The sequence below is a fragment of the Amycolatopsis coloradensis genome (genome assembly GCF_037997115.1).
In the GTDB taxonomy this organism is placed as follows: Bacteria; Actinomycetota; Actinomycetes; order Mycobacteriales; family Pseudonocardiaceae; genus Amycolatopsis; species Amycolatopsis coloradensis_A.
Genome location: NZ_CP150484.1, coordinates 1163397 through 1220779 on the forward strand (window position 1 = coordinate 1163397; position 57383 = coordinate 1220779).

Here is a 57383-nt window from a genome sequence, read left to right on the forward strand (position 1 = left end):
TGGACGCCCGTCTCCACTTCGCGATCGCGTCGGCCGTGCTCACCGTCGCCGGCGCGCTCATTTGCCAGGGCGTCTTCGACGTCCGCAGCGCACCGGACGAGAACCCGCCGCCGAGGTTCGCGTTGCCGCCGAAGTCGGCCGTGATCATCGGCGCCGTCGCGTTCTGCGCCGTCTTCGCCGAAGGGGCGAGCCTCGACTGGTCCGCCGTCTACCTGCGCGACGTCCTCGGCACCTCGCCGGGAATCGCGGCGGCGTCGACCACCGCGTTCACCTGCACGATGGCGATCGCCCGCCTCTCGGGCGACGCGCTGGTGCGGCGCTTCGGCTCGGTCAACACCGTCCGCGCGGGCGGCGCCTTCGCGACGATGGGTGGGTTGCTGGTCGTCTTCGCCGTCCATCCGGTGATGGCGATGGCCGGTTTCGCCCTGATCGGGCTCGGCGTCTCCGTCGTCGTGCCACTCGCCTTCGCGGCGGCCGGACGCAGCGGGCCGACGCCGAGCCAGTCGATCGCGGGCGTCGCGACCATCACCTATTCGTCGGGTCTCGTGGCGCCGTCGCTGATCGGCGGGATCGCCGACCTGACGTCGCTGACCGTGTCGTTCGCGGTGGTCACGTTGCTGGCGCTCGGCTTGGTGGCGGGCGCCGGTGTCCTGCGATCCCGCTAGTCGAACTGGAGGGAACGCTTGGCGAGGCCGTGCCAGTAGCCGTCAATGACGGTCTCGCCTTTTCCTTCCGAAGAACTCGCGCCGAGCGACACGAACAGCGGCGCGAAGTGTTCGATCCTGGGGTGCGCGATGGCCGCGGCGGGCGCCTTGTGCTGGAAGTCCAGCAGTGCGTCGAGGTCGCCCTGGCGCAACGTTTCCGCACCCCAGTGGTCGAATTCGCTCGACCACGACGGCGGCGCCCCGTCGGTGCCGTCGGTCTGGCTCATCGCGCTCAGGTTGTGGGTGAAGAAGCCGCTGCCGATGATCAGCACGCCCTCGTCGCGCAGCGGCGCTAGCTTCCGGCCGAGGTCGAACAGCTCGCGCGGGTCCAGCGACGGCATGGACACCTGCAGCACCGGGATGTCGGCGTCGGGGTACATCTCCACGAGCGGGACGTACGCGCCGTGGTCGAGGCCGCGACCGGGCGCGTCGTGCACCGGCGTCTGGGACGAGCGCAGGAGTTTTCGCACCTTGTCCGCCAGCTCGGGCGCGCCGGGAGCGGTGTATTTCACCTGGTAGTAGCGATCGGGGAAACCCCAGAAGTCGTAGACCAGGGGCACCGTGGTGGTGGCGCCGACGGTCAGCGGTGCCTCTTCCCAGTGCGCCGAGACGACGAGGATCGCCTTCGGCTTCTCGAGGTCCGCCGACCAGCCGGCGAGCTGGCGGGTCCAGGTGGCGTCGTCGGCGAGCGGCGGCGCGCCGTGGCTGAGATAGAGCACCGGCGTCATGTCAGCTCCAGTTGTTTGAACTTTCAACTACCAGGATAGACGACGTCGCCCGGCTTCGCCTTATTCCCGCGCGAGGTTGGCCGCCATCCGTTCGAGGACGGCGACCGTCGTCCGGTAGTCGTCGTCGCCGATGCCCTCGGTCGCGCGCGAGCGGAACTCGCCGACCCTGGCCTTCAGCCGCCGATGCGCCGTCCGGCCGGCTTCGGTCAAGCCGTCCTCGTCGATCCAGTCACGAGTGCGCAGGTCGGCAATGGTTTCCGGGAGGTCGTCGAATGGTGTCAGCGCTTTGCCGGGCGAGGCTCCGCTGTCGATCGTGTTCAGGACCTGCCAGTGGCGGCGGGTCAGTGATTCGGTGGCGAGGACGCGGTCCAGGGAAGATTCGAGGGCCTGATGAAGGTGGGCGAACCAGAACCCGATGGGTTTCATGGATACTCCCTCAGGTAGACGACAACTATATGTAAAAGTACATGCACTTGATGAGGGTGGGCAATGACGGACGCCGTGGCCGACGTGGAACGCGCGATGATCGCCATCCGGCGGAGTCAGGCGAGGCGATCGCTGTCGAAACTGGCCCGCGACCGCGCCGAAACGATGCCGGACCAGGCGATCCAGGGGCTTCTCGACGCCGTCGAAGCGGCCGAGGAGAGCGGCGAACCGGGGACCGTCACCAGCCTCGCGGCGGCGCTGACCATCGACCAGCCGCGGGCGAGCCGTCTCGTCGCCCGCGCGGTCGAGGACGGCTTCCTCCGGCGCGAAGCCGATCAGCGCGACGGCCGCCGTGCCGTCCTCGTGCTCACCGAGACCGGCCGCGCCGAAGTGGCGCGTATGCACGAATTCCGCCGTTCGGTGTTCGCCGAGGCGATGGCGGACTGGACGGACGACGACCGCCGCGAGTTCGCGCGGCTGCTGACCGCGTTCGTCCGGAACTACGGGGCACTCGGCGTGAAGTAGTTGACCAGGTTGCCGTCGGGGTCGCGGAACAGCAGCGACCGGTTCCCCCACGGCATGGTGGTCGGCTCCTGCACGATCTCGGCCAGGCCTGCCAGCCGCTCGTACTCCCGGTCGACGTCCTCGACGTGGAACTCGAGGATCGCGGTGCGGTTCGACTCGGGCACCGCGGCGCCCGCGCCGAACAGCCTCATCGTCTCGGCGCTGCCGATCGCCAAGGTGCACGACGGGCCGACGAGTTCGGCGAACTGCTCGGAACGCCATCGCGCGGCGAGGTCGGTCGCCTTCTCGTAGAACCCGGCGAGGCGGGCGACGTCCTGGGTGATCACGCGGACGGAAACGAACTGCACGGTGGATCCTTTCGGTGCCGGAAAGCGGGACACCGGCCACGCTAGGAGCAATACCGGACATGATCCACCCGGTATTCTTTTCGTTGTGACCAGGCCCATCGCCCGTGTGCTCGCGCTGCTGGAGATCCTCCAGAGCGGCGGGACGCGCACCGTCGCCGAGCTCGCGGAGCGCCTCGACGTGGACGAACGCACCGTCCGCCGCTACGCCGAACACCTCGTCGACCTGGACATCCCGGTCCGCTCGGTGCGCGGCCGGTACGGCGGCTACCGGCTGGCCCCCGGCTACCGCATGCCGCCGCTGATGCTCACCGACGAAGAGGCGCTGGCCGTCCTGCTCGGCCTGGTCGCGGGGCGGCGTGCCGGGCTGATCACCACCTCGGTCGCGGCCGTCGAGAGCGCGGTCGCGAAAGTCCGCCGGGTCCTTCCCGAACCACTGGGCCGACGGCTGGACGCGCTGCTGGAGACCGCCGATTTCACCGCGCCGGCCAGGAAAGCCCTGTCGGCCGAGGCCGAGGTGCTGCTCACCGTCGCGGAGGCGGTCCGAGACCGGCATCCGGTCAGGCTCGCGTATGTCGCCGGGCACGGCGGTGCCAGCGAACGCGTCGTCCATCCGTACGGCGTCGTGGCGCATTCCGGACGCTGGTACCTGACCGGGTTCGACTCGGCCGGCGGCGAGGTGCGGACCTTCCGCGTCGACCGGATCAAGTCGGCGGAGCCGCGGCCGGGAACCTTCGAGGCCCCCGACGACTTCGACCCGGCCGAACGGGTGCTGACGGCGTTGGCCGAGACGCCGTACCGGCATGACGTCTCCATGCGGATCCAGGCGCCGCCCGAGGAGATCCGCGCCGTCTTCCCGCCGTCCGTGGCGACCTTCGAAACGGACGGCGACCGGGTCCGCGTCCGGATCCGGGCCCGACGGCTCGACTGGATCCCGTCGCGGCTCGCCGCGCTCGACCGGCCGTTCGTCATCGAGCGGCCGGCCGAGCTCCGCGATCTGGTCAGCGCGCTGGCGGCCCGGCTGGCCGAGCGGGCGCGCTGACCGGCCCTGCTCACTTGCCGCAGAACACCGTCCGGACGAGCTTGTTCAGCGCCGCCGGGTACGACGGCAACGGGTCCTTCACGGAATCGCCCGAGGTGATCGACGCGGTCAGCGTCTTGCTGCCGTCGGGCGAGCTGTACATCAGCGATCCGTAGCCGTTGAGGCCGCCGTTGTGGTTGAGGACGGTGCCGCAGCCCGGGCCCAAGTCCTGGGTGAACTGCCCGAGACCGTAGAAACCGTAAAGGCTTTCGCTGCCGGGATGCGTTTCGCGCATCTCGGCCATCAGCCAGGCCGGGAGGAGCTTTCCGCTCTGGAGCGCGGAAAAGTACGTCTGAAGATCCTTGGTCGTCGAGATCATGTCGCCCGCGCTGGAGATCCAGGACGGGTTCTGGTGGGTGACGTCGATCGTCTTCCACTGCCCGGCGTCCTCATAGCGGTAGTAGGCGTGGGCGTACGGCTTGGGCATCCCCGGCCACGCGCCCGGCGACAAGGTGTCACGCAGCTTGAGCGGCCGCAGGATCCGCCGGTCCAGCTCGTCGGCGAAGGGACGGCCGGAAAGCTTCTCGACCAGCAGCCTGGCGACCACGGTGTTGGTGTTGGAGTAGCTCCAGCCCGCGCCCGGCTCGAACACCGGGGGCTTGGACACCGCCAGCCGGACCAGTTCCTCCGGCCGGTAGGTGTGGAATCGCTTGTCCACCCATTCCTTGCCCGCCCACGGGATTCCCGGCGTGACCGTCCCGTCCGGGTGGTACTGGCCGGTGTGGTTGAACAGCCCGCTGGTGTGCTGCAACAGCATCCGCACGGTGATCCGGGAGTCCAGCCCGAGGTCGGGAAGGAGACCGGCGACCGGGGTGTCGAGCCCGATCCTGCCCTCGGCCACGAACCGCAGCACCAGGGTCGCGGTGAAGTTCTTCGACGTGCTGCCGACGCGGAAGTGGCCGTTGGTCGGGGGTTTCGCGGTCCCGCCCAGCTCGCGCACCCCGGCGCTGCCGGTCCATTCGCCTCGCTCGTCGCGGACGCGCAACTGCATCCCGCCGAATCCGGCGTCGACGAATTCCTGGGCGATCTGGCGCAGTTCCGGCCGGTCCTGCCCGGCGGAGGCCGTCGGCACGGCGACCCCGGTCAGCAGTGCGGCGGCCAGCGCGGTGAGGCCGATGCGGCGGAAGGTCTTCAGTGTCTTGGTCATGGCGACCACGTTCGCGGACCGCGCTGACACGGGACGGTCACGGCGCTGACACGCGGGCTCCGATGCCGTCGAGAAGGAAGTCGAGGCCGATTCGGAAGGTTTCGTCGGCGTCCAGGTGGACCGCGTCGCGCACCACCGTGGCCAACGCGGGGAGCTTGCCGGTGGCGAAGGTCCGGGTCAGATAGGGCCCGAGCGTGGCCTGCCAGCGCTTCTCGTCCATCCCGGTGGCCCGTTCCGCTCGGCGCTCGGCGATCTCCCGGCGCACCGCGCCGATCGTGTACGCGTTCACCGCCGAGACCACCGGCATCGCGGAGTCGATGCCCACGTCGCCCAGCGCCGCCATCACGGCCTCCGAGGTGGCCAGCGCGTGCGGGCCGAGCTGGGGCCTGCCGCCGAGCAGGTCGGCGAGCCATTCGTGCCGGTGGACCGCGTGCCGCATGGAGTCGGCGAGTGATCGAAGCGTCTCCCGCCAGCCTTCCCCGGTGGGCCGGATCTCGGCGTGGACGGCGTCGACCATCAGGTCGAGCAGCTCTTCCTTGTTCTCGATGTAGCCGTACAGCCGCATCGGGCCGACGTCCAGCGCGGTGGCGATCTTGCGCAGCGACACCGCGTCAAGGCCGTCCGCGTCGGCGAGCCGGATCGCCGCCCGCGCACCCTGGCGACTTCCGCGCCGCCGTCGAGGACTACGAACGCGAGATGTTCGAACGCGCCGAGGTCACCGCCCGGATGTCCGCGCGGGTCCATGAACTCCTGACCGCGCCGGACGCCGCCCGGAAAATGCTCGCGTTCTTCCAACCGGACTGACACCGAGGTGCTATGAACGAAAAACCATTTCGTTCGTAGTCGAACAGGAGCAGGATTGCCGACCCCGGTCAGCGCCGAGGACCGCGCCCGCATCACCGAACGGCTCCTGGCCGCCGGACGTGACCTCTTCTCCGCACAGGGTCTGCGCAAGACCTCTTTGGACGACCTCGTCGGCCCCGCCGGGATCGCCAAAAAGCAGCTTCTACGCCTTTTTCGACTCCAAGGAGGCGTTGTACCTGGAGCCGATGCTGCGGCAGGCTCCGATACTGCGCGAACGGCTGGCCGCGGTGGTGAGCGAGGCCGACAGCGCGCGTGCCGTCCTCGGCGGTTTCCTGCGCGCCGGCTGCGGATCCTCGAGGAGAACCCACTCTATCGGCGGCTGGGTCCCGGCGAGATGGCCCGGGCGGAGCAGGTGCTGCCGCTGTCCGGATTCCTGGGGGCGGCCAGAGCGAAGGGGTGGCTCGTCGACACCGACGACGACGAGCTGATCGGCGTGCTCCGGGCCGTGCTGGTCCTGCCCCCGCATCGGCAGGACATCGGCGAGCAGCGCTATCCCGCCGTGCTCGACCGGCTGATCGACAGCGTCGCGGCGGGACTGACCAAGGAGTGACCATGCGCGAAGGTGTACTGGCGGGTGGCGCCCCGTACCTCGAGTTCGGGACGGGAAGCCCGCTCGTGGTCTTCCGGACGGTGCTGCCGGACTCGGCCAACCCCACCGGGTTCGCCCGCTGGGCGGAGGTGCGGTCCCTCAAACCGCTGGCCGAGCGGTTCACCGTGCTGACGGTCGGCAGGCGGCCGGGGCTCCGGCCCGGCGTCACCATGGCCGATCTCGCCGCCCACCACGCCGAGGAGTTGCGGCAGCGGTTCGGCCACCCGGTGGACGTGCTCGGCCTGTCCACGGCCGGTTGCCTCGGGTTGCAGTTCGCCGCCGACCATCCCGGCCTGGTGCGGCGGCTGGTGGTCGGTGCCGCGGGCACCCGGCTCGGCGCGGAAGGCCGTCGCGTCCAGCGCCGGTACGCGGATCTGCTGGCCGCCGGGCGGCACCGGGCCGCGGCCATGGCGCTGGCGCCCACGGTCGCGGACTCCTGGCCGGGACGGGCTTTGCTCGCCGGGCTGCTGGGCCTGGCCTCCGGCCGCCCGGCGGACCCGGACGGCATGGTGGCCATGCTGCGGGCCGAGGACGCGTTCGACATCGAAGACCGGCTGGGCGAGATCACCGCGCCCACCTTGGTGATCGCCGGTTCGCAGGACGCGCTCTACCCGCTCGAACTCGCCGAGCGAGTGGCCGACAAGACCCGCCGCGGCGATCTCAAGGTCTATCCGGGACGACGGCACCACACCGTGATGAGCGATCGACGCTTCACCAAGGACGTCTTCGAATTCCTGCTCTGACTCGAGGCGGCCATCGCCTAGCCTTGAGGCGAACCTGCCCTAGGCGTGCCTACCCGGTAAGGGCATGTCCGCAGTCGGAGGGGGAGGCAGCCCGTTCGAGCCGGGCCAGGTCCGAAGGGCCCCTGCGTTCGCGTGGGGGCCCTTGTCTTTCCCGCCGCTAGTCGTGTGACAGGTCGACGAAGCGGCTGTAGTGCAGCTGGTGCGCGACGGTGATCGTCGCCGTCGGCCCGGCACGGTGCTTCGCGATGATCAGGTCCGCCTCGCCTGCGCGCGGGTCGTCCCGCTCCCAGGCGTCGGGGCGGTTGACCAGGATGACGAGGTCCGCGTCCTGCTCCAGCGAGCCGGACTCACGAAGGTCGGACAGCATCGGGCGTTTGTCCGTCCGCTGCTCGGGACCACGGTTCAGCTGGCTGATCGCGATCACCGGGACCTCGATCTCCTTGGCCAGCAGCTTCATCTGCCGCGAGAACTCCGAGACCTCCTGCTGCCGCGACTCGACGCGCTTGCCCGACGTCATCAGCTGGAGATAGTCGAGGACGACGAGTTTGAGGTCGTTGCGCTGCTTGAGCCGCCGGGCCTTCGCGCGGATCTCCATCATCGTCATGTTCGGCGAGTCGTCGACGAACAGCGGCGCCTCGGAGACCTCGCTCATCCGCCGCGCGAGCCGCGTCCAGTCGTCGTCGGACATCTTGCCACCGCGCATATCCGCCAGGCGGATCCGCGCCTCGGCCGAGAGCATGCGCATGACGATCTCGGTCCTGCTCATTTCCAGCGAGAAGATGACGCTGGTCAGACCGTGTTTGATGGACGCCGAACGCGCGAAATCCAGTCCCAGGGTCGATTTGCCGACACCGGGCCGCGCCGCGACGATGATCATCTGGCCGGGGTGCAGACCGTTGGTCAGATCGTCGAAGTCCGCGAACCCGGTCGGGATGCCCTGCGACTGGCCGCCGCGCGACGCGATCGCGTCGATCTCGTCCATGGTCGGCTGGAGCAGCTCTTCCAGCGCGACGTAGTCCTCGCTGGTGCGCCGCTCCGTGACGTCGTAGATCGCGGCCTGCGCGCGGTCGACGACCTCGTCGATGTTCGCGCCGTCGGCCGCGGCCGCGCCGTAGCCGTACTGCACGATCCGCGTGCCCGCCTCGACCAGGCGCCGCAGCACCGCCTTCTCGGAGACGATCTCGGCGTAGTACCCGGCGTTCGCCGCCGTCGGCACCGTCGCGATCAGGGTGTGCAGATAGGGGGCGCCGCCGACGCGGCCCAGCTCGCCTCGACGCTCCAGTTCGGCGGAGACGGTGATCGGGTCGGCCGGTTCGCCGCGGCCGTAGAGGTCGAGGATGACGTCGTAGATCGCCTGGTGCGCGGGGCGGTAGAAGTCGTCGGGACCGAGGGCTTCGATGACGTCGGCGACGGCGTCCTTCGACAGCAGCATGCCGCCGAGCACGGACTGCTCGGCCGCGATGTCCTGCGGGGGCTGGCGGTCGTACTCGCCGCCACGCGGACCGGGGTCGCCGGGACCCGGGTCGGACTCCGCGTACATCGGATTGCGGTCGTCGGTCAGCGCCACCGCTGCTGCCACCTCCTCAAGACATCGAACACACGTTCGATTATGCCAGAATTTCCCCGGTCGGTCCGTCCGCGCCCGCCTGCCCCTCCCGCGGCGTCCGGCGCTCCCCTGTGCTCCCCTTCTCGGCCGGTCGGTCACCACGGTGTGTACCGGCCCGGCGGGCACGGTAGGCCCCCCGAAAGGACGAGCGCAATTTCGCCTGGGGACCGCCCTGTGGATAACCTGGGGATGACTGGGGGCAACCCTTCACAGGTGGTCCGAAGCCTGTGTACAACTTGTGGGCAACGGTGGGATGGTCTGACAAAAGTGCTGTTCAGGGCCTGTGGAGACACTGTGGAGAACTTTATTCAACTCGCCACGGCGTGTCGGGCAAAACTCGTCGTTCGGCGTGTCGCACGCGGGCGCACAGGGGTGCCCTGTGGATGAATGCCGCGGAGGGTAGAGGGGCCATCCGCCCGGCTGACCGGCGCGGAATTCAGGACGCGAACAACCTGCCCTGTGCGCTCCGTAGTCGTTCTCCGAGAATCTGCTGGTCGGCGGGTGTGAAGGCGATCCTCGGTTCGCCACTCCCCGGTATCTCTTCGGTCAGCCACCGGCCCTCGGACGTATCGATGTAGTTCACCGGGCGTTCGATCCGCTGCCGCGCGCCGCTCCGGCCGCGGGCCGCGACGTAGAGGCTTCCGCTCCCCAAACGGCGTAACGCGAGGATGCGGCGAAGCTCGTCGGCCTCCTGGCTGCCGGCGCTCTGCCGTCCGCTGCGAAGCACCTCGAAGCCCTCGTCCTGCGCCGTCGACGACGAGCGCGGCGCCTCGACCTGGCTCTTCGGGACGGCGATCGGCCGCCCGCGTCCCGGCGCGAGCTTCGGGATCTGGTCGAGGAACTCGGTGAGCAGCTCTTCCGGCCGCACCGACGCGAGCGCGATGCCATCGTGCTCGCTGTGCCGGGCGAGGACGAAGCCCTCTCCGCCGGCGCTCCCCGCGAGCAGGGTGAAGCTCAGCGCCTTGCCCTCGAATCCGCCGTCGATCCAGCCGTAGTACTCCAGCGACGGCCTGGCGATCGCTTCGAGCGTCGCCTTGAACCCGGGATGCAGCCCCCGCGCGCCGAAGAGGCCCTGGCTCGCCAGTTCCTCGTTGGTCCGCTCGTCCTCGGCTCGCTGCGCGTCCTCGTCGTACCAGGTCGGCGTTTCCGACAGGATCGTGTGCGGTTCGCCGCCGCGGCGGCGGATCAGCGTGATGAGGGTGCCGGTCGTGATCGTGACCTGCTTGTCCAGCACCGGAACTGCCCCCTAGTCGTTCTTGTTCGTCCAGCCCGGAACAAGACAAGCCGGGCGCGCCCCAATCTTGGCACGCGCCCGGCCCGCTCGTGACGACTACTCGCCGATCACCGGCGGTGCGGTGAGTTCGTCGGTTCCGAAGATCTCGTTGGGATCGTCACCGACGAGGAATTTGGAGCTGCGCTCCTCGTCTTCGCCGCCCTTGCCCCTGGCGCCACCGGCTCCCATACCGCCCATGCCGCCCATCATTCCGCCGGCACCACGGCCCGCTCCGGCACCGGAACCGGCCGCGCCGCCACCCATGCCGGCGCCGCCCATCGCACCCGCGTTGCCGGGCAGGGCCGCGCCGCTCCCGCCACCGGGACCGAACCCGGGGCCGAAGCCACCGTCCGGGCCGAAGCCGCCCGCACCCGGGATGTCGGTGCCGCCGAAGCCGCCGCCACCGCCTCCGCCGCCACCCGGGCCGAAGCCGCCGGCACCGGGGATCTTCGGCGGCGTGTAGCCGGACGCGTTCGTCCCGTCGTCCCAGGACGGCGGCTTGTAGTTGCTGCCGGGGAGGTTCGGGTTGTACTGCCCGCCGGGCAGGTTCGAGCCCGGCAGGTTCGAGCCGGGAAGATTCGAGCCCGGCAGGTTGCTGCCCGGAAGGTTCGACCCTGGCAGGTTCGAGCCCGGCGTGCCGATACCCGGCATGTTCGAACCGGGGACGCTCGGCATCCCGCCGGGCGGCATCGAACCGGGCGGCGTCGAGATGCCCGGCATGCCGTTGTGCCCGTTCCGGTCGCCCTGGCCGTTGCCGTTGCCGTCCTTGTCCCCTTTGCCGCCGCCGTTGACGTCGACGTTCGTGTTCTGCCCCTCCATCTTGCTGTAGGTGGGCAGCTTCTTGCCGTTCTCGGAACTGGCCTTGAAGTACTCGTTGAACGCGTCGACGTTCGCTTGACCCTTTTCGTTGTAGTCCCGGATCGCGCGATCGGTGTCGGTGGTCCACGGCTTGATGGAGTTGAGCAGGTTGTTCTTCGGCGGGTCCTTCGGGACCTGCTGCACCTTCGCCTTCACCGTGGTGAAAGCGGTGTTCTGCTCGCCGAGGTACTTGTCGGAGTCCACCAGCTTCTTGCCGGAGTCCTCCATCCACGCCCGCAGCGGATGCGCGCCGGACTGCTGCGCGGCTTCGGCGCTCTTACCGGTCCAGGCGGCGTCCATCTCCTTCGACAGGTTGTCGATGGTGGTCAGCCGTTCCTGGTAACCGGCCTTGAGCCGGGTCGCCGCGGCCTGGCCCTCCTGGATCGACCCGGTACCCGGACCGGTGACGATCTTCTCCCAGATGTGGTAGCAGTCGATCTTGCGATCGCCGCCCGACGCTTCGAAGTCGCCGGATTTCGTGGTCGCCAGGTTGTAGGCCGAGTACCCGGCGATGATCGGCAGCAGGAACACGCGTCAGCCCTCCTTCAACGTCTCGATCATCGCTTCCCCCACTTTGAGCGCGACGGGGCACGGATCGCTCGCGCCCGGTCCGTTGTCGTACTGCACCAGGATGTTCACGGCCAGCTGATCGGTCACGCCGACGAAGAGGCCGCACTTGCCCTTGTTGCGGGCGTCGAGCGAAGCGGCGTACACCGCCGGGTAGCCACCGACCTCTGTCGGCTCGAAGTACTCGTTGTTGGCCTTCGTGTCATAGACGTCGCTCAGGCCGTTCTTGTTCGCGAGCACCGGGCTGATGTCGATCTGGTTCAGCTTGTCGTCGGCGGCGAAGAGAGTGCAGCCTTGGCCCACGCTCGTGGTCCCGCGCTCGCCTTCGCCGAGCCCGAGCTCGGATCGCTTCGCCGCGGAAAGCGCGGAGCAGGCGTCGCTCTCGATCGACGAGGTCTTCAGGGGATTCGACACCTTGGGCGCGGAGCCGGACGAACCGCTCGACGCGCTCGGGGAACCGGCCTCGGTCGTGAAGGACGACTCGGACGAGGCCGTGCCGCTCTTGGTGCCCGAACAGCCGGCGACCAGGGCGCCCGCGGCCAAGAGGAGAACGAGGGAACGTCGCATCACACGGCCTTGTGCTTGTTGAGCGAAGCCTGCGTTTCGGCCTCGTTGGTGGCGATCTTCTGCTTCGCGGCGGTCAACTGGTCGATGTAGTTCTTGACGTAGTCCTGCATCTTCTGGTTCTGCTCCAGGAACGCCTTGCCCGACGGGTTCGCCAGCTTCTCCCAGTCACCGCTCGCGAACTCCTTGCCCGGCGCCTTGACGTTCGCCATCAGGTTCGCGTCGCGGTAATCCTTCTTGAGCTCGGCCTGCAGATCCGTCCACTTCTTGATGATGCCGTCGATCTTGTCCTTGTCGAAGGTGAACCCGCCGCCACCCCCGCCCGACGCCGACGGTTTGTCGGGATTGGCCGGCGCGGACACCGTGACCTTCTGCTGCCGGTTCTCCTCGGCGTTGCTGTCGTAAGCCATTGGTTCCAGATCCCCTTTTGAGTCCCCGTGCCTCGACGTCGAGTCAATCCTAAGACGTGACCCGGCCGAGCGGGGTTCCGTGTAAAGCAAAGGGCGGGACGTCTCCCTGATGGAGACGTCCCGCCCTTTGCCGAAGCGGTGTTACTTGGCCTTGACCTCGAGCCGCACGTCGACGCGGACGTCGGGGTGCAGACGGGCGCCGACCGAGTGCTTGCCCACGGTCTTGATGTGGTCCTTCAGCTCGATGACGCGCTTGTCGAGCAGCGGGCCACCCGCGGCCTTGATCGCGTCCACGATCTCGGCGGTGGTGATCGAACCGAAGAGCTTCTTCGAGCCCTCGGCCGCCTTGCCGCTCAGCTGGATGGCGCCGAGGCCTTCCAGGGTCGCCTTGATCTCCTTGGCGTGGTCGAGGTCGCGGATGCGACGGCTCTCCTGCGCCCGCTTGATCGTGCGCACGTTCTTCTCCGCGCCCTTGGTGGCCACGATGGCGTAGCCGCGGGGGAGCAGGTAGTTGCGTGCGTAGCCGTCCTTGACCTCGACGATGTCGCCGGGCCCACCGAGGTTGGCGACGTCGGTGGTGAGAATGATCTTCGCCATTGACGTGCCTCCTTAGCGTGCGGTCGAGGTGTAGGGCAGCAGCGCCATCTCGCGGGAGTTCTTGACCGCGATGGCGATGTCACGCTGGTGCTGGCTGCAGTTGCCGGTCACGCGACGGGCACGGATCTTCCCGCGGTCGGAGATGTACTTCCGAAGCAGGTTGGTGTCCTTGTAGTCGATGTTCTCCGGGCGGCCCTTCTTCTCGGCCTTGCAGAACACGCAGACCTTCTTCTTGGGCTTGCGGATGGGTGGCTTGGCCACGGTATTTCTCCTGGATTTCTACGTAGTGGTTGTCTCGAGGCGTCTCGCGGAGCTTTCGCCCGCGGCGGAGCGCCTGATCAGAAGGGCGGCTCGTCGGAGAAGCCACCGCCACCGCCGCCACCGGCGGGCGGGGCGGAACCCCACGGGTCGTCGGCGGGCGGGCCGGACTGGCCGCCACCGCCGCCGCCACCGAAGCCGCCGCCTCCACCGCCACCGGTGCCACGGCTGACCTTGTTCACCTTGGCGGTGGCGTAGCGCAGCGACGGGCCGATCTCATCGACCTCGAGCTCGACGACGGTGCGCTTCTCGCCTTCCTTGGTCTCGAAAGACCGCTGCTTGAGGCGCCCCTGCACGACGACACGCGCGCCACGCGTCAGCGACTCGGCGACGTTCTCGGCCGCCTGACGCCAGATGTTGCAGCGCAGGAACAGGGCCTCGCCGTCCTTCCACTCACCGGACTGACGGTCCAGCGTGCGCGGGGTGGACGCGACCGTGAAGTTCGCGACCGCCGCACCGGAAGGGGTGAAGCGAAGCTCCGGGTCGGACGTGAGGTTGCCGATCACCGTGATGACGGTGTCTCCAGCCATCGGGAAAGTCCTTCGGCTCAGGCCTTGGCGGCGGCGGTCGCGGCGCGCTTGATCTCGCGGCGCATGACCTTGGTGCGGAGCACGGTCTCCTGCAGCGAGAGCTGACGGTCCAGCTCCTTGACCGCTTCCGAAGTCGAGTTCAGGTCGAGGAGCGCGTAGATGCCCTCGGCGTGCTTCTTGATCTCGTAGGACAGCCGGCGACGGCCCCAGACGTCGACCTTCTCGACGCTTCCGCCCGAAGTGCGGATCACGTTGAGGAAGTTGTCCAGGGTCGGGGCCACCGTACGCTCGTCGAGCGTGGGGTCCAGGATGACCATTACCTCGTAATGGCGTGACACAACCACTCACCTCCTATGGGCTCGCGGCCACGGACTGTCCGTGGCAGGAGGGTTTGTCCAGGTAAGGGTACCTGGCGGTCAGGCGACGCGGCGCAGGACCCAGGTGCGGACCAGCGCGGCGGTCACGCCGGCGAGCACGAGCACCGCGAGCAGCATCGGCAGCTGGACGTCGCCGCCGGGCATGCCGTCGGTCGCGAGCGCTTCGGCGTTGCCCGCGTTGCGGACGTCGGGGCCGCCCTGTCCGGCCTGGCCGTCGGTGCCGTACTGAGGGGCGCCCTCGCCGGGGAGCGGGCTGTTGGCCGGGTAGCGCACGCCCGGCGCCACCGCGACACCCGGCTGCGCGACCGGCAGGTTGCCGTAGTCGCGCGGCGGGGCGTAGCCGGTGCCGTTGCTGCCGCCGGGGAGCAGGTTCGTGTTCGACGGAGCGCCGTTGGTGCCGCCGCCGGTGCCGCCCTGCTGCGGGGCCGTGGTGCCCGGCGTCGGCAGGGCGGGCGCGACGTAGTTCGTCGCGACCGTCGTCAGGCCGCAGCTGCCGGCGACCTTGTGCTCGATGGAGTTCAGCGTCTTTTCGGGGTTCAGCCCGAGGCCCCAGGACTTGGTGTCCTTGACCGCCTGGCGCACGGCCGCGCCGATCGCCTTGCCGTCGACCGAACCGCCCGCGGCGTTCGGGACCGCGCCGACGTTGATGGTGTTGACCTTGGCGATGTCGTTCGCGGCGACGTCGTAGAGGGCCAGCGTGCCGGCTTCCCGCGCGCCCGCCCGCACCAGTTCCTTGACCGAGGTGCCGGTGATCGCGACGGTGTCGCCCATCCCGCCGTTCACGGTCCCGCTGCACGCGTTCGCCAGCGTGGTCGCCGCCGAGGCGGTGCCCGCGGTCAGGAGCGCGCCACCGGTGACCATGGTCGCGAGTGCGGTGACGGTGAGCGCCTTGCGGGTGGTCTGCCAGATGGTGGTTTTCCGCACGGGGGCGATCCTCCGGGTCGGTGGGGGCGTGTGGCAGTGCATGAGGAATCACTGCAACGGGGATAACGAGGGAGTGACCCGAAAGATACTAGGCGGTAGGACTAACTTGAAGCGGCCATTCGGCGGAGGACCCAGGTGCGGACAAGGCCCGCGCTGACTCCGGAGAGTGCCAAAACGGCGATCAGCAGCGGCAGTTTCCCGTCCTGAGTGAATCCGTCGCTCACGTTCGGTAGCGCTTCGGCTTGTCCCGCGGTCTGGACGTCCGGGTTGCCGTTCTGGTTTTCGGTCGTGACGCCGAACTGCGGCGCGTAACCCGGGATCTGGCCGCCGTACCGGAGGCCGGGCGACGGGCTGAAGAGACCGGCCGTCGCCATCGGGATGGAGCTGTAGTCGCGCATCGGGGCGTAGCCCGTGCTGATGCCCCACGGCAGGTTGCCGAAGTTCGGGGTGAAGGTGCCGGGTAGCAGCGGGCTGTTCGCCGCCGGGATGCCGCCCGCCGGGCCGCCGCCCTGCGCGGGAGCGCCCGGGCCGCCCGTCTGCGGGCCGCCGCTGCCGGGCGTGCCGGGAGCGGGTTTCCCTGGCTGGGGCTGGGTTCCGGGAGCGGGCTTGCCGCCGCCGGTCAGGGCTTCGTGGGTGCCGGTGACGGCGCCGTTCAGCGCCTCCGCTGCGGGTTCGCCGACGACCGGGACCGGCGCGACGACGGTGTTCACCACGGTCACCGTCACCTTGCAGAGGGTGCCGAGCAGCGCGTCGATCGTGCCCGTGAGCACCCCCGAGACCGGACCGGCCTGGCCGAGGTTGAGCGGAATGCCGAGCAACGGGGTCTTGCCGAGGATCGTGTCGCCGGTCTTGGCGGTCACCGATCCCCCGCAGGTCGCGGTCTTGGTCTCGGCGGCGGCGGCCGTGCCGGGCATGGCGAGGGCGGCCGAGCCCGCGAGAATGAAGGCCGACGCACCCAGGGCGGTCGCCCTCCGTGTCCGTTCGCGCATGCCTTCGACTCCTCCGTCGTCGGGGTCACCTACCTGCACAACGACGCTAATGGAGACGAGTAACGCCCGCTCACTCGAAGAAGTCAGGCATTCGAGTGGAAGCGGGCGTCACGGAGGGTGAATCAGGCGGGCTTACCCCGCAGCCAAGCACGGACCAGAGCGGCGGCGACGACGGCCAGCGCCAGCACCGCGAGCAGCAGCGGCAGCTTGGCCGGGGCGACCGGCGCCTGGATGGCCTGCGCGTTGCCGGCGTCCTTCTCGTCGACGGTCGGCGGCGGCACCTCGCCGGGGATGATCTCGGTGATCACCGGCGCCTGGACGAAGCTGCCGGGGAGCAGCGCCGCGTTGCTGATCACGCCGGCGATCGAGTCGCCGCCGATACCGGTGGAGGAACCCGGACCGGTCTGCACCGGGAGTTCGCTGCCCGGACCGCCGGGCTGACCCGGCCCCGGCGTCGGAGGCTGCGGCGGCTTGGGGTCTTCCGGCGGTCGCGGGGACGGCGGCTTCACGATCGGCGGCGCGTCTTTGGTGACTTCCTGCGTCAGATTCCCGACCGCGTTCACCGTGCCCTGCGCGGGCTTGCAGACGCCCTGCGCGGCGAGGTCGCCCACCGCGTTGTCGGTGAGGCCGGTGGTCTTGACCAGATCGCCGACCGGCAGCGAAAGCAGCGGCTTTCGTCCTTCGGCGGTCTTGGCCTTCGAGTCCAGGCCGACCGTCAGCGCCTCGGGCGAATTCAGCGGAGCGCCGGCGTCGAGAACGAGTCCGTCTGCGGACTTCCCGTTCTGCAGCGTGGCGGCGCAGTCGCCGGAAAGGGTCGGATTCGGTTCCTCGGCGGCCGTCGCGGTCATCGGGAACGCTAATCCGGCCGTGACCGAAAGCGCGAATCCCCAAGCCGTGATCCGCCCGGCAGTCTTCCCCATCGAGTTCGTCCTCCGCCCCTCAGGACCCAACGCGGTTTAACGGAACGCACTCACGCTACCCCACGAGCGTGACGACCTGGCCCGCGCCGGGAGAAAACCGGCGAGGGTACCTCTGTCTTCCTCCCCACCACCGCCCTCAACGGAGGAGCTTCGCTCCGCGTAGATTCCTCCACCATGAAAATCGGTGCCCATGTCCGCGACGACGACCCGCTGACCGCGGTCGCCGAGCGCGAAGCCGAAGTCCTCCAATTCTTCCTTTCCGACCCGCAGGGCTGGAAAGCTCCCAAACCCCACCCGCACGGCGAAGCGATCAAGGAATCGCCGGTAGAGGTGTTCATCCACTCGCCGTACCTGATCAATGTGGCGTCGATGAACAACCGCATCCGTATCCCGTCACGGAAGAACGTCACGCAGCACGCGAACGGCGCCGCCGCGATCGGCGCGAAAGGGCTCGTCGTGCACGGTGGCCATGTCGGCGCCGGGGAGGACGTGGAGGAAGGCCTCGTCAACTGGCGCAAACTTTTCGAGCGTGAACAGGAAAAGGGCGGTTTCGCCGTGCCGATCCTGATCGAGAACACCGCGGGCGGTGACAACGCGATGACGCGCGACCTCGAGACGATCGCCCGGCTCTGGGACAAGGTCGGCGACTTCGGCGCGGGTTTCTGTTTCGACACCTGCCACGCGTACGCGGCGGGCTGGGACCTGACCGAGGCGGTCAAGAAGGTCAAGGCCATCACCGGCCGGATCGACCTGGTGCACCTCAACAACTCGCGCGACGAGTTCGGTTCCACCCGGGACCGGCACGCCAACGTCGTCGGCGGTGACGGCACGATCGATCCCGAAGTGCTGGTCGCGGTCGCGGCCGAGGCGGGTGCCCCGGTGGTCGTCGAGACCCCGCCCGACGGGCAGGCCGCGGACATCGCCTACGTCAGGGAGCGCGTCGCCTCCGCCTGACGTCGCGTTGGTCGTGAGTGGCGATCCGGGGTCATCGAGGAGTAAGGCAACCGTGCGTGCCGGAGTTGGCGGCAGGGGCGGGACTGGTCCAAGCGACACCCTCCTGACTGTCCATAAGGGATATTTTCCGAGTTGTCGGTGTCCGAGTTGGGCGATTTGCGCGGTACGACCCGTTTGCCCAATCGGGCATATGGCCTTGACGGAGACATTTCGTCGCGGGCAATCGTCCCTTGTGGACATTCAGAGCACAGCTGACCCCTTGACCCAGCGACGGGGCCCTTCACCGTTGGCCGACACCGGCAGCCTCAGTTTCAGTGTCCCGCTCGACCCTGGGCGCGAGGGCCGCGGAACGAAAGCCAACCATCTCGGGCGGGAGAGCGTTCCCTCTCCGGCGGGAGGGCCGGGCGCGCCGATCGCGAAAGGCTCGACCTCGACCGGGAAACACCCGGTGCTGGAGGGAAGCCATGAACATCAGGTCGAAGATCGCCGCGGTCGCCGTGCTCGCCGTCGCGGCGGGAACGCTGGGGGCGACGCAGGCGACGGCGGCTCCGTCGTCCGGTTCGGTCGGCTCGGTCGTTCTCGGATCGGCGGGCGGACCGCTGACGTTCCCCGGTTTCGAGGGCGACCCGGTCCGGTTCGACTTCGCCGCGTTCGGGGAACCCGGGAAATCGTCGGGCCGGTTCCACGTGAATCATCTGACCAAGGACGGAAAGCCGTTCGCCGATTTCGAGGGCAAGGTCGACTGCGTCTCGAGTGAGGGCGACCTCGCGGTTTTGACCGGCGTGATCGAACGCGCCGACATCCCCGGCTTCCCGGTGAACCTGGTCGGCCGCCGCGTCGGCTTCTCGGTACGGGACGTGCCGCGCGGCCACGACCGGATCGGCTGGAGCTGGGCGTACGCCGGTTTCGAACAGGACGTCCTGCCCTGCACCGCGCCGGTGCCGTTCTTCGCGACGAGCACGGGCGGCTACGTCGTGCGCTGAATCGGCTTGACCCTCACGCCACGGGAGGGTCGAACCTGTGCCGCATGAAGAATCGGACCGTGTACCGGGCGGAGGACGGCGAGCACGTCGGCTACGTCGTCCCCGCGCCGGAAACCCGTTGGCAGGCACTGACCGTTTTCGGCTACCCGCTCGGCGGCCCCGCCGCCTTCGACGACTCCGTCGCGTTGCTGGAGGCAGAGGGGCTGGCCGTCCTCGCCGAGCGCTGGTCGGTCAAGCAGGGCGACGACTGGTTCAGCTGCCGTCTGGTCGAAACGTCGCCCGAAGCCGTCGTCGTGCAGATCGACGACTTCGGGGCCGAGGACTTCGGCAAGCACGTCAGGCTGGAACGTCCTGGGCCTGAGGTGTTGAAGCGCGTTTGACGGTGCGCGAATCAGGGGCGTCGTCGAGGAAACCGCCGATCGGATCGTCGTCCCCGGCGGCGCGGACGGGGTCTTTGCGCGGCTGGTGGATCTCCCGGATCACCAGCGCGCAGAGGCCGACCACCGCGAGGTCGCGGACGACGACGGTGCCGAGGAACCAGTCTTCGGGCAGCCCTTTGTTGTCGACGCCGAGGTAGTACATCATCCGCGGCGCCCAGACCAGCGCGTCGAGGACCATCCAGCCGAGCAGCAGTCGCCAGCGCGGGATCGCGAGCACCGCCAGCGGGACCAGCCACAGCGAATACTGCGGGCTCCACACCTTGTTGGTCAGCAGGAACGCGGCCACCACGAGGAAGGCCAGCTGGCCCAGCCGTGGACGGCGCGGCGCCTTCATCGCGACGTACCCGATGCCGGCGCAGGCGGCGAGGAACAGCACCGCGACGACGGCGTTGAGCACGACCGGTGTCTGCCCCGTGGCGAGTTTCCCGTCGAAACCGGCCCAGCCGGAAAGGTGGGAGACCACGTTGTAGAGCGAGTCGGGATCCATCGGGCGCGCCGTGTTGAGCCGGAAGAACTCCCACCAGCCGGTCGGCGCGGCGAGCGCGAACGGGACGTTGACCACCACGAACGTCGCCGCGGCGAGCCCGGCGGTGAGCGCCCAGTGTTTGACCTTGCCCGCGCGCAGGCACAAGAAGAACAACGGGATGAGCAGCAGCAGCGGATACAGCTTCGCCGCCGCGCCGAGCCCGAGCAGGAAGCCCGCCACCTCGGGACGGCGCCGGGCCCACGCGAGCAGCGCGGTCGCGGTGAACGCGGTCGCGATGGCGTCGAAGTTGGTGAAGACGTGCACCAGCACCAGCGGCGAGATCGCGACCAGCACGGCGTCCCACGGACGGCGTTTCAGCGATCGGCCGGTCGCCCACACCGTGACGAGCCAGGCCAGCGCGAGCCACAGTGCCGAGATGTTGAAGTACACGGCCACCGGGAGCGCGCCGGGCAGCCAGCCCGATTCCGCGACCGAAAGCCACGCTTCGGTGAGCTTCGCGTTGATCCACTGGAACAGCCCGGTCGCCACCGGGTACTCCATGTACCGCGTGGTCTCCTTCGCCGTTCCTTCGTTTTCGGTCCACGAAGTCACGTACGGGAAGGTGTCCGGATCGTTCAGGCGCTCGGAGCTGTAGAGCGGGATGATGTCCGAGTAGCACATCGCGACGAACGGGCGGCCCGCCCGCCAGTCGAGCTGGTGGGTCCCGGAATCGTCGGTGTACTGCTGGATGCACGACGCCTTGCCGAACCACGAGAGCACCAGCGCGAGGCAGGCCAGCAGCAGCCCGACCCGTTGCGGCGACCAGAACCAGTGCCGCCCCACGGCCGCGTGCTCGCCGAGCGGGCCGCCGATCGGTCTCGTGGCCGCGGCCACGAGCGGTTCGTTCCAGCTCGGGATGACCCGCTCGCCGGGGGTGAGGGAGAGCGGAGCCTCGGGCTGGGTCGTCTGGTCGGACACCTGGCGGATGTTAGCGCCTATCCGGGTGACCACCCGGTGATGTCGCCGCTGTCGTAGAACCCGGCCAGCACCTCCGCCGCCGCGCCGAACGCGACGACGTCGTCGCCCATCTCGTCGAGATCGACCTGGATCCGTTGCCAGTGCGGCAAAGGCAGCAGTTCCCGCAGCCGCGCCGCGACGGTGTCGCGGTAGACCTCGGGCTCCGCGCGGACCGAACGCCCGGTCAGCACGACACGTTCGAGGTCGAGGACCTGGACGAGGTCGGCGAGACCGATCCCCAGCAGGCCCGCCGCCGCTTCCGTGGTCGCCGCCGCGTTGTGCAGCACCTCGACGCAGCCGCGCCGGCCGCATGCGCACCGCGGTCCGTCGAAGGCGAGCGTGGTGTGCCCGAATTCGCCCGCGTTGGTCCGCGGCCCGCGATACAGCCTGCCGTCGATCAGCAGGCCGACGCCGATCCCGGTGCCGACGAGCACGACGGCGGTCGCGGCCTGGTCGCCCTCCGGCCAGTGCTGGGCGAAGGCGGCGGCGTTGGTGTTCTTGTCGAGCCGCACGGGCAGCCCGGTGCGTTTCGCGAGCAGGTCGCGCAGGGGGACGTGGTGCCAGCCCGGCATGTTCGTGGCGTCCCGGACGACTCCTTCGCGGTGGTCGAGAGGGCCGACGCTGCCGACGCCGAGGCCGAGGACACGTTCGCGCTCGACGCCGTCGAGTAGTGCTTCGGTCGCTTCGCCGAGGGTGGAAACGGCCTGGTCGGGGGTGAATCCGGGCGACAGGGGGCCGCCGCGCGACGCGATGATCTTCCCGGTCAGGTCGGTCCTGAGCACGCGGAACGAGTCCCGGTCGAGCTGGGCGCCGAGCGCGTACCGGGCGTCCGCGCGGACGCGCAGCAGGGTGCGCGGCTTGCCGACTCCGGACGCTGGCTGGCGTTCCTCGTCCAGCAGGCCGGCTTCGAGGAGTTCGGGGACGATCTTCGAGACGGCCTGCTGGGTGAGCCGGGTGCGTTCGGCGAGTTCGACGCGGCTGAGGCCGCCCGCGCGCAGGATGTGCGTGAGCAGCAGTGTCCGATTGTGCTGGCGCAGGCCGCGCAGATTGACCCCGGTCTCCGGCATAGCGCGCATCCTGCCATGACTGGCTGATTACGCAACACTGTTGTTTAATGGGGTCATGGCTGACTTGCGAGTGGGGATCTTCGGATACGGCACCGGCGGACGCGTCTTCCACGCGCCGCTGGTCGACGCGACACCGGGGCTGACCCCGGCCGCCATCGTCACCTCGAATCCGGACCGGGCCGGGCAGGCGAGCGCCGACCATCCGGCCGCCGACGTGCTGCCGGACGCGGACGCGTTGTTCGCGAAGGCCGGCGAGCTGGACTTGGTCGTCGTCAGCACGCCGAACCGAACGCACGTTCCGCTCGCGCTTCAGGCGATCGAGGCGGGCTTGTCCGTCGTCGTCGACAAGCCCTTCGCGCCGACAGCGGCCGAAGCGGCGAAGGTCGTCGAAGCGGCGAAGGCCAAGGGAGTCGGACTGACGGTGTTCCAGAACCGCCGTTTCGACTCGGATTTCCTCACCGTCCGGAAGGTCCTCGAGACCGGCAGGCTCGGTGACGTCTTCCGCTTCGAATCACGCTATGACCGCTGGGTGCCGAAGCCGCGGGACAACTGGCGTGAGTTCGGCGACCCCGCCGAGGCGGGCGGCCTCCTCTACGACCTCGGCGCGCACATCGTCGACCAGGCGCTGCAGCTGTTCGGCCCGGTCGCCGAGGTCTACGCGGAGGTCGACAGGCGCCGCGCCGGGGTGTCCGTCGACGACGACGCCTTCGTCGCCCTCCGGCACACCAACGGGGTGCGTTCGCATTTGTGGGCGTCCGCGCTCGCGGGCACCCGGAACCCGCGATTCCGCGTGCTCGGCGACAAGGCGACCTTCACGAAGTACGGCCTCGACGTCCAGGAGCCGCAGATCAAGGACGGATTGCGGCCCGGCGACCCCGGCTGGGCGGTCGAGCCGCCGTCGGACGCGGGCGTGCTCGGCGTGAACGACGACGTCGAAACGGTGCCCACCGAGGTCGGCCGGTACGAGGACTTCTACGCGCAGGTGCGCGACGCGCTGCTCGGCAAGGGCGACTTCCCGGTCGATCCCGCCTCCGCAGTCGAGGCGCTCCGGGTCATCGAAGCCGCTCACCTTTCGGGTGCCGAACGGCGCGTCGTCACCCTCTAGCTATTCGGTATCGCCTCTGCCGCCCCGGCCGGGACCCCCGTTGCCGCCCTCTTCGTTGTTCTGGCTGGAGGTCGGCGGGTTCTTCGAGCTCGACGTCTCTTCTTCCTCGTTCCGCGAAGACGACGATCCGGTGCTCGGGCCGGTCGACGGCGTGCCGGTCTCGGTCGAGCCTTCGTCCTCCTCCGGCGGGGTCTGCGTCGACGGAACGGTGTTGCTGTCGTCCCCGCCGATGATCTTGACCTTCCCGAAGCGCTCCCCGGGCTTCCCGTTCAGGTACAGGGAAAGGAACTTCTGCCAGATCGGCCCGGCGATCGTCGAACCGAAGATCGACTTGCCGTTCTTCCCTTTCAGTGCCTTGTCGCCGTCGCCACCGACCCACACCGCGGCCGAGATCGACGGCGTGTAGCCGACCATCCAGGTCTGCGAGTTGGCGTCCTTCGCCGACGCGGGCTCGCCCGGCCGGTAGGTGTGCTGCTGGGTCCCGGTCTTGCCCGCGCACTCGTGGTTGTTGGGGCACTTGAGCTTCGAGAACGGGATGACACCCTTCAGCGACTCGGTGACGTTCCCGGCGATCTGCTTGCTCTTGTCGGCGTCATCGGCGAACGCCGGTTTCGCCTCCTCGGGAGCCGAGTAGGCGGTCTCGTCCTGCGAGTTGGTCACCTTGACGACGAAGTGCTTGTCCCGCCGCTGGCCTTCGGCCGCGAAGGTCGCGTATGCGGCGGCCATGTCCTCCGGGCTGATGACCGTCTTGCCACCGCCGAGCGCGATGTTGTTGTCGGCGAACAGCTCGGCGGTGCCATCAGGGGCGGGTTTGACCCCGGCGTCCTTGGCGGCCTGCGCCACCGGCCCGGGCTTGGTCACGTTCACGACCATGTCGTAGAACACCGTGTTGGCCGACCGCTGCATCGCTTCGGACACCGTGCACTGCTGCGAACAGGTGCTGCCGGGACCGGCGTTCCGGATCGTCTGCTTCCCGAACTGCCGGTTGTTGGATCCGTCGAACGTCGAGTTGATGCCGCCCTTGCCGAGCTGCATGTACGCGGTGAGGTCGAAGGGCTTCATCGAGGACCCGGGGTTCTGCGGCGTGTTCGCCCAGTCACGGCCCTTGAGGTCCTGGCCGTTCGGCCCCTTCACGATGGACGGCCCGCCGTAGTACGCCTTCACGCCGCCGGTCTTCGGGTCGATGGCGACGAGCGCGTTGAGCAGGTTCTCGTCGGTCTGGCCCTTCATCCCATCGGCCACCGCCTGCTCGGCCGCGGCCTGCGCCTTCGGGTCGATGGTCGTGTGGATCTTGTATCCGCCCCGGTAGTAGACGTCGTCGGTGATGCCGTTCGCGGCGAGTTCTTCCTTGACCTTGTCGCGGATGAACGGGTTGACCACGCCGGCCTGCTGCTTGTCGGTCTGCGGGATCGGCGTCGGGAACTGCAGGTTCGCGCGGTCCGCGGCGGAGAGGTAACCGTTCTGCACCATCCGGTTCAGCGCGACGTTCCAGCGATCGTTCGCGACCTTCGGGTTCTCCGAGCGGCCCGGCTGCTGGATGAGACCCGCGAGCAGCGCCGCCTCGGAGGCGTTCAGCTCTCCGGCGGGCTTGCCGAAGAACGCCTGCGCGGCCGACTCGATCCCGTACGCGCCGCGCCCGAAGTAGATGATGTTCAGGTACGCCGCGATGATGTCCTTCTTCTCGTACGTCTGGTTCATCTTGAAGGACTTGGCGAGTTCGGTCCATTTACGGGCGAGCGACGATTCGTCGTCCCCACTGGCGACCTTGATGTACTGCTGGGAGATGGTCGAACCACCGCCCTTGCCCGCGGTCACCTGGTTGTAGACCGCGCGCAGGATGCCGCCGATGTCGAAACCGGAGTTGGTCTCGAAGGAGGCGTCCTCGGTGGCGATGACGGCCTTCTTGACGATGTCCGGGATCTGCTCCGGCGTCAGGATCTGCCGGTTGCCGCCCTTGGGGACGTCCTTGCCCATCTCGGTGTTGTCGGCGTAGTAGTACGTCACCGCCTGGCCCTGCGTGGCCGCGACGGACTGCGGCGACGGCACGTCGACGGCGAAATAGGTGATCACGAACGCGATCGCCGGGATGACGACGAAGAGGCAGAACAACGCGAGCAGCACCCGCCGGATCCGTCTCCACCTGCGCTTTTTGCGCTGCGCGGGGGTGAGGATCGGCTTCCCGTTCTCGTCGGTCTCCGGGGCGTACGGCTCATCGTCGTACGGCTCGTCGTAGCCGCGGTCGGTGGTGCCGTTGTGCTCGTGGTGCGTGATGAGGTCCGGCTCGTGCTGCGGCGCGACCGGTGGCCGCTGCGGGCGCCGCGGTGGCGGCTGCTGAGGCGTGCCCTGCCGTTGCCACGGTGCCTGCCCCGGGCCCTGCGATCCGGGACCCGGCCGCTGCCCGTACCCGGGGGGCGGGCCGGCGGGGCGGCGGGGCGGTCCGGCCGGGCGTTGCGGACGACGTGCGGGGTCAGGGTCCTGACCTGGCCATCCGCCGTGGGGATCGTCGTTCACTGGGACGTCCTCCGAACCTTCCGTGGTGAGCGCGGTCCTGCGGTCGCAGGTCTCCTTCCAGTTAAGACGTATCGGAGCGGTTCAGGTTCATCGGTGTGAAGAAAAAGGTGTGCCGGGCACTCGCCCGGCACACCTTTCAGCACCTGTTCAGTCCGATCGTCACGGATCTTCGGCGTTCGGGAACAGCGGATCCGAAGTCCCCGGGCCCGGCCTCGTCCAGCTCGGCTTCGTCGGCTTGGTGGGTTTCGTCGGCGTCGTCTCGGTCGTCTCGGTGGGCGTCGTCGGCGTCGGGGTGGTCGTCGGCGTCTCGGGCGGCGTCGACGTCTCCGGCGGTTTCTGGGCCGTCGTCGTCGGCACGTACCGCGCGTCCTTGCCGATCGGCTTGACGCTGTCGAACTTCTCCGACGGCTTGCCGGTCATGTACCGGGCCATGAAGTCTTCCCAGATCGGACCGGCGATGGTCCGGCCGTAGACCGCCTTGCCGTTCTTGTCGTGCAGCGGCTTGTTGCCGTCGCCGCCGACCCACACCGACGTCGAGATGCTCGGCGTGTAGCCCACCATCCAGGTCTGCGCGTTGCGGTCGCGGTAGCTCGCCGGGTCGCTGTCCTTGAAGTCGTACTGCTGCGTCCCGGTCTTGCCCGCGCACTCGTGACCCTTCGGGCACTTGAGCTTCGAGTACGGGATGACCTCTTCGAGCGCGTCGGTGACATTGCCCGCGATCTGCTTGCTCTTGGCGGCGTCGTCGCTGAAGGCGGGAGTGCCCTTGGGCTTCGTCTCGTCGAACTCGACCTCGTCCTGCGAGTTGGTCAGCTTGGCGACGAAGTGCTGCTTCTGCCGGACGCCTTCGCCGGCGAACGTGGCGAAACCGGCCGCCATGTCCTCCGCGGTGGTGACCGTGCCACCACCGCCGAGCGCGATGTTGATGTCGGGGCTCAGCTTCGCCTTGCCGCCTTCGGCCTCCACCATCACGCCGGCTTCCTTCGCGGCCTTCGCCACCGGGTCGATCTTCGTCTCGTTGCGGACCATGTCGTAGAACACGGTGTTCGCGGAGACCTTCATCGCCTCGGCGACCGTGCACTGAGGACCGCAGCTGGCGCTCTCGCCCGCGTTCCGGACCGTGCGGCCGTCGAACTTCCGGTTGTTGGTGCCGTCGAAGGTTTCGCCGAGGCCCTTGCCCATCTTGAGGAACGCGGCGAGGTCGAAGGCCTTGAACGCCGAACCGGGGTTGTGCGGGACGTTCGCCCAGTCGATGGCCTGGACGTCCTGGCCCTTGTCGTTCTTCGTCCAGTCGGGGCCGCCCCAGTAGGCGACCACGCCGCCGGTCTTGGGGTCTATCGCGACCAGCGCGTTCAGGATGTTCTCGTCCGTCTGGCCCTTCATCCCCTCGGCGACGGACTCCTCGGCCATCTTCTGCGCCTTGGGGTCGATCGTCGTGGTGATCTTGAAGCCGCCCTGGTGCAGCCGGTCCTGGTCGTAGCCGCGGGCTTCGAGTTCGTCGATCACCCGGTTGCGGATGTGCAGGCTCAGCGTCCCGGCGTCGTCGGCCTTCGCCTGCGCCTTCGGGATGGGCTTCGGGAACTCGGCGGTGGCGCGCTGACCGGGGTCGAGCCACTTGTTCGCCACCAGCTGGTCCATCACGAAGTTCCAGCGACGCTGCGCGTACGGCTCGTTCTCCGACCGGCTGGGCCCCTGGATCAGGCCGGCGAGCAAGGCCGCCTCGGACGCGCTGAGCTCCTTGGCCGGCTTCTTGAAGTAGGCCTGGGCGGCCGCTTCGATGCCGTTCGCGCCGCGGCCGAAGTAGATGGTGTTGAGGTAGGCGGTGATGATCTCCTCTTTGGACATCTGGTTGTTCATCTTGAAGGATTTGGCCAGCTCGGTCCATTTACGGGTGAGCGTCGGCGCCTCGTTGGCCGTGGCCTTCTTGATGTACTGCTGGGAGATCGTCGAACCGCCGCCCTGGCCGCCGGTGACGTTGTTGTAGACCGCGCGCAGGATGCCGCCGACGTCGAAACCGGAGTTGGTCTCGAACGACGAGTCCTCGGCCGCGTACACGGCCTTCTTGACCACGTCCGGGACTTCCCCGGGCTTCAGCAGGTACCGGCTTCCGCCGCTGGCGGGCGCGATCTTGCCCATCGGGCTGCCGTCGGCGTACATCAGCGTGATCGGCTGGCTCTGCAGGCTCGCGACGCTTTCCTGCGACGGGACGTCCACCAGGAAGTAGGTGATGACGAACGCGATCGCGGGCACCACGACGAACAGGCCGAACATCGCGTAGAGGACCCGGCGAACGATGCGCCAGCGCCGCTTCTTGCGCTGCTTCGGCGTGAGGACCTTCTTCTTGTCGTCCTGCTCGTCTTCGGCGGACTCGTCGTACGCGTCTTCGCCCTCGGCGCCGAACGCGGCGCTCGGGTGACGATCGTCATAGCGGTCGTCGTACGGGTCGTAGCCGTACGGGTCTTCGGTGCCGTTGTGCGCGTGATGGGTGATTAGTTCCGGCTCGCGCTCGTACGGTTCCGGCTCGACCGGCCGGACCATCGCGGTGGCCTGATCGGCCGGGGCGGGAGGACGGCGGTCGCCGGGCGGAGGCGGCGGCGGGCGGTGCCCGGCGGCGCCGTTGCGGGCACGCTGGTCACCGGCGGCACGGCCACCGGGCGGCGGGGGTCCCTGCCTGCGCGGGGGCATGCCGTTGGGGCGGCGCGGAGCCGCGGGACGGCGCGGTTCGCGGGGTTCATCACCGGAGGGCCACTCGGGGCCGCCGGCGTCGCCGTCCGGCCACTGCGGGTTGGCGGCGCGGGGGTGGGGAGGACGCGGGTTCGCCGAGCGGGGGATGCCGTTCGGGGGAGTCCGGCGCTGGGGGCGGCGCGGCGGTTCTTCGCTCGGCCAGCCGGGATCGTCGGTTTCGCCCGGCCATTGGGCACGGCGAGGTGCATCAGGCTCCTGGCCAGGCCAGGAGCGATTGCGGTCGTCGTTCACGAATGGGCCTCCCAGACCGGCGCTTCGGGGGACGCCGCTCTGTGGTCAACTGCGTTTTCGATACCTGTCACTGACCCGCTGTCCTTTGCGACCGGGTCCGTGGCCGGGTGGTTCCCGGATCTCCTGTTCCGAGGACGTAGGACCGCACCAGGTGGTTCCAGTGACAGCTCCCGCAGACCTCGACCTCGTAGACGGTGAACTCCGCGAAGTGTCCGTCCATCCGTACCAGTTCGTCCGGCGTCTTGGCCGATCCGGCGGCGTGCTTGAGCTCGTCGCCGTACACCCACGACACCAGGGTCAGTTCCTCCCGATGGCAGACAGGGCAGTCCTGATCACCTGGTCGGCCGTGGAATTTCGCGGCACGGAGGAGGTACGGGCCCGCGTCGCAGACGTCGTATGTGCCGACCCGTCCGGAGTGGACGCCCTTGAGCAGCGCGCGCCGCTGTAAGGCGTAGTCCACGACCTGCCGCTGGTTTCGCACGCCAACAGAGTACGGGCTCTTGCTGTGTGGTCCACGCCCCGTTGTCGGCGGGACGGTCCGTATGCGGTCGGACACGCCGAAGATTCGATAACTGTCCGATGAATTTCGGTGGGTTTTCCGGGTACCCGTTCGGGGTTAGCTACACCACTTCGATGTATCGGCGCGATATAGTGGGCCGGTAGGTTGACCGAGCCGGTCACGGTGGCCAACGCGACCGGTCGCGGTTTGTTCCCGGAAGGGGGTGCGGTGTGCTGGAGCTCGCGATCTTGGGGCTGCTGCACGAAACCCCCATGCACGGTTACGTGCTGCGCAAACGTTTGCACGAGACGCTCGGGATGTTCCGGACGTTCTCGTACGGCTCGCTGTACCCGACCCTGCGTCGGCTGCTTCGCGCCGGGTACCTCGTCGAGGAGCTCGAAGAGGTGGAAGACCGGGCGTGGGCACGCCGGGGCAAGCGTGTGTACAAGCTCACCGCCGAGGGCAAGGAACGGTTCGCCGAACTGCTCGGCGACGCCGGGCCGCAGACGTGGGACGACGAAGGCTTCGGCGTCCACCTGGCGTTCTTTTCGAGGACACCGGCCGACGTCAGGATGCGAATCCTGGAAGGCCGCCGTCGTCGGGTCGAGGAACGCCGCGAAGGACTTCGGACGGCAATGGCGCGGGCCGAGGAGAAGATCGACCGCTACACCCGTGAGCTGCACCGGCTCGGGCTGGAGTCCAGTGAGCGGGAGGTGCGCTGGCTCAACGAGCTGATCGCGCACGAACAGGCCGAGCAGCGTGGACCGGAGACCTGAGGCGCTCTCCGAGCGCGCTGCGCATTACCTACAACTGTTGGACTAATGAAGGAGAAACCGGCATGGGCGAGAACCGCCGCGTTCGGGTGGCCATCGTGGGCGTCGGCAACTGTGCGGCCTCGCTGGTCCAGGGCGTTCAGTACTACCGTGACGCAGATCCCAGCACTCGCGTGCCCGGTTTGATGCACGTCGTGTTCGGCGAGTACCACGTCCGCGACATCGAGTTCGTCGCCGCGTTCGACGTGGACGCCAAGAAGGTCAGCCGTGACCTGTCCGAGGCGATCTTCGCCTCGGAGAACAACACGATCAAGATCGCCGACGTGCCGCCGCTGGGTGTCACCGTGCAGCGCGGGCACACCTACGACGGGCTCGGCCGCTTCTACCGCGAGACCATCGAGGAGTCCGACGAGACCCCGGTCGACGTCGTCGCCGCGCTGCGCGAGGCCGAGGTCGACGTGCTCGTCTCGTACCTGCCGGTGGGCTCCGAAGAAGCCGACAAGTTCTACGCGCAGGCCTGCATCGACGCCGGTGTGGCGTTCGTCAACGCGCTGCCGGTGTTCATCGCCTCCGACCCCGAGTGGGCGGAGAAGTTCCGCGCGGCCGGTGTCCCGATCGTCGGTGACGACATCAAGTCCCAGGTCGGCGCCACCATCACGCACCGCGTGCTGGCGAAGCTGTTCGAAGACCGCGGCGTCCAGCTCGACCGGACGATGCAGCTCAACGTGGGCGGGAACATGGACTTCCTGAACATGAAGGAGCTGGAGCGGCTCGAGTCGAAGAAGATCTCGAAGACCCAGTCGGTCACCTCGCAGGTCGACCGCGAGCTCGGCAAGGGCAACGTCCACATCGGGCCGTCCGACTACGTGCAGTGGCTCGACGACCGCAAGTGGGCCTACGTCCGGCTCGAAGGCCGTGCCTTCGGCGACGTACCGCTGAACCTGGAGTACAAGCTCGAGGTGTGGGACTCGCCGAACTCGGCGGGCATCATCATCGACGCCGTGCGCGCCGCGAAGATCGCGAAGGACCGCGGCATCGGCGGCCCGATCCTCTCGGCTTCCTCGTACTTCATGAAGTCGCCGCCGGAGCAGTACGACGACGCCACCGCGCGCGACGAGGTCGAGAAGTTCATCGCCGGCGAGGCGTGACCCTCCCCTGACGTGGGCTGAAAGCTCCCTTCACCGCATGCGATGCGGTGAAGGGAGCTTTCGCTGCGTGTAATGCGGGGAAAGTCCCCTTCAGCCCTCCTGGAGCACCGCCGGCAGATCCGTGATCGCCGGGACCACGGTCGTCTGCTCCAGTACCGCCGGATCCGGCGGGAAGTGCGGATTCGGCACCGCGTACACCGTCATCCCCGCGGCCAGCGCCGCGCGCAGCCCGTTGGTCGTGTCCTCCACGGCCGCGCAGTTCTTCGGCTCCGCGCCCAGTAGCTCGGCCGCCTTCAGGTACACGTCGGGCGCCGGTTTCCCGGCGCCGACCTGCTCCGACGAAACCGCCGTCGGCACCGGCAGCCGCGTGATGTCGAGGAACGCCTTGATCAGCAGCGGCGGCGACGAGCTCGCGATCGCCACCGGCCAGTGCTTCGCGACCTCGCGCACGACCTCCGGCGCGCCAGGGATGATCGGCGGCTTCTCCGCGTACCGCCGCGCCATCCGGTCGATCACCACCTGCGCGACGTCGCCGGGCCGGAGCTGGACGCCGAGGTCGTGCGCCAGGTAAGCCGCCCATTCCGGGGTGCTCATCCCCTGCATGGCCCTGGTCGATTCCTCCCGCCAGGTGCCGTGGAACTCGTGGACGACCGCCCGGCGGACCTCGTCCCACATCTTTTCCGAATCCACCAGGACACCGTCGAGATCGAAGATCACCGCTTCCACACCCACAACCCTAGGCGGTGGAAACCTGTGCGGCAGATTACTTAGCCATGCTCAGTAATTTTAGTTAGCATGGCTAAGTGACCGCGAAAGTCGCCGATCTCGCCCACCGGCTCCGCCCGCTGGTGTTCCGGCTGTACTACCTCGTCCGCCGGGAGACCCCGCAGGTGCAGCTCACCCTCACGCAGGGTTCGGTGCTGTCGGAGCTGCTCAACGGCGGTCCGCGCCGGATGAGCACGCTCGCCGAGCTGGAACGGGTCCGGATGCCGACGATGACCGACGTCGTCCGCCGTCTCGAACGGCTTGGCCTGGTCAGCCGCCGCCGCGATCCCTCCGACGGCCGGGCCGTGCTCGTCGAGGTCACCGAGGTCGGGCAGCGCTTCCATCGCCGGTTGATCGTCGCGAGGGAGGAGTTCCTCCGTGAGCGGCTCTTCGAACTCGACGAGACCGACCGCGCCGCGATCGAAGCCGCGCTCCCCGCCCTCACCAGGTTGCTGCACGAAGACAAGAAGGAGGAACTGATCCGCGATGAGCGCTGAGCCCCACTCGAGCCTGTTGGACGCCGTCAAGGGGCAGCCCAAACAGGTATGGATCACCGCGTTCGCCGCGGTCATCGCGTTCATGGGCATCGGGTTGGTCGACCCGATCCTGCTGTCGATCGCGGAGGGACTGAAGGCGACGCCGTCCGAAGTGACGCTGCTGTTCTCCAGCTACCTCGGCGTCCAGGCGGTCGCGATGCTGGTGACCGGCGCGATGAGTGCCCGGTTCGGGGCCAAGCGGACCGTGGTCGTCGGGCTGACGCTGGTCGTCGTCGCCACCGCGTTGTGCGCCGCGTCCGGCTCGATCGAGCAGCTCATCGGGCTGCGCGCGGTCTGGGGTCTCGGCAACGCCTTCTTCATCGCGACCGCGCTTTCGGTCATCGTCGGCGCCGCGACCGGCGGCCAGGCGGGCGCGATCCTGCTGTACGAAGCCGCGCTCGGTGTCGGTCTCGCGGTCGGCCCGCTGCTGGGCGCCCTGCTCGGCAGCATCTCGTGGCGTGGTCCGTTCCTCGGCACCTCGCTGCTGATGCTGTGCGGTCTCGTGCTCTGCTCGATCTTCCTGACCACCGACGCGAAGGAGACGCGGCCCAAGATCCGCCTGCTCGACCCGTTCCGCGCGCTCAAGCACGGTGGCCTGCTGCGTACGTCGATCGGTTCCGCGCTCTACACCGCCGCGTTCTTCGTGGTGCTGGCCTGGTCGCCGTTCGTGCTGGAGTGGAGCGCCGTCGCCGTCGGCCTGATCTTCTGCGGCTGGGGTCTTTCGGTCGCCGTCGCGGGCGTGGTGCTGGCGCCGAAACTCGCCGCGAGGCTCGGTGAGCGGCACGCGACCGTGGTCGCCGTCTTCGGTTACGCCGTGTTGCTGCTTGTCATGGCGATCCCCAGCAAGCCGGTGCTGGTCGTCGGCATCATCCTGTCCGGTCTGGTGTCCGGCCTGCTCAACACGCTGTTCACCGGGACGNTGGTCGTCGGCATCATCCTGTCCGGTCTGGTGTCCGGCCTGCTCAACACGCTGTTCACCGGGACGGCGATGTCGATCAGCGGCGCCCCGCGTCCGGTCGCGAGCGCCGGGTACAACTTCTGCCGCTGGCTCGGCGGCGCGGTCGCCGCGACCGTCGTCGGTCACCTGGCCGAGTGGTTCGGCGCCAAGCAGGCGCCGTTCGTGATCGCCGCGATCCTGTGCGTGCTGGCCGGCGCCCTGCTGACGATCCGCGAGAAGTCCGCCGACCCGCACACGATTCCGGCCGGAGCGGTCCTCGTGGGCGAAGAGATGTAAGTCGGAACAAAGGGTGAACACCGGACCAACGAGGGGTTTCCTCTCGTCGGTCCGGTGCCTTAGCGTCGACCTCCCGAACTGCCTGACCGGAGGTCCGCGTGAAGTTCCTTCCGTTGCTGGCCGGCCACTCACCAAGCCGGGCGTCAGTGACCTGTACCTACCGCTGTGGCGACGCGTGCTTCCACGACGCGCCGAACACGTCGGACAACCCCACCTTCGCCGACGTGCTCGGCGCGGTGAGCCGCCGCGGCGCGTTGAAGGCGACCGCCGTCGTCGCATTGGCCGCCGGTACGCCGCTCGCGCTGGCAGCGCCCGCCTCCGCCGCCCCAGCGGGTCGTCCGAAACCGCCACCCGGCACCGACTACGAGCGGGTCCAGCCGAACACGCTCGACGCCGTCGTGGTGCCCGAGGGCTACGAGCAGGGCATCGTGATCCGCTGGGGTGACGCGGTGCTGCCCGGCGCGCCGGAGTTCGACTTCGACCATCAGACCGCCGAGGCGCAGGCGAAGCAGTTCGGCTACAACTGCGACTTCGCCGCGCTGCTGCCGCTCGACCACTGGGGCCTCTCCTCGCTCCTGGTCACGAACCACGAGTACACCTCGGAAGAGTTCATGTTCCGCGGCTACGACCGGGACAACCCGACCGAGGAACAGGTCAAGATCGCCTGGGCGGCCCACGGGTTGACCGTCGTCCAGGTGACGCGCGGCCGCGACACCGGGCACCTGCGGCCGAAGATGTCCCGCTACAACCGGCGGATCACGCTGCACACGCCGTTCAAGGTGACCGGGCCCGCCGCGGGCAGTGACCTGCTCAAGACCGCCGCCGACCCCACCGGAACGGTCGTGCTGGGCACGATGAACAACTGCGCGGGCGGCGTCACGCCCTGGGGCACGATCCTGTCCGGCGAGGAGAACATCAACCAGTACTTCGGGAACGCCGAAACGGTGACCGACCCCGTGAAGCGCAAGCGCTACGCGCGGTACGGCATCAAGGGCACCGCGACCACCCGCAAGTGGGAGCGGTTCGACGCGCGCTGGGACATCGCCCGGGAACCGAACGAGGCGCACCGCTTCGGCTGGGTGATCGAGCTGGACCCGAACGATCCCGACAGCACCCCGGTCAAGCACACGCATCTCGGGCGGTTCAAGCACGAGACGGCGAACATCCGCGTCGCCAAGGACGGCCGCGTGGTCGCCTACTCCGGCGACGACGAACGCTTCGAGTACATCTACAAGTTCATCTCGAAGGGCCGGATGAAGCCGGGGAACAGCGCGCATGCCCGGCGGCACAACATGACCCTGCTCGACGACGGCACGCTCTACGTCGGCCGGTTCACCGGCGACAGCCCGGTTTCCGAGATCGACGGCACCGGGAAACTGCCGAGCGACGGCGAATTCGACGGCGGCGGCGAATGGATCCCGCTGGCGTCCGGCAACAAGTCCTTTGTGGACGGAATGACCGCCGAAGAGGTGTACGTCTTCACCCGCGAGGCGGCCGACAAGGTGGGCGCCACCAAGATGGACCGCCCGGAGGACATCCAGGCCCATCCGTACACCGGCCGGATCTACTGCGCGCTGAGCAACAACGTCGAGCGTGGCAACCCCGGCAAGGAAGGCGCCACCGAGCCCAACCCACGGCTGAACAACAAGCACGGCCAGGTGCTGGAGCTCGAAGAGCGTCGCGGCGACGCGCTCGCGCTGACCTTCAGCTGGCGGTTGTTCCTGGTGTGCGGTGATCCGGCGTCGCCGGACACCTACTTCGCCGGCTTCCCCAAGGACCAGGTCTCGCCGATCTCCAGCCCGGACAACGTGGCCTTCGACCGGCACGGCAACCTCTGGATCTCCACCGACTCGGCGGGCGCACTCGGCATCAACGACGGCCTCTACTCGGTTCCGCTGGAAGGCCGCAACCGCGGGGAGCTCAAGCTGTTCCTCACCGTGCCCCGCGGCGCGGAGACCTGCGGTCCGATCGTCGAGCGGAAGATCGTCACGGTCTGTGTCCAGCATCCGGGTGAAGTGGACGGCGCGAACGCCGACAAACCGGCCTCCCATTGGCCGGACGGCGGCGAAACCCAGCCCCGTCCCTCGGTGGTGGCGGTGTGGAAACCCGGCAGGCATGGCCTGGCCGACATCGGTTCCTAGTCGATAAGCAACGATCTAGCAGTACTTTTCGTCGATGGCGCGCTGCCTGATCCGGCAGCGCGCCATCGCTCGTTCGCGCGCTGTTCATCTGCTGGCCAGGGCTGGATCGTTTTGGTCGCTTAACGTCACGGCGTTCCCCCGACTGGACTACGTGTACCCACCGCGACCATGGAGGCCTTGTGTCCTTCGAGCCTCAGCGGCTGCTGCCGTTGATCACCTCCCACCCCGGTGGCCGCTCCGCGGTCACCTGCGAGTACCGCTGCGGCAACGCGTGCGCCCACCCCGAGCCGAACGCGTCGGACAACGAATACTTCGGCGACGTCGTCAAGAACATGCTGTCCCGTCGTGGCGCGCTGAAGGCCGGCGCCGTGATGGCCGCGGCCGCCGGTGGTTTCGCCGCGCTTTCCGGCACGGCCGCCGCCGAGACCCCGGCTGACGTTTCCGCCGCGGGCCACGGCAAACCGGGCCGCCCCGGGCGTCCGGTGCCCGGTACCGACTTCGAAGCGGTGCCGCCGAACAAGCTCGACGCGGTCACCATCCCCGAGGGTTACGAGCAGCGCGTCGTCATCCGCTGGGGCGACGCCGTCGAATTCGGCGCGCCGAAGTTCGACTTCCACAAGCAGACCGCGGCCGCGCAGGCGAAGCAGTTCGGCTACAACTGCGACTTCGTCGGCCTGATCCCGCAGGATCCGCTGGGCATCCGCAACCTCATGGTGGTGAACCACGAGTACACCACCGAGGTCCACATGTTCCCGGTCGACCAGTACGACCCGAAGAACCCGACCGAGGAGCAGGTCAAGATCGCGTGGGCCGCGCACGGCCTCTCGGTCGTCCAGGCCTTCCGCGACCCGATCGGTGGCGCCCTGCGCGTGACGCCGAGCCCGTTCAACCGCCGCATCACGCTGAACACCGCCTTCGAGGTGCGCGGCCCGGCGGCAGGCTCGAAGTACCTCAAGACCTCCGCCGACCCGACCGGCCGCAAGGTCTTCGGCACGCAGAACAACTGCGCCGGCGGCGTGACCCCTTGGGGCACCGTGCTTTCCGGTGAGGAGAACGTCAACCAGTACTTCGCCAACGCGGCCAAGGTCACCGACCCCGTCGCGGCGGCACGCCTGAAGCGGTATGGCTTCTCCGGCACCGAAAGCACCCGCAAGTGGGAGCGGTACGACAAGCGCTGGGACCTCGCGCAGGAGCCCAACGAGGCCAACCGGTTCGGCTGGGTCGTCGAGATCGACCCGAACGACCCGAACTCGACGCCGGTCAAGCACACCGCGCTCGGCCGCTTCAAGCACGAGGCCGCGAACATCAAGATCACCAAGGACGGCCGAGTCGCCGTCTACTCCGGTGACGACGAGCGATTCGAGTACATCTACAAGTTCGTCTCCAAGGGCAAGTACAAGCCGGGCAAGAGCGCGCACGCGCGTCGCCACAACTCGGCGCTGCTCGACGACGGCACCCTCTACGTCGCCCGCTTCACCGGCGACAGCCCGGCTTCCGAGATCGACGGCACCGGGAAACTTCCCTCGGACGGCGAATTCGACGGCGTCGGCGAATGGATCCCGCTGGCCTCCGGCAACAAGTCCTTTGTGGACGGTTTCACCGCCGAAGAGGTCTACGTCTTCACCCGCGAGGCGGCGGACAAGGTCCAGCCGACCAAGATGGACCGGCCCGAGGACATCGAGCCGAACCCGGTCAACGGCCGGATCTACGCCGCGCTGACCAACAACAGCCAGCGCGGCCCCGCGGGCAAGGCGAACGTCGACGAGGCGAACCCGCGGCCGAACAACCGCAACGGTCACGTCCTGGAGTGGGAAGAGAACGGCGGCGACGCGGCGTCGACGAAATTCTCCTGGCGGCTCCTGCTGGTCTGCGGTGACCCGAAGACGGCGGACACCTACTTCGGCGGCTTCCCGAAGGAGCAGGTCAGCCCCATTTCCTGCCCGGACAACGTCGCGTTCGACCGGCACGGCAACCTGTGGATCTCCACCGACGGCAACGCGCTCGGCGCCAACGACGGCCTGTTCTCCGTGCCGGTCGACGGTCCGGAACGCGGGCACGTCAAGCAGTTCCTGTCGGTGCCGGTCGGTGCGGAATGCTGCGGCCCGGTGGTGACCGACCACCTGGTGCTCATCGCCGTGCAGCACCCCGGTGAGGACGCGCCCAACTCCGGAAGCCCGGCCTCGCACTGGCCCGACGGCGGAACGACCCAGCCGCGGCCGTCGATCGTGTCGGTGTGGAAGAAGGGCCGCTGGGGCCAGGTCGGCCGTATCGGCGTCAAGTAGTGGCCTCCGGCGCCCCGATCACTCTCGGCGAGACTTGTTCTGCCTGATCGGGGCGCCGGACGACACCGTTCGGTGATTACGGAACCCTGCCGCGCTCATTAGCTTCAGCCCTGTGAAAAGGGCACTGGTGTTCATGACGGCAGGCGCACTCGTGGCGGGCATCCTTCCCTCGTCCGCACAGGCCGCGACCGTCCCGTCCGGTTGCACCGGCGGCGCCGCGCCGAACCCGAGCGTCGAGCAGGGCAGCCCGCCCGCCGGCTACACGTTCAACCCCGCCGCCCCGGTACCTCCCGGCACGCCGAGGAGCAAGCAACCCCGGCTGTCGACGGCCAGTGGCTACCAGCCCGACGGCGGCAAATACGCCCTGATCTCGACGCCGGACAAGATGGTCAGCACCGCCTACGCGGCGATGAAGTTCGTGCCCGGCGCCGTCTACACGCTGACCGATTGGACCGGCACGAACGACGGCAACCTCCGGCGCGCGGACGCCGTCCAGGAGACCGGACTGCGGTTCTACGACGGGTCCGGCAAGGTCGTCCTGGAGAACAAGCTCAAGGTCGTGCACGCCGTCGAGGCCGACGGCAAACTGGCCCGGCAGGATTTCCCGCCGTCGGTCGCCCCGCCGTCGGCCGGTTCGGTGAAGTTCTTCGCCGCCACGGACCGCAACTGGGTCATGTGGGACTGCGTCCACCTGCGGGTCGACTCGTTCTCGGCGAAGGCGGAGGTGCGGGACCCGGCGAGCGGCGCCTGGGGCGCCACGGCCACCCTCGAGGCGGGCACCACCGCGAACTACCGCTTCACGGTCACCAACGACGGCACCACGACGCTGACCGGCATCAAGGTCGAAGACCCGTACTGCGACGTGAACCCCACCCCGATCGCGACCCTCGAAGCCGGCAAGTCCGCGACCGTCGCCTGCGACCACAAGAACATCACCGAAGCGGACAACGGCCACGTCAGCACCGTGACCGTCTCCAGCGGAACCTTGCCGAAGAAGACCGCGACCACGACCATCAAGGTCACCCCGCCGCCCGCGATCGACGAGATCGGCGAGTTCGTCTGGGACGACGTCGACCGGAACGGCCTGCAGGACCCCGGGGAGCCGGGCGTTCAGGGCGTGAAGGTGACTTTGAAGGACGCGTCGGGCACGGCGCTGGGGACGCTCACCACCGGCGCCGACGGCAAGTACCGCTTCACCAAGCTGAAAGACGGCATCTACCAGGTCTGCTTCGACATCGCCGGGCTTCCCTTCACGTACACGGCGAAGGACGCGGGCGACGACGCGAAGGATTCGGACGCCGACCCGGCGACCGGTTGCACCGCGACCACCACCGTCGGCCCTCGCAAACGGATCGACCTGACGCTCGCCGCGGGTCTCGTCGCGCCGCTGAGCAAGCTGGGCGACTTCGTGTGGCTGGACAAGGACAAGGACGGCCTCCAGCGCCGCGACGAGCTCGGCGTCCCGGATGTGAAGGTGACGTTGAAGGACGCTTCCGGCAAGGAGACGGCCTCGACCGTGACCGGGCCGGACGGGCGGTACGCCTTCGAACGGGTGCTTCCGGGCTCGTACCAGGTGTGCTTCGACGTCGGCTCGCGCCGGCTGACCCGGTCCGGAGTCGCGCACCACGACGGCACCGACTCGGCGGCGGACCCCGCGACCGGCTGCACGCCGGTGGCCTCGCCGAAAGCACCGGAGGACCTGACCAGGGACGCCGGGCTGATCGAGCCGTGATCGCCGCCCGATCACGCGAGTTGCGCCTCCAATCACGCGAGTTACGAGCGAGAACTGTCGGTGGGTGCCGCTAGCGTCGTCCACCGTGACTTCCCATCTCGACGCCACCCGCGAGTCCTACGACACCGTCGCCGAGGACTACGCGTCGCGGATCGTGCCGCTCTTCGAACAGGAGCCGATCAGCCGCGCGATGCTCGTCGCGTTCGCCGAGCAGGTGCGCGGCCCGGTCGCCGACGTCGGCTGCGGTCCTGGCCACGTCACCGCTCACCTGGCGGCGCTCGGCCTCGACGTCACCGGTGTCGACTTGTCGCCGAAAATGGTCGAGATAGCCCGTCGTCATTACCCTGACCAGCGGTTTTCGGTCGGCTCGATGACCGCCCTGGACTTCCCGGACGGCGAGCTGGGCGGTCTCGTCGCCTGGTGGTCGATCTTCCACCTGCCGCCGGAGGAGCTCCCGGCGGTGTTCGCGGAGTTCCGTCGCACCCTCGTGCCTGGTGGGCGAGTACTGCTGGGGTTCCATGTCGGAGACGAGCGGCTGAGCCCGGAGACGGCGTACGGCCACCCGGTCACCTACGACGCCTACCTGCTGGATCCCGGCCGGATCGCGGATCTGCTGGCGCAGGCGGGCTTCGAGGTCACCGCGCGGCTGGCCATGGAAGGGAGGAAGTGGCCACAGTCCTGCCTGTCCGGCCGTGCGGTTTGACTCGCGGGCCGCGGACCTGATCTCCTGCGCACGCAACCGAGGCGGGCGGGGCCATGACGCAGACGAACACGACGACGGGTGAGACCACGCCCGGCTGGCCTTCGCGTGCCTGGTACCTGAGGCCGTCGACCTGGACTTGGTTCGGATTCGGCCTGGTCCTGACGGTCTACGCCGACCTGGCCTGGCGCCGTCGCTGGATGAGCGACGACGGGCTGATCGTGCTGCGGACGGTCCGGCAGATCCTCGCGGGCAACGGTCCGGTGTTCAACGTCGGCGAGCGGGTCGAGACCAATACGAGTCCTTTGTGGACGGCGGTGCTGAGCGTCCTCGGGCTGCTCCCTGGGGTGCCGCTGGAGTGGGTCTCCGTGGTCACCGGGCTGGTCTTCTCGGTCGCCGGGTTGTTCTTCGGCCTGGACGGCGCCCGGCGGCTCTACCAGCCGCTGGCGTTCCACGGACTCGCGCCCGCCGGGACGCTGGTGGTCTGCGCGCTGCCGCCGTTCCGCGACTTCGCGACGTCCGGGCTCGAGACCGGGCTGATCAGCTTGTGGCTGGGCGGTACCTGGTGGCTGCTTGTCCGCCGCACGTCCACAATGGACGATCTGCGTACCTGGCCGGTCGCGCTGGTCGCCGGGCTGGGGCCGTTGGTGCGGCCCGATCTCGCCCTCTTCAGCGCTGTCGCCTTGGTGGCGTTGCTCGTCCTCGCGCGGCCGGGACGTCGCCACGCGATGGGCCTGATGGCCGTGGCGGCCGCGCTCCCGTCGGCGTATCAGGTGTTCCGGATGGGCTACTACGGTCTGCTGACGCCGAACACCGCGCTGGTCAAGGAGGCGTCGGAAGCGAACTGGGCCCGCGGATGGGCGTACCTTGCCGATCTCGTCCAGCCGTACTGGCTGTGGCTCCCGCTGCTGCTGCTCGCGGCCGCGGTCGTCACGGTTTCGTCCACTATGGACAGAACCTTCGTGGTGCTCACCGCGGTTCCGGTGGCCGGAGCGGTGTTGCTCGCGGTGTACGTGATCCGGGTCGGCGGGGATTTCATGCACGGGCGCATGCTGCTCCCGGCGCTGTTCTGCCTGCTCCTGCCGGTGCTGGCCGTGCCGGTGACGAGGGTGACCGTGGCGCTTCTGGTCGCCGTCGGGATCTGGGCCTTCGTGGCCGCCGCATCGCTTCGCCCGGCGTACTCGGCTTCTCCGCGCGCTGTGGGCGTCACGGACGAGCGAGCGTTCTGGTCGCGGTCGACCGGGCACGAGCATCCGATCCTGGCGGAGGACTACGCCGGCCACCCGCTGATGCCGTCGGCGCTGGCGGCCGTCCGGGGCGTGGAAGGCCCGGCGGTGCTGATCCAGGACTACACGACCAGACGCTGGTACGCGTACCCGACGGACCGGCCGTACGTGACCGTCGCGGCGGACAGCATGGGCGCGCTCGGCCTGCTGATCCCGCTCGACATGCGGCTGCGCGACGGTTACGGCCTCGCCAACCCGTTCGCCGCGCATTCGACATCGCTCCCCGGCGGCCGTCCCGGCCACCAGAAATGGCTGCCCCCGGTGTGGGAACTGGCGAATTCGGCGCGGCTCCCGATCGCCGAAGGCGGCCCGGTCCGCGCCGCGGACGTCGCCGCCGCCCGAGCGGCGCTCGACTGCCCGGCTCTCGTGGCGATCGACGCGTCGGTCCGGGATCCGCTGACGGCCGGCCGCTTCGCGGACAACCTCGCCGGTTCGTTCACCCGCGGCTCCATCCGGTTCCCGAGGGTGGCGACGCCGCCTGTCGTCTGCGCCCCCTGATCACGCGAATTCGCCGTCTGGACACGCGTTTACCGGTCCAGATCCGAACCCACTAGCGTGGCCTGCATGGCTGATCTCCCCTTGGCTCTCGTCACCGGCGCCACCCGCGGTATCGGTGCCGCGGCCGCCCGCGCGCTCGCCCCGACCCACCGGTTGCTGCTCGGCGGCCGCGACGCCGACGCGCTCGGCGAACTGGCGGGCACACTGCCCGAGGCGAAGCCGTGGCCGATCGACCTGACCGACACGGAGACACTGGAGACGGCGACCGCCGAAATCGGCGCGCTGGACGTGCTGGTGCACTCGGCGGGCGTGGCGCGGCTCGGCACGGTCGAGACCGCGACCGACGCCGACTGGCGAGCGAACTTCGAGGTCAACGTCCTCGGCGTCGTCACGCTGACCAGGCTGTTGCTGCCCGCGCTGCGTGCTTCGAAGGGGCACGTCGTCGTGATCAACTCGGGCGCCGGGCAGAACGCGCGGCCGGGCTGGGGTCCGTACGCCGCGAGCAAGTTCGCCGTCCGGGCCTTCGCCGACTCCCTGCGCGAGGAGGAGTCCGCGCTTCGGGTGACGTCGATCTACCCCGGTCGCACCGACACCGAAATGCAGCAGGCGATCGTCGCCGACGAGGGCCGCGCGTACGAGCCGGAACGCTTTCTGCGCCCCGAATCCGTCGCGGCCGCCGTCCTCGCCGCGGTCTCCGCCACCGGTGACGCGCACCCGACCGAGGTGACCCTCCGGCCGCGCGGCCTGGTCTAGCCTCGCTTAGCAGCGAGCGGGTTCCCAATGTCGCATTTGAGACTCTCAGCTCAGCGCCTCAAATGCGACATTGGGCGCGCGGGCCAGTTGTCCACAGCCCCTCACAGTTGTGGAAAACTCCGCCCTGACCAGCACTTTCCCGGGGCCTGCCCCGCCCACCCCCGATAGACTGGCCTCGGGGCCGCCCCCTGGGATGGGTGGGGGGCTGCGTAGGTGAGTTAAGAGCGCAGGCGCGCGGCGGTGTGGGCGACTTCGGCCTGCACCTTGCTGCGGTCCACCCGCAGTGGTTCGCCGTCGCCGACGACCTGCTCGCCCGCCACCCACACGTCGCGAACGCGGCGCGAGCCCGCGGCCCACACCAGGTTCGCGAACAGTTGAGCGTCGGGCACGTCGATACCGGTCGCGAAGGCCGGGTCGTCGAGGTCGACGTGCACCATGTCCGCCCACCGGCCGGCTTCCAGCGCGCCGATGTCGGTCCGGCCCAGCGCCTCCGCGCCGCCGCGGGTGCCGAGCAGGAACGCGTCGGCCGCGGTCAGCACGGTCGAGTCACCGGTCGCGAGCCGCGCGAACATCGCCGAGAGCTGCACTTCCTCCCACAGGTCGATGTCGTCGTTCGACGCCGGGCCGTCGGTGCCGAGCCCGATGGCGACGCCCGCCTTCCGCAGCTCCGTCACCCGGGCGATGCCCGAGGCGAGCTTCGCGTTCGATCCGGGACAGTGCGCCATCCCGACGCCGCGCGCGGCGAACAGCGCGATGTCCTCGTCGGACAGGTGGATGGCGTGCGCGGCCAGTGTCCGGCCCCGCAGCATCCCGACCTTCTCCAGCAGCGCGGGCACCGAACCGTGCGCTTCGCGCTGCTTGACGTCTTCGAGCGCCGCCTCGGCCACGTGGATCTGCACGAGCGCGCCACGCTCGGCCGCCGATTCCGCGGTCGCCCGCAGCGCTTCCTCGTTCAGCATGTACGCAGAGTGCGGCCCGTAGCCGACCTCGATCCGGTCACCGGGCCCGAACCGGAGACCGTCGGTGTCGATCCAGCGTTCGATGCTCTTCAGCATCGCGCGCCAGTCCATCCCCGGCAGTTCCATGATCGGCGGGGCCAGCACCACCCGGCCACCGGTGGCGAGCACCGCGTCGGCGAGCTGTTCGCCTTCGAAGTACATCTCCGCGCTGGTCGTGACGCCGTGCCGCAGCATCTCGATCGAGCCCAGCATCATGCCGGTGCGGATGTCGGCGGGCTCCAACTTCGCTTCGGTGGGCCAGATGATCTCGGTCAGCCACGGCAGCAGCGGCAGGTCGCCGCCCATCCCGCGCAGCAGCGTCATCGGGCTGTGCGCGTGCGCGTTGACCAGACCGGGCAGGAGGATGCCGCTCAACCGGGTCACGGGAGCGGACGTTTCGGGGGCCCCGGACAGGGGACCGACATGGGTGACGCGGCCCGTCTCGTCCACGTCGACCACGGCGTCACGCAGCAACGAGCAAGCGGGGTCGGCGGGGAGAACGACAGGAGCGTGGAAACGGCGTTGCATGTATGGAGCTTACGGTCAGTCCACGACGCCGCTCCGCCACGCCCAGGCCGCGATCTCCACCCGGTTCCGTGCGCCGACCTTGCCCTGCACGGACGCCAGATGCGTCTTAACGGTGGACAGCGACAGGAACAGCTCGGCCCCGATCTCCGTGTTCGTCAGCCCCTTCGCGGCCGCCTTGACCACGTCCAGCTCCCGCGCGGTCAGCGGCTCCGAAGGCGGGGTGACGTCGCGTTTCACCGCCCCGCCGTCGAAATGCTTCAGCAGCCGGACGGTGATCTGCGGCGACACCAGCGCGTCCCCGCGCGCCGCCGCCCGCACGGCTTCGATCAGCAGCGCGGGCCCGGCGTCCTTCAGCAGGAACCCGCTCGCACCGTTCCGCAGCGCGGTGTGCACGTACTCGTCGAGGTCGAACGTCGTGACCACCACGACCTTCAGCGGATCGGCGACGTCCGGGCCCGCCAGCTGCTTGGTGACCTCGAGACCGTCGATCCCCGGCATGCGGATGTCCAGCAGACAGACGTCCGGCCGCAGTTCGCGCGCCTTCGCGACCGCCGAGACGCCGTCCGGCACGTCGGCGACCACCTCGATGTCGTCCTGCGCGTCCAGGATCATCCGGAAGCCGATCCGCACCATGTCCTGGTCGTCGGCGATCAGTACCCGGATCACTCTTCTCCTTCAAGTGGTAGCCACGCTTCGACGCGCCATCCGCCGCCCGGCGCCCGCCCGGCGGAGAGCCGGCCGTGCAACAGGGCGACCCGTTCGCGCATGCCGATCAGACCGTAGCCGCCTGACCCGCCGGCCGGACGGCCCTGTGGCTCACGTCCGTCGTCGGTCACCTGGATGTGCAATTCGTTCTCGCACACCTCGGCGATGACCAGCGCCTCCTTCGCGCCGGACGCGTGCTTGCCGACGTTCGTCAGCGACTCCTGCACCAGCCGCAACGCCGACCGCCCGACCTCGTGCGGCACGTTCGGCGGCAGTTCGAGCTTCATCGACGTCTTCACGCCGTGGTTCGACCGTTCGATCAGCGTCCGCAAGTCGGCGGCGAGATCGGTGGTGGCCTGTTCGCTGAACTCGCTGCTCCCGGCCGGGGCGTCGCCGCGCATACTCCGCACGAGCCGCCGCATCGCCGCGAGCGCCTCCACCCCGGCGTCCTCGATCCGGCCCATCGCCTCGACCGCGACCTGCGGATTCTTCTCGCCCATCATCTTCGCCGCCTGGGCCTGCACGACGATCCCGGTGACGTGGTGGGCGACCACGTCGTGCAGTTCCCGCGCCAGCGCCATCCGCTCCGATGTCTGCGCGTCGCTGATCGCCGACTGGATGACCTGCGTGCGTTCCGAATCCCGTGACCGCAACGCCAGGCCGATCGCCACCGAGATGCCGAGCAGCAGCAGCGCGGCGACGACGAGGCCGGCGATGTCGTCCGGATCGGTCATCAGCCGGGGCGTGGGCCGTTTGGTGTTGAGGATGGAGGCCACGGCGACCACCATCGACAGCCCGGCGATCCGCGACGCGGCCTTGCTCAGCCCGACCGCGCGGACCAGCGTGACGACCAGGCCCATCCCCGCCACGACCTGCGTGCCCGGCACGCCGCCGGGGGTCGGGTAGTCGTAGCGGAGCCGGAGGAACGGCGTCACCAGCGCCGAAAGCAGCATGACCGCGGTGAGCGCGACCATCGCGTCGGCGGGCCGCCGCGGCGCGGCGATCGCGACTATCGCCGCGACGATCGAGCAGACCAGGATCGGGAAGCCGTGCGCCCCGCTCTCGTAGGTGAAGCCGAACTCCAGGATCAGCGCGACGCCCAGCAGGCCGATGAGCGGCCATTGGCCCATCACCAGCTTGTTGAGCTTCTGCAGCTTCTCGTAGTTTTTCGGATGCGCCGTCCGGTCGCGTCCGGGGATCGCGAAGAGCAGTGTGCCGCCCAGCAGGAGACCGCCGAACAGCATCGCCTGCGCCATGGTGCCGTTCGACTCGCTGCCGTAGTAGTACCGGCCGGACACCGCGGTCAGCGTGGCCAGCACCAGACCGGAGATCACGGCGAACGCGACACCCGGCCGCGTCCGGCGCGCGGCGTAGAACAGGACCTCGACCCCCGCCACCACCTCGGTGATGGACAGATGCGCGAGCACGCTCGAATAGGTCGGGATGTTGAAGTACCGGACGACCAGCGTGTACGCCACCAGCACGACCGAGGCCGCGACGGCGGCGACGGCGGCCCGCTTCTGCGCCCAGAGCGCGCAGAACACCATCGCGAAGATGCCGGGGAAGAGCAGGAGATCGATCCCGCGCGGGCCCGTGTCGTCGAAAGCGGCGTCGGTCACGAAGACCAGGTCGAACGCGAGCGCGGCCAGCAGGACGACGGCGGGCATGCCGATACGTCGCGCGAGCGCACTCACCCGCGCGGGGAACTTGTTCTGGGCCGGACCTGCTGTCACACCGTGACGGTAGAGGATCGGCAGCCGTCCGCACCTTGGCCGACCGGCCCGAGCCGGGTCGGCCGATCGGCCGATGCGCGGGTGATCAGCACTGGCCGTCTGCCCGAAGTGGACACCGGCGGTTCACCGCGAAGCTCTTTCCCGAAGCAGAACACAAGTGACTGACTAGGGAGAATCACGGTGGTAGATCCACAGTGGACAGGGCAGCCGGTGCTTTCGGGCCGCGGGCTGGTGAAGCGGTACGGCACGCAGCACGCGCTGGCCGGGATCGACATCGACATCCAGGCGGGTGACGCGGTCGCCATCGTCGGGCCTTCCGGCTCGGGCAAGACCTCCCTGCTGCACGTGCTCGCCGGGATCCTCCGTGCCGACTCCGGGCAGATCTTCCTCGCCGGGCAACGGGTCGACCAGCTCAACGAGCGCAAGCGCAGCGAGCTGCGGCGCACCGAGTTCGGCTTCGTGTTCCAATCCGGCATGCTCGTCGCGGAACTGAGCGCCGAGGAGAACGTCGCGCTGCCGTCGCTGCTGGGTGGCAAGGGCCGCAAGGAATCCATCGAGGCCGGCCGCGAATGGCTGGCGAAGCTCGGCCTCGCGGGCAAGGAGAAGCGCCGCCCCGGCGAGCTTTCCGGCGGTGAGGCGCAACGCGTCGCGATCGCACGCGCGCTGACGCACCGGCCGAAGGTGATCTTCGCCGACGAGCCGACCGGCGCGCTCGACACCCGCACCGGCCGCGCCACCATGGACGCGCTGCTCGCCGCGGCCGCCGACAGCGGTGCCGCCGTGATCGTGGTGACCCACGACCGCGAGCTCGCCGAAGCCATGCCGCGCACCGTCTCCATCCGGGACGGCCTGATCGCGACGAGGCTGGCCGCGTAATGAACAGCTTCCAGCTGGCCATGCGGGTGCTCCGGGTCGACCGCCGGACCCGCACGTCGGCCATCCTCACCGCGGTCGGGGTCGCCGTCGCGACCAGTCTGGTGCTTCTGCTGGCCTCCCTTCCCGGTGCCACGCAGGCCCGCTCCCAGCGGGCGATCTGGCAGGACATCGGCAGCTACTACTCCCAGTCCGGCGAGAGCCAGGGGCCGGCGCCGCTGCTGATGGCGGCGAACAAGGACTACTCGGGCGACCGCGAGATCACCCGCGTCGACATCGCCCAGACCGGCACTTCGCCGATGCTCAGCCTGCCGCCGGGCATCCCGCGGCTGCCCGCACCCGGCGAGTCGATCGTGTCCCCCGCCCTCGGGAAACTGATCCAGTCGACGCCGCGGGCGCAGCTCGGGGACCGGTTCGGCAAACTCGTCGACGCGCTCGGACCCGAATCACTGATGTATCCGGAGCAGCTGGTCGCCGTCGTCGGCCACACCCCGGAGTCGATGCCGAAGACGGCGATGGCCGCGGACGGCTTCCCGAACAAGGAGGCGAAGCCCGATCCGCTGCTCGAACTGCTCGCCTGGGTCGGTGTGATCGTCCTGCTCGTGCCGAGCCTGGTGCTCGTCGCGTCTTCGGCCAGGCTCACCGCCGCCCGGCGTGAGCTGCGGATGGCGGCGCTCCGGCTGGCCGGCGCGACTCCCGGCCAGGTGACGAAGATCGTCGCCGCCGAGACGGCGTTGTCCGCCGTGGTCGGCGCGCTGCTCGGCATCCTCGTGGCACCGGCGCTCCAAGGCCTCTCGACGTTCGTCCCGTGGGGCGGCGGAACCTGGCTCGCGTCGGACTTCAGCCTGTCGGTCGGCTCGACCATCGCGGTCGCCGTGGCGATCCCGCTGCTGGTCGTCTTCGCCGGGGTCCTCGGCATCCGCCGAGTGCTGAAGACGCCGCTGTTCGCGGCTTCGGCACACGCTCGCAAGCCGCTGCATTGGTGGCGGCTGCTCGCGGTCCCCCTGGCCGGTGCCTTCTTCCTCTTCGCGATCAGCCAGGACAACGCCAGCTTGCCGATGGTGATGCTCGGACTGTTCCTGCTGGTCGGGTCGGCGGCGATCATCGGACCGTGGGTCACCTCGGCGGTCGGCGGCACGTTCGTCCGGATCTGGCGCAAACCGGCCTCGCTGCTGGCGGGACGCAGGCTCCGCGACGACCCGAAGAGCGCCTACCGCGCCACCGCGGGTGTCGTGCTCGCCGTCTTCACCGGATCGATGGCGCTCACCCTGCTGCCCTCGTTCGAATCGATGGCGGGCGGCGGCCGGACCTTCAAGGACAACGTCCTCTACGCCGACTCCGACGCGGCCCACGCGCAGCAGACGGCCGACCAGACCAACGCTTCCCTCGCCCGCTACGGGATCACCGAGAAGGCCGTCTCGGTCGGGCAGGTCTACCTGGCCACCGGCGAAACGGGGACCCGCTCCCAGAGCTTGAACCGGGCGTTCGTGATGAGCTGCGAGGACGCCACCAAACTCCTGCGGGTGAACATCGGCGGTTCCTGCCAGGCTGGTCCCGCGATCTACAGCGGGTACGAGATCGACCCGGCGGCGTATCGCGTGACGTCGGAGTACGACAAGGCCGGCACGCCGCTGGACCCGAAGGCCGCCGTGCACGTCTTCCCGCGAGGTGACGAGGACACGTCCAGCACGATCGTCATCGACCCGGCCCTGCTCCCCGCGGGTGTCACGCCGGAGCGCTTCGACGTGATCGTGCCGACCACCACGGAGAACGCCGAGGTCGTGCGGACCGCGCTGGTCGGGGCGGCACCCGGCCAGGAGGTCGGCAGCCGCGGCCTGCACCTGATCGGTCAGCAGCAGGAGCTCGGCGATCTGCGCCGGGTCACGGTGATCGGCCTGATCGCCGCCGGCGTGCTCGCCGGGTGCAGCGCGGCCGTGGCGACCGCGGGCTCGGTGATGGACCGCCGCCGCACCTTCGGGGCGCTCATCGCGGCCGGGACACCGGTCCGGGTGCTGTCGAGGGCGCTGCGGATGGAAGCGGCCCTGCCCGCGATGGTGGCCACCATCGGCGCGGGTGTGGTCGGGATCGGAGTCGGCATGGGGCTCTACAGCCTGGTCGAGAAGGAAGCGGTCGTGCTGAGCCCATGGCTGCTGGCGCCCGTGGTGCTGGGAATCGGGGTGGCGTTGCTCGGGGCATCCGTCTCGACCCCGGCGCTCAAGCGGGTGCAGTCGGAGCCTCTGGCCGACGAATGAAAAGTTCGCCCGAATGGCGTCATGGCGCCAGGGCGGCCAGGTCTCGTGGGTGGAGTCGGTGGTGATCCACCCACGGGCCGGGTGCCCGGTCGTCTCTCTGTCGGGGGAGGGACGAACGGGCACCGGGAACGCGCAGGGGGCGTTCCAAGGCGCGGGGATGTGAAGAAAGGGCCGGTCAGGACGTGGGGACGTCCTGACCTGTTGACGCACTTCACCAGCTGGTTCATCAGCCTCTGCGACATGACGTTCGCGAAGTCGTCGTGATCGGAGCGAGGATCGTGCTTCTCCTGCGCGAACGCGTCGACCGCGTACTGCCCGGCGGCCTGGATCTCCGGCGGGATGTTGTAGACCAGCGTGATCCGCAGCTGCGGCACGTTCTTGAAGCCGCGCGGGCATTTCCCGTTGCGGTCGGAGAACACGATATGCGTGCGGTGGTTGGCGCTGTCGGTGTTCTTCCCGTCCCAGCAGTTCGGGAACGAGTGGATCCGCGTGACCTTGCTGCCCCGCGGGCAGATCGGGTACAGCTCGGTGAGCCGGTCCTCGAAGCCGGTGCAGGTCCAGCTGGGCCGCGCGTTGGCCGGGCCGTTGGTGCTCTGCTTGGCGTCGCCGTAGAGCACACGCAGGAATTTCGGCATCGCGACGACTCGGCGGGCGCCGCCGCTGGTGAAGGTCAGGTCCACCTTCTCGGCGCGCTGGATTTCGCCTTCGTTGTCGCCGATCTCGTTGTTGTCGTTCACACCGGGCAGGTCGGCGGCCTTGCCGTCGGACTTCTTCTTTTCGACGTCGCCCGCGGCGTTGACGTTGCTGTTGTCGCCACCGTTGTCGAGGCCGCCCTCGCCGTTCTGCTTCACCGCGCAGCCGGCCAGCTGGTCTTCGTTCTTCGCGACCGGTTTGCCTGCTTGCCGCAGGGTGCCGGCGATCTTCTCGATCGACGGCTTCCGCTTGTTCTTCAGTTCGTCGAGCACCTGGCCCGCTTGTTTTCCCTGCGCCAGCTGGTTGTTCGCGTTCTCGGACTCCTGGTCGAGCTTGTCGAGGTTCTCGTCCACCGCGGGCATGGCCTGGTCGGGGACCTCACTGAGTTCACTGAGTTCACTGGCGACGTCGGGGCAGTCCACTTGGGCGGCCGCCTCGTCCTTGGCCGCGTTCGCGCGGTCGGCGGCGAGTTTCTCCTCGTCCGCCGCCTTGTTCTCTTCCTCTGCTTCGGTGTTGATCCGGATGACCGGCCAGAAATAGGCCGACTTGTCCCCGTTCTTGCACGTGGTGCCCGCGCGCAGCAGGCTCTTGTTGTTCGAATCCGCGTTGGTCGACAGGTTTCCGACGTAGTCGTGCAGATGCTCGGCTCCATTGCGGACACCGGGCTGTGCGATGAAGTTGTCGCCGTTGAAGTGGCCGTTCTCGTTGCGGCCGCAGTCCACGGTGAACGTCCCTCGTGCGCCTCGTTTCGCGAGGTCGAGGTTGACGTTGTTGCCGCGGGGGACCTTCGTGATGTCGATGAAGAAAGACTTGTCCGCGCCGTCGGCCCTGGCGGCGTCGGGGGTTCCGGTCGTGTTGATCACGACGATCCCGCCGACGGCGAGGGCGAGGGCGATGGCGCCCGTGGCGACCTTGGTACGGCGTGCCATGCGATGGCGGCCGGCGGTTCTTTGGTTACGGGGCATGAACTTGTTCACCTCGTTCGGTGTCGTTGCGCGGAGCCCGGGGGATGCGGCGCCGGCAGCACCGGCGGCACTGACTCCGCGTTGGCTGAAACGGCCCCGACGGGTGACCGGTTCAAAACGCGACCTCGCCGTTATGCTTTCGTTACCTTGCGGCGGCGGTGGTAGGCGAGTCCCAGAACGATGGTGATCGGCCCCCACAAGGCGAGCGGGGCGATGCAGATCGAGGCCAGCGTTTCCCAGCCTTCGTTGACGTAGGCGGCGTTTTCGGCGACGCCGAACACGGTGAGCCGGCGGCCGTCACCGAGGGGGATCGAGCTGAAGAGCGCGGTGAGGATCAAGCCTCCGGCCACGGCGGGAACGACGGCCGCCATTGGCCGGACGGATTTGCCGCCGAGGACCGGGATCCATCGGGGCACCACCTCGCCCCAGCCTCGGACCAGCCCGATGGCCAGGAGCGCGATCACTTCGGAAAGCACGCTGAGCGTGAGGACGTACAGAATGCTCACCCAGTAGTCCGGCATCTCGCGATCGTGGATCTGCCCCATTTCGAAATGCACCGCGAAGGGCAGCCGCCACAGACACGAAGGCAGCAGGAGCCAGGGGAGTGCGTAGGCCAGACGCATCGCCCAGCGGGGAACCGGCCGCTCGGTGTCGCTGACGGCCGGGGGACGGTGCGGGATCTTCATGAAACCGATCCTGTCGCCGTGTGGCGCCGGAAAGATCACTCGCGCGGACAAGTGTCCTCCTTCCGGAGAGGGAGAAGGCCCGGCCTCGGGGCAGTCGAGGCCGGGCCGGTTTCCCGCTGGTCAGGCGTCCACCTTGTCCTTGGGCTCCGCCTCGGTGGCGGTGGGACGGGCAGGGAGGAAACGCTTGATCAACGGGAAGAACAGGATCACCAGGATGATCACGTAGACCACGATCGCGAACGGGGTGTCGACCAGTCCGGTCAGCTCGCCGTCACTGAGCTGCAGTGCGCGCCGCATCTGCTGTTCGGCGGCCGGGCCGAGGATGACGCCGATGATCGCCGGCAGCACCGGCAACCCGTACCGGCGCATCGCGAAGCCGATCAGGCCGATCACGAACATCACCAGCAGGTCGAAGATGTCGGCGTTGACCGCGTACGCGCCGACACTGGCGAAGAACAGGATGCCCGCGTAGAGGTACGGCCGCGGGATGCGCAGCAGCTTCGCCCACAGCGGCGCCAGCGGCAGGTTCAGCACCAGCAGCAGCGTCAGTCCGACGAACAGCGAGGCGATCAGGCCCCACACCAGCGACGACTCCCGCTCGAACAGCAGCGGCCCCGGCTGGATGCCGTACTGCTGGAACGCCGCCAGCATCACGGCCGCGACCGCGGTGGTCGGCAGGCCGAGCGTCAGCATCGAGACCAGCGTCCCGGCGGCGGAGGCGGACGCCGTCGCTTCCGGGCCCGCGACCCCTTCGATGGCGCCCTTGCCGAACTCGTCCTTGTGCTTCGAGAGCCGCTTTTCCGTGACGTAGGAGAGGAAAGTCGGGATCTCGGCGCCACCGGCGGGCACCGCGCCGAACGGGAACCCGATGACCGGACCGCGCAGCCACGGCTTCCACGTCCGCTTCAGATCGGCACGCGAAAGCCAGGGCCTGCCGACCGGGATCGGTTTGAACGCGTTACGCCGAAGGTGTGCGGCGACCCAGAGCGACTCGCCGACCGCGAACAGCGCGACCGCCACGATCACGACGTCGATACCGTCGGCGAGATGCAGTGAGCCGAAGGTCAGCCGCTGCTGTCCGGTCATCTCGTCCAGACCGACCAGCCCGATGGTGAGCCCGATCAGCAGCGACGCCACGCCGCGGATCCGGGAACTGCCCAGCACCGAGGTGACCGCGATGAACGCCAGCACCATGATCGCGAACAGATCCGGCGCGCCGATGTCGACGGCGTGTTTCGCGATCACCGGGGCCAGCACGACCAGCGCGATCGTGCCGAGGATACCGCCGACGAAATGCCCGATCGCGGCCGCCGCAAGCGCTTGCGCGCCGCGTCCCTTGCGAGCCATCGGGTTGCCGTCGATGGCCGCGACCACCGCGGCGCTCTCACCCGGCGTGTTCAGCAGGATCGACGTCGTCGAACCGCCGAACATCCCGCCGTAGTAGATGCCGGCGAACATGATGAACGCGCCGGTGGGCTCCAGCCCGTAGGTCACCGGGAGCAGCAGCGCCACCGCCATGGCCGGGCCGATACCCGGCAGGACACCGATCGCGGTGCCCAGCAGTACCCCGATCGCCGCCATCGCGATATGGGTCGGGGTCAGCGCGGTGCCGAAGCCGTCGATGAGTTGCTGGAACATCAGAACACCTCCATCAACGGGCCACCGGGGAGCGGGACTCCGAGCAGGTTGTTGAAGACCAGGAAGGTCACGACGGACATGCCCGCCGCGATCAGCGGATCACGCACCAGGTTGCGGCTTCCGAGCGCGTACGCCGCGCCCCAGAACAGGATCGCGCCCGAGATCGGGAAACCGACCAGGCCGATCAGCGCCGCGTTGGCGAGGAAGGCGCCGCACAGCAGCAGCACCGTGCGCAGATCGGCGGGCGCGGTCAGGTCGATGTCCTCGCCGCCCTCGGCCTCGCCCTTGCCGCCGCGCAGTACGTCGCGCGCCAGCAGCACGGCGACGAGCAGCAGCAGCGAGCCGACCAGGATCGGCACCGCCTTCGGTCCCACCGGGCCGCGCTGGGCGAAGTCGGTGGGAATGCTCAGCGCGTCGGTGAGCACCAGGACACCGAGCATCACGAGCCCGACGCTCACCCCGAGTTCGGAGCGCTCCTTCAGCCACGTGGTCGTCATGCCAGACCCAGCTCTTTCAGCACCGTTGCCACTCGCGTGTTCTCCTCTTCGAGAAACGAACCGAACTGCTCACCTGGCGCGAACGCGCCGGTCCATCCGTTGCGCTGCAAGGCTTCCTGCCACTGCGGCGTCTTCTGCAACCGCTCGAACAGGCTCACCAGCTTCGCGCGGTCCGATTCGGTGATGCCGGGCGGCGCGACGATGCCGCGCCAGTTGGTGAACTTGACGTCCACACCGGACTCCGCAAGCGTCGGCGCGTCGATTCCGGGGATTCGGTTCCCGCTGGTCACCGCCAGCACCCGGAGCGTGCCGGCCGCGATCTGGTCGCGGTACTCGCCGACCCCCGAGACGCCGAACGCGACCTTGCCGCCGAGGACCGACGCGAGCAGTTCACCGCCGCCGTCGAACTGGACGTAGTTGACCGCCTTGGGCGCGAGCCCGACGGCCTTCGCCATCAGCATCGGCGCCAGGTGGTCCGGGCCGCCGGGCGACGAACCGCCGCCGACCTGTACCGCGCCGGGGTCCTTCTTCCAAGCCTCGATCAGCTGACCGATGTTCTGGTACGGCGAGTCCTTGCCGACCACGACGATGTCCGACTCTTCGATCAGCTTCGCCACCGGCGTGGTGTCGAGCAGCGAAGACGGCGACTTGTTCGTGAACACGCTGCCGACGACGCCCAGGCCCATCGACATGACGAGTTTGCCGTTGCCGCGTTCGGCCACCGTGCGGCCGAGGCCGACCGTGCCGCCGGCACCGGGGAGGTTGAAGACCTCCGCGTTGCCGAGCAGGTCGGTGTCTTCCATCGCCTTGGTCGCCGTGCGCGCCGTGATGTCGTAACCGCCGCCGGGCGCGTTGGGCACGAGCACCCGCAACGACCGGATCTGGGAGCCCTCGTCGGCCTCGCCGCCCGGGGTGAGCAACGGTGGCACCAGCAAAACGGCGACGAGCGCCGCCGCGATGGCCAACCAGCTACTGGGCTTCACTGTGATCCCCGCCTCTCTGCCGCGTGGTTGGACATGTTGCACTCGTGTAAACAGAGATGTCTCGGTTACGGGCCCAATGGTTGTTGTGTTCGTTTTGGTCACGCGGAGGTGGCGATGGGTGCTCGGGGTTCCTTGGCCCGCCAGCTCCTCGTGTGGCAACTCGTAGTCGTCACGTGCCTACTGTGCGCGGTGGGCGTGCTGGCCGTCGTCCAGGCGGGGAACAACTTCCGCACGACCGAGGGACGCCGGGCGCTTTCGGTCGCGGAGAGTGTCGCCGCGCAGGGTGTCGTGGGCGACCTCGAGAACGGCCCGTTCGAATTGAACGCGCCCGCGGAGACCGCGCGGAGTTTGTCCGGAGTGGATTTCGTGGTGATCGCGGGAGCGGACCGCTCCGTGCTCGCGTCACCGGATCCGGGCCAGGTGCGGACGCTGCTCGACATCGGAGAGAGCACTGTCCTCTCTGGACGGTCCTGGGTCGGCGAACTCGACGGTTCGATCGTGGCGCACGTGCCGGTGCTCGACGAAAAGGGCGGCAAGGTGATCCGCATGGTCGCGGCGGGTTCGAAGTCGCCCGGGTTCTTCGCCGGCGTGCTCGACTCGCCGGACAACGCGCTGCGGGTGCTGGGGGTCGCGCTGGTGATCGGAGTGAGCGGTTCGCTGCTGCTCGCGCGGCGCGTGAAGAACCAGACGCTCGGCCTGGAGCCGCACGAGATCACCGCGCTGGTCGAGAACCGGGAGGCGCTCCTGCACGGCATCAAGGAGGGCGTCGTCGGCCTGGACCCGCAGCACCGGATCACCCTGGTGAACGATCAGGCCCGCGCACTGCTGGCGCTGCCGGAGGACGCCGTCGGCCGGTCGGTCGAGGACCTCGACCTCAACGAGCGGATCCGCGACCTGCTCACCGGCCGCGCGACCGGCGCCGACCAGATCGTGTTGCGGCAAGGGAAGGTACTGACGCTGAACCGGATGCCGATCGACGTGCGAGGAGCCGTGGTCACCCTGCGGGACCGCACCGATCTGATGACGCTGCGGGACGAACTCGACGCCAGCAGGCACGCGACCGACACGTTGAGGGCGCAGGCGCACGAGTTCAGCAACCGGCTGCACACCATCTCCGGGCTGCTGGAACTCGGGGAATACGAAGAGGTTCGCGGCTACGTCAGCCGGATCAGCTCGGCGCAGGGGGAGTGGCGCGCGGAGGTCGGCTCACGGGTCGGCGATCCGGCGGTGGCGGCGTTGCTGATCGCGAAGGCGTCACTCGCGGCGGAACGCGGGGTCGGGCTGCGCATGGCCCCGGACAGCGAACTGGACCGCGTCGAGGACGCCCTTTCCACGGATCTGGTGACAGTGCTGGGAAATCTCGTCGACAACGCGCTGGACGCACTGAGTTTGAACAAGCAGGGCGGGGAGCAGGGCTGGATCGAGGTCGGGGTGTGGCAGGAGGAGGACGAAGTGCGGGTGGAGGTCCGTGATTCCGGACCGGGAGTCGCCCCGGAGATCGCGGAAGAAGTGTTCGAGCACGGCTTCACCACGAAGGCCGCGGCGCACGGCCAGCGTGGGCTCGGGCTAGCGCTGATCCGGCAGGCGTGCGTGCGGCGGGGCGGTTCCGTCGAGGTGCACAACTCCGGCGGCGCGGTGTTCACGGCGAGGTTGCCGCGATGATCAAGGTGCTCGTCGTCGACGACGATTTCATGGTCGCGAAAGTCCACAGTGGATACGTCACGCGGACGGAGGGGTTCGCCGTGGTCGGGGTCGCGCACACCGGCGCCGACGCGCTCCGCCTGGCGCGGGAACTGAAACCGGATCTGGTGCTGCTCGACGTCTATCTTCCCGATCTCGACGGGCTTTCGGTGCTGCGGGAACTGCGCGCGACCGAGGACGTCGA

54 protein-coding genes and 1 pseudogene (2 of these 55 cut by a window edge) are annotated in these 57383 nt (G+C 69.0%); 24 read left to right on the plus strand and 31 right to left on the minus strand.

The genetic code is table 11. The features are described from left to right. Positions 1–665, plus strand: partial view of an MFS transporter gene (locus LCL61_RS05140; protein WP_340685773.1) — the 3' portion only. It extends 502 nt beyond the left edge of the window; 665 of the gene's 1167 nt are visible here — the last part of the coding sequence; its start codon lies beyond the left edge, outside the window; its stop codon occupies positions 663–665. On the opposite strand, the gene LCL61_RS05145 is transcribed toward LCL61_RS05140, so the two are convergent. Further along, a complete protein-coding gene (locus tag LCL61_RS05145; protein WP_340685774.1) occupies positions 662–1432 on the minus strand; it encodes a class III extradiol ring-cleavage dioxygenase in 771 nt (256 codons plus the stop codon). The two genes, LCL61_RS05140 and LCL61_RS05145, sit on opposite strands and share 4 nt — an antisense overlap. Before the next feature lie 60 nt (positions 1433–1492). Further along, positions 1493–1858 carry a MarR family transcriptional regulator gene (locus tag LCL61_RS05150; RefSeq protein WP_340685775.1) on the minus strand — a complete coding sequence of 122 codons (366 nt, stop codon included), beginning with the start codon at positions 1856–1858 and terminating at the stop codon, positions 1493–1495. Between the two features lie 63 nt (positions 1859–1921). On the opposite strand from LCL61_RS05150, the gene LCL61_RS05155 reads away from it, so the two are divergent. After that, positions 1922–2383 (plus strand): MarR family winged helix-turn-helix transcriptional regulator, encoded by a 462-nt coding sequence (locus LCL61_RS05155; RefSeq protein ID WP_340685776.1) that lies wholly within the window; start codon positions 1922–1924, stop codon positions 2381–2383. On the opposite strand, the gene LCL61_RS05160 is transcribed toward LCL61_RS05155, so the two are convergent. Next, the gene (locus tag LCL61_RS05160; protein ID WP_340685777.1) at positions 2359–2730 is read right to left on the minus strand and encodes a VOC family protein; all 372 of its coding nucleotides are present in this window, start codon (positions 2728–2730) and stop codon (positions 2359–2361) included. The genes LCL61_RS05155 and LCL61_RS05160 overlap by 25 nt on opposite strands. Positions 2731–2815: 85 nt before the next feature. Here LCL61_RS05160 and LCL61_RS05165 point away from each other — a divergent pair, with 85 nt between their 5' ends. Next, entirely contained in the window at positions 2816–3769 is a 954-nt protein-coding gene (locus LCL61_RS05165) for a YafY family protein (RefSeq protein WP_340685778.1), read from the plus strand. A 10-nt stretch (positions 3770–3779) separates the two neighbouring features. Here the strand turns inward: LCL61_RS05165 and LCL61_RS05170 are convergent, their stop codons facing one another. Beyond that, positions 3780–4955 carry a serine hydrolase domain-containing protein gene (locus LCL61_RS05170; protein WP_340685779.1) on the minus strand — a complete coding sequence of 392 codons (1176 nt, stop codon included), beginning with the start codon at positions 4953–4955 and terminating at the stop codon, positions 3780–3782. Positions 4956–4992: 37 nt separating this feature from the next. Then, on the minus strand, positions 4993–5595 hold the full coding sequence (locus LCL61_RS05175) for a TetR/AcrR family transcriptional regulator (protein ID WP_340688496.1): 603 nt from the start codon (positions 5593–5595) through the stop codon (positions 4993–4995). 56 nt (positions 5596–5651) lie between these two features. Here LCL61_RS05175 and LCL61_RS05180 point away from each other — a divergent pair, with 56 nt between their 5' ends. The 3 genes from LCL61_RS05180 (at position 5652) to LCL61_RS05190 (ending at position 7151) form a co-directional block, all read left to right on the plus strand. After that, the gene (locus LCL61_RS05180) at positions 5652–5759 is read left to right on the plus strand and encodes an oxidoreductase (protein WP_425341980.1); all 108 of its coding nucleotides are present in this window, start codon (positions 5652–5654) and stop codon (positions 5757–5759) included. A gap of 394 nt (positions 5760–6153) precedes the next feature. Further along, positions 6154–6369 carry a hypothetical protein gene (locus LCL61_RS05185; protein ID WP_340685780.1) on the plus strand — a complete coding sequence of 72 codons (216 nt, stop codon included), beginning with the start codon at positions 6154–6156 and terminating at the stop codon, positions 6367–6369. 2 nt (positions 6370–6371) lie between these two features. Then, the gene (locus tag LCL61_RS05190) at positions 6372–7151 is read left to right on the plus strand and encodes an alpha/beta hydrolase (RefSeq protein ID WP_340685781.1); all 780 of its coding nucleotides are present in this window, start codon (positions 6372–6374) and stop codon (positions 7149–7151) included. 157 nt (positions 7152–7308) lie between these two features. On the opposite strand, the gene dnaB is transcribed toward LCL61_RS05190, so the two are convergent. From dnaB to LCL61_RS05250, 12 genes are all read right to left on the minus strand, one after another. After that, positions 7309–8718, minus strand: a complete 1410-nt coding sequence (gene dnaB / locus LCL61_RS05195) for a replicative DNA helicase (protein ID WP_007032313.1) — start codon at positions 8716–8718, stop codon at positions 7309–7311. 475 nt (positions 8719–9193) lie between these two features. Continuing rightward, on the minus strand, positions 9194–9991 hold the full coding sequence (locus tag LCL61_RS05200; RefSeq protein ID WP_340685782.1) for an ESX secretion-associated protein EspG: 798 nt from the start codon (positions 9989–9991) through the stop codon (positions 9194–9196). Between the two features lie 96 nt (positions 9992–10087). Continuing rightward, complete coding sequence (locus LCL61_RS05205) at positions 10088–11419, minus strand: PPE domain-containing protein (protein ID WP_340685783.1); 1332 nt, start codon at positions 11417–11419, stop codon at positions 10088–10090. Positions 11420–11422: 3 nt separating this feature from the next. Further along, on the minus strand, positions 11423–12022 hold the full coding sequence (locus LCL61_RS05210) for a DUF3558 domain-containing protein (RefSeq protein ID WP_340685784.1): 600 nt from the start codon (positions 12020–12022) through the stop codon (positions 11423–11425). Then, on the minus strand, positions 12022–12429 hold the full coding sequence (locus LCL61_RS05215) for a hypothetical protein (RefSeq protein WP_340685785.1): 408 nt from the start codon (positions 12427–12429) through the stop codon (positions 12022–12024). The genes LCL61_RS05210 and LCL61_RS05215 overlap by 1 nt, the downstream gene beginning before the upstream one ends. A gap of 141 nt (positions 12430–12570) precedes the next feature. Then, positions 12571–13026 carry a 50S ribosomal protein L9 gene (rplI, locus tag LCL61_RS05220; protein ID WP_005168124.1) on the minus strand — a complete coding sequence of 152 codons (456 nt, stop codon included), beginning with the start codon at positions 13024–13026 and terminating at the stop codon, positions 12571–12573. Between the two features lie 12 nt (positions 13027–13038). Continuing rightward, positions 13039–13287 (minus strand): 30S ribosomal protein S18, encoded by a 249-nt coding sequence (rpsR, locus tag LCL61_RS05225; protein WP_005168122.1) that lies wholly within the window; start codon positions 13285–13287, stop codon positions 13039–13041. A gap of 77 nt (positions 13288–13364) precedes the next feature. Further along, a complete protein-coding gene (locus LCL61_RS05230; RefSeq protein ID WP_020632569.1) occupies positions 13365–13874 on the minus strand; it encodes a single-stranded DNA-binding protein in 510 nt (169 codons plus the stop codon). A 17-nt stretch (positions 13875–13891) separates the two neighbouring features. Further along, on the minus strand, positions 13892–14212 hold the full coding sequence (gene rpsF, locus LCL61_RS05235) for a 30S ribosomal protein S6 (RefSeq protein WP_016338288.1): 321 nt from the start codon (positions 14210–14212) through the stop codon (positions 13892–13894). A gap of 78 nt (positions 14213–14290) precedes the next feature. Then, positions 14291–15175 carry a hypothetical protein gene (locus LCL61_RS05240; RefSeq protein WP_340685786.1) on the minus strand — a complete coding sequence of 295 codons (885 nt, stop codon included), beginning with the start codon at positions 15173–15175 and terminating at the stop codon, positions 14291–14293. 101 nt (positions 15176–15276) lie between these two features. Next, positions 15277–16164 carry a hypothetical protein gene (locus LCL61_RS05245; RefSeq protein ID WP_340685787.1) on the minus strand — a complete coding sequence of 296 codons (888 nt, stop codon included), beginning with the start codon at positions 16162–16164 and terminating at the stop codon, positions 15277–15279. A gap of 122 nt (positions 16165–16286) precedes the next feature. Then, positions 16287–17084, minus strand: coding sequence for a hypothetical protein (locus LCL61_RS05250; protein WP_340685788.1), 798 nt, complete (start codon positions 17082–17084; stop codon positions 16287–16289). Between the two features lie 174 nt (positions 17085–17258). Between LCL61_RS05250 and LCL61_RS05255 the strand changes: the two genes are divergently transcribed. From LCL61_RS05255 to LCL61_RS05265, 3 genes are all read left to right on the plus strand, one after another. After that, positions 17259–18038 (plus strand): deoxyribonuclease IV, encoded by a 780-nt coding sequence (locus LCL61_RS05255; protein ID WP_340685789.1) that lies wholly within the window; start codon positions 17259–17261, stop codon positions 18036–18038. Positions 18039–18502: 464 nt separating this feature from the next. After that, positions 18503–19021, plus strand: a complete 519-nt coding sequence (locus LCL61_RS05260) for a hypothetical protein (RefSeq protein ID WP_340685790.1) — start codon at positions 18503–18505, stop codon at positions 19019–19021. Between the two features lie 44 nt (positions 19022–19065). Beyond that, positions 19066–19401 (plus strand): hypothetical protein, encoded by a 336-nt coding sequence (locus LCL61_RS05265; protein ID WP_340685791.1) that lies wholly within the window; start codon positions 19066–19068, stop codon positions 19399–19401. On the opposite strand, the gene LCL61_RS05270 is transcribed toward LCL61_RS05265, so the two are convergent. Both LCL61_RS05270 and LCL61_RS05275 read right to left on the minus strand, forming a co-directional pair. Next, positions 19358–20905 carry a glycosyltransferase family 87 protein gene (locus LCL61_RS05270; RefSeq protein ID WP_340685792.1) on the minus strand — a complete coding sequence of 516 codons (1548 nt, stop codon included), beginning with the start codon at positions 20903–20905 and terminating at the stop codon, positions 19358–19360. The genes LCL61_RS05265 and LCL61_RS05270 overlap by 44 nt on opposite strands. A gap of 17 nt (positions 20906–20922) precedes the next feature. Continuing rightward, a complete protein-coding gene (locus tag LCL61_RS05275) occupies positions 20923–22011 on the minus strand; it encodes an ROK family transcriptional regulator (RefSeq protein ID WP_340685793.1) in 1089 nt (362 codons plus the stop codon). Between the two features lie 70 nt (positions 22012–22081). On the opposite strand from LCL61_RS05275, the gene LCL61_RS05280 reads away from it, so the two are divergent. Next, positions 22082–23116: a Gfo/Idh/MocA family oxidoreductase gene (locus LCL61_RS05280; RefSeq protein WP_425342031.1), complete on the plus strand. Its 1035-nt coding sequence runs from the start codon at positions 22082–22084 to the stop codon at positions 23114–23116. Here the strand turns inward: LCL61_RS05280 and LCL61_RS05285 are convergent, their stop codons facing one another. The 3 genes from LCL61_RS05285 to LCL61_RS05295 all read right to left on the minus strand — a co-directional run bounded on the left by LCL61_RS05285 (position 23117) and on the right by LCL61_RS05295 (position 29081). Continuing rightward, positions 23117–25627, minus strand: coding sequence for a transglycosylase domain-containing protein (locus tag LCL61_RS05285; RefSeq protein WP_340685795.1), 2511 nt, complete (start codon positions 25625–25627; stop codon positions 23117–23119). Between the two features lie 159 nt (positions 25628–25786). Next, entirely contained in the window at positions 25787–28162 is a 2376-nt protein-coding gene (locus LCL61_RS05290; RefSeq protein ID WP_340688497.1) for a transglycosylase domain-containing protein, read from the minus strand. A gap of 505 nt (positions 28163–28667) precedes the next feature. Continuing rightward, the gene (locus tag LCL61_RS05295) at positions 28668–29081 is read right to left on the minus strand and encodes a DUF5318 domain-containing protein (protein ID WP_125679417.1); all 414 of its coding nucleotides are present in this window, start codon (positions 29079–29081) and stop codon (positions 28668–28670) included. Positions 29082–29329: 248 nt separating this feature from the next. Between LCL61_RS05295 and LCL61_RS05300 the strand changes: the two genes are divergently transcribed. Continuing rightward, positions 29330–29875 carry a PadR family transcriptional regulator gene (locus LCL61_RS05300; RefSeq protein ID WP_005168208.1) on the plus strand — a complete coding sequence of 182 codons (546 nt, stop codon included), beginning with the start codon at positions 29330–29332 and terminating at the stop codon, positions 29873–29875. Between the two features lie 62 nt (positions 29876–29937). Continuing rightward, entirely contained in the window at positions 29938–31020 is a 1083-nt protein-coding gene (locus LCL61_RS05305) for an inositol-3-phosphate synthase (RefSeq protein ID WP_191255714.1), read from the plus strand. Between the two features lie 90 nt (positions 31021–31110). Here LCL61_RS05305 and LCL61_RS05310 read toward each other — a convergent pair whose 3' ends face one another. Beyond that, positions 31111–31746, minus strand: a complete 636-nt coding sequence (locus LCL61_RS05310) for an HAD family phosphatase (protein WP_340685796.1) — start codon at positions 31744–31746, stop codon at positions 31111–31113. Positions 31747–31823: 77 nt separating this feature from the next. Between LCL61_RS05310 and LCL61_RS05315 the strand changes: the two genes are divergently transcribed. From LCL61_RS05315 to LCL61_RS05350, 8 genes are all read left to right on the plus strand, one after another. Further along, positions 31824–32282 (plus strand): MarR family winged helix-turn-helix transcriptional regulator, encoded by a 459-nt coding sequence (locus LCL61_RS05315; RefSeq protein ID WP_340685797.1) that lies wholly within the window; start codon positions 31824–31826, stop codon positions 32280–32282. Then, a complete protein-coding gene (locus tag LCL61_RS05320; RefSeq protein WP_340685798.1) occupies positions 32272–33555 on the plus strand; it encodes an MFS transporter in 1284 nt (427 codons plus the stop codon). Before LCL61_RS05315 ends, LCL61_RS05320 begins: the two co-directional genes overlap by 11 nt. Before the next feature lie 98 nt (positions 33556–33653). Continuing rightward, complete coding sequence (locus LCL61_RS05325) at positions 33654–35696, plus strand: PhoX family phosphatase (protein WP_340685799.1); 2043 nt, start codon at positions 33654–33656, stop codon at positions 35694–35696. A gap of 179 nt (positions 35697–35875) precedes the next feature. Further along, positions 35876–37978 (plus strand): PhoX family phosphatase, encoded by a 2103-nt coding sequence (locus LCL61_RS05330; protein ID WP_340685800.1) that lies wholly within the window; start codon positions 35876–35878, stop codon positions 37976–37978. A 112-nt stretch (positions 37979–38090) separates the two neighbouring features. Further along, complete coding sequence (locus tag LCL61_RS05335) at positions 38091–39710, plus strand: SdrD B-like domain-containing protein (protein WP_340685801.1); 1620 nt, start codon at positions 38091–38093, stop codon at positions 39708–39710. Between the two features lie 85 nt (positions 39711–39795). Further along, the gene (locus tag LCL61_RS05340; RefSeq protein WP_340685802.1) at positions 39796–40413 is read left to right on the plus strand and encodes a class I SAM-dependent methyltransferase; all 618 of its coding nucleotides are present in this window, start codon (positions 39796–39798) and stop codon (positions 40411–40413) included. A gap of 53 nt (positions 40414–40466) precedes the next feature. Next, entirely contained in the window at positions 40467–42194 is a 1728-nt protein-coding gene (locus tag LCL61_RS05345) for a hypothetical protein (protein ID WP_340685803.1), read from the plus strand. A 66-nt stretch (positions 42195–42260) separates the two neighbouring features. Beyond that, positions 42261–42947 carry an SDR family oxidoreductase gene (locus LCL61_RS05350; protein WP_340685804.1) on the plus strand — a complete coding sequence of 229 codons (687 nt, stop codon included), beginning with the start codon at positions 42261–42263 and terminating at the stop codon, positions 42945–42947. Positions 42948–43165: 218 nt separating this feature from the next. Here the strand turns inward: LCL61_RS05350 and LCL61_RS05355 are convergent, their stop codons facing one another. Genes LCL61_RS05355 through LCL61_RS05365 form a run of 3 tightly spaced genes read right to left on the minus strand, consistent with a single transcriptional unit; the run spans position 43166 to position 46911 of the window. After that, positions 43166–44473 carry an amidohydrolase gene (locus LCL61_RS05355; RefSeq protein ID WP_340685805.1) on the minus strand — a complete coding sequence of 436 codons (1308 nt, stop codon included), beginning with the start codon at positions 44471–44473 and terminating at the stop codon, positions 43166–43168. A gap of 15 nt (positions 44474–44488) precedes the next feature. Beyond that, positions 44489–45139 carry a response regulator gene (locus tag LCL61_RS05360; RefSeq protein WP_034314268.1) on the minus strand — a complete coding sequence of 217 codons (651 nt, stop codon included), beginning with the start codon at positions 45137–45139 and terminating at the stop codon, positions 44489–44491. After that, complete coding sequence (locus LCL61_RS05365; RefSeq protein WP_425341981.1) at positions 45136–46911, minus strand: sensor histidine kinase; 1776 nt, start codon at positions 46909–46911, stop codon at positions 45136–45138. The genes LCL61_RS05360 and LCL61_RS05365 overlap by 4 nt, the downstream gene beginning before the upstream one ends. A 180-nt stretch (positions 46912–47091) precedes the next feature. Between LCL61_RS05365 and LCL61_RS05370 the strand changes: the two genes are divergently transcribed. Both LCL61_RS05370 and LCL61_RS05375 read left to right on the plus strand, forming a co-directional pair. Further along, a complete protein-coding gene (locus LCL61_RS05370; protein ID WP_016338261.1) occupies positions 47092–47787 on the plus strand; it encodes an ABC transporter ATP-binding protein in 696 nt (231 codons plus the stop codon). Next, positions 47787–50036 (plus strand): ABC transporter permease, encoded by a 2250-nt coding sequence (locus LCL61_RS05375; RefSeq protein ID WP_340685806.1) that lies wholly within the window; start codon positions 47787–47789, stop codon positions 50034–50036. The genes LCL61_RS05370 and LCL61_RS05375 overlap by 1 nt, the downstream gene beginning before the upstream one ends. A gap of 188 nt (positions 50037–50224) precedes the next feature. On the opposite strand, the pseudogene LCL61_RS05380 reads toward LCL61_RS05375, so the two are convergent. The 5 genes and pseudogenes from LCL61_RS05380 to LCL61_RS05400 form a co-directional block, all read right to left on the minus strand. Beyond that, positions 50225–51658: pseudogene (locus LCL61_RS05380) on the minus strand (DUF1996 domain-containing protein); the annotation flags it as partial. Between the two features lie 167 nt (positions 51659–51825). Beyond that, positions 51826–52380, minus strand: coding sequence for a hypothetical protein (locus tag LCL61_RS05385; RefSeq protein WP_340685807.1), 555 nt, complete (start codon positions 52378–52380; stop codon positions 51826–51828). A 120-nt stretch (positions 52381–52500) separates the two neighbouring features. Beyond that, positions 52501–54018, minus strand: coding sequence for a tripartite tricarboxylate transporter permease (locus tag LCL61_RS05390; protein ID WP_340685808.1), 1518 nt, complete (start codon positions 54016–54018; stop codon positions 52501–52503). After that, on the minus strand, positions 54018–54515 hold the full coding sequence (locus LCL61_RS05395) for a tripartite tricarboxylate transporter TctB family protein (protein WP_340685809.1): 498 nt from the start codon (positions 54513–54515) through the stop codon (positions 54018–54020). The genes LCL61_RS05390 and LCL61_RS05395 overlap by 1 nt, the downstream gene beginning before the upstream one ends. Next, positions 54512–55480, minus strand: a complete 969-nt coding sequence (locus LCL61_RS05400; protein WP_340688499.1) for a Bug family tripartite tricarboxylate transporter substrate binding protein — start codon at positions 55478–55480, stop codon at positions 54512–54514. The genes LCL61_RS05395 and LCL61_RS05400 overlap by 4 nt, the downstream gene beginning before the upstream one ends. A 132-nt stretch (positions 55481–55612) precedes the next feature. On the opposite strand from LCL61_RS05400, the gene LCL61_RS05405 reads away from it, so the two are divergent. Then, positions 55613–57160 carry a sensor histidine kinase gene (locus LCL61_RS05405; RefSeq protein WP_340685810.1) on the plus strand — a complete coding sequence of 516 codons (1548 nt, stop codon included), beginning with the start codon at positions 55613–55615 and terminating at the stop codon, positions 57158–57160. After that, a protein-coding gene (locus LCL61_RS05410; protein WP_340685811.1) for a response regulator crosses the window boundary here: on the plus strand, positions 57157–57383 show its 5' portion. 436 nt of this gene lie beyond the right edge of the window; only the first 227 of its 663 coding nucleotides appear in the window; the start codon lies at positions 57157–57159; its stop codon lies off the right edge, out of view. The genes LCL61_RS05405 and LCL61_RS05410 overlap by 4 nt, the downstream gene beginning before the upstream one ends.

Bases quoted from the DNA above. Each gene is read 5' to 3' on its own strand.
- LCL61_RS05355 (WP_340685805.1), bottom strand. From the start codon at position 44,473: ATGCAACGCCGTTTCCACGCTCCTGTCGTTCTCCCCGCCGACCCCGCT.
- LCL61_RS05305 (WP_191255714.1), top strand. From the start codon at position 29,938: ATGGGCGAGAACCGCCGCGTTCGGGTGGCCATCGTGGGCGTCGGCAAC.
- LCL61_RS05255 (WP_340685789.1), top strand. From the start codon at position 17,259: ATGAAAATCGGTGCCCATGTCCGCGACGACGACCCGCTGACCGCGGTC.
- LCL61_RS05215 (WP_340685785.1), bottom strand. From the start codon at position 12,429: ATGGCTTACGACAGCAACGCCGAGGAGAACCGGCAGCAGAAGGTCACG.
- LCL61_RS05150 (WP_340685775.1), bottom strand. From the start codon at position 1,858: ATGAAACCCATCGGGTTCTGGTTCGCCCACCTTCATCAGGCCCTCGAA.
- LCL61_RS05350 (WP_340685804.1), top strand. From the start codon at position 42,261: ATGGCTGATCTCCCCTTGGCTCTCGTCACCGGCGCCACCCGCGGTATC.
- LCL61_RS05250 (WP_340685788.1), bottom strand. From the start codon at position 17,084: ATGGGGAAGACTGCCGGGCGGATCACGGCTTGGGGATTCGCGCTTTCG.
- LCL61_RS05290 (WP_340688497.1), bottom strand. From the start codon at position 28,162: ATGGTCCGGCCGGTCGAGCCGGAACCGTACGAGCGCGAGCCGGAACTA.
- LCL61_RS05185 (WP_340685780.1), top strand. From the start codon at position 6,154: ATGGCCCGGGCGGAGCAGGTGCTGCCGCTGTCCGGATTCCTGGGGGCG.
- LCL61_RS05260 (WP_340685790.1), top strand. From the start codon at position 18,503: ATGAACATCAGGTCGAAGATCGCCGCGGTCGCCGTGCTCGCCGTCGCG.
- LCL61_RS05190 (WP_340685781.1), top strand. From the start codon at position 6,372: ATGCGCGAAGGTGTACTGGCGGGTGGCGCCCCGTACCTCGAGTTCGGG.
- LCL61_RS05375 (WP_340685806.1), top strand. From the start codon at position 47,787: ATGAACAGCTTCCAGCTGGCCATGCGGGTGCTCCGGGTCGACCGCCGG.
- LCL61_RS05170 (WP_340685779.1), bottom strand. From the start codon at position 4,955: ATGACCAAGACACTGAAGACCTTCCGCCGCATCGGCCTCACCGCGCTG.
- LCL61_RS05180 (WP_425341980.1), top strand. From the start codon at position 5,652: ATGTTCGAACGCGCCGAGGTCACCGCCCGGATGTCCGCGCGGGTCCAT.
- rplI (WP_005168124.1), bottom strand. From the start codon at position 13,026: ATGGCGAAGATCATTCTCACCACCGACGTCGCCAACCTCGGTGGGCCC.
- LCL61_RS05395 (WP_340685809.1), bottom strand. From the start codon at position 54,515: ATGACGACCACGTGGCTGAAGGAGCGCTCCGAACTCGGGGTGAGCGTC.
- LCL61_RS05405 (WP_340685810.1), top strand. From the start codon at position 55,613: ATGGGTGCTCGGGGTTCCTTGGCCCGCCAGCTCCTCGTGTGGCAACTC.
- LCL61_RS05155 (WP_340685776.1), top strand. From the start codon at position 1,922: ATGACGGACGCCGTGGCCGACGTGGAACGCGCGATGATCGCCATCCGG.
- LCL61_RS05275 (WP_340685793.1), bottom strand. From the start codon at position 22,011: ATGCCGGAGACCGGGGTCAATCTGCGCGGCCTGCGCCAGCACAATCGG.
- LCL61_RS05230 (WP_020632569.1), bottom strand. From the start codon at position 13,874: ATGGCTGGAGACACCGTCATCACGGTGATCGGCAACCTCACGTCCGAC.
- LCL61_RS05390 (WP_340685808.1), bottom strand. From the start codon at position 54,018: ATGTTCCAGCAACTCATCGACGGCTTCGGCACCGCGCTGACCCCGACC.
- LCL61_RS05210 (WP_340685784.1), bottom strand. From the start codon at position 12,022: ATGCGACGTTCCCTCGTTCTCCTCTTGGCCGCGGGCGCCCTGGTCGCC.
- LCL61_RS05245 (WP_340685787.1), bottom strand. From the start codon at position 16,164: ATGCGCGAACGGACACGGAGGGCGACCGCCCTGGGTGCGTCGGCCTTC.
- LCL61_RS05385 (WP_340685807.1), bottom strand. From the start codon at position 52,380: ATGAAGATCCCGCACCGTCCCCCGGCCGTCAGCGACACCGAGCGGCCG.
- LCL61_RS05265 (WP_340685791.1), top strand. From the start codon at position 19,066: ATGAAGAATCGGACCGTGTACCGGGCGGAGGACGGCGAGCACGTCGGC.
- LCL61_RS05345 (WP_340685803.1), top strand. From the start codon at position 40,467: ATGACGCAGACGAACACGACGACGGGTGAGACCACGCCCGGCTGGCCT.
- LCL61_RS05145 (WP_340685774.1), bottom strand. From the start codon at position 1,432: ATGACGCCGGTGCTCTATCTCAGCCACGGCGCGCCGCCGCTCGCCGAC.